The sequence below is a fragment of the Nitrosovibrio tenuis genome (assembly GCF_900109785.1).
In the GTDB taxonomy this organism is placed as follows: Bacteria; Pseudomonadota; Gammaproteobacteria; order Burkholderiales; family Nitrosomonadaceae; genus Nitrosospira; species Nitrosospira tenuis_A.
In genome coordinates, this window is the sequence record NZ_FOBH01000010.1 from 1 (window position 1) to 57,671 (window position 57,671).

The 57,671-nt window shown below is 52.4% G+C and carries 53 protein-coding genes and 2 tRNA genes (1 of these 55 running past the window's edge); 29 read left to right on the top strand and 26 right to left on the bottom strand.

Going from position 1 to position 57,671, the window contains the following annotated elements; all coding sequences use genetic code 11:
• Window positions 1-92: 92 nt before the first annotated feature.
• Both BMX00_RS11205 and BMX00_RS11210 read right to left on the bottom strand, forming a co-directional pair.
• The gene (locus BMX00_RS11205; RefSeq protein ID WP_090829117.1) at window positions 93-1,175 is read right to left on the bottom strand and encodes an SIR2 family protein; all 1,083 of its coding nucleotides are present in this window, start codon (window positions 1,173-1,175) and stop codon (window positions 93-95) included.
• Between the two features lie 67 nt (window positions 1,176-1,242).
• Entirely contained in the window at window positions 1,243-2,337 is a 1,095-nt protein-coding gene (locus tag BMX00_RS11210) for a Fic family protein (protein WP_245728021.1), read from the bottom strand.
• Window positions 2,338-2,485: 148 nt separating this feature from the next.
• Here BMX00_RS11210 and BMX00_RS11215 point away from each other — a divergent pair, with 148 nt between their 5' ends.
• Window positions 2,486-2,830 carry a hypothetical protein gene (locus tag BMX00_RS11215; protein WP_090829118.1) on the top strand — a complete coding sequence of 115 codons (345 nt, stop codon included), beginning with the start codon at window positions 2,486-2,488 and terminating at the stop codon, window positions 2,828-2,830.
• A gap of 728 nt (window positions 2,831-3,558) precedes the next feature.
• On the opposite strand, the gene BMX00_RS11220 is transcribed toward BMX00_RS11215, so the two are convergent.
• Window positions 3,559-3,651 (bottom strand) — tRNA-Ser (locus BMX00_RS11220).
• Window positions 3,652-3,740: 89 nt separating this feature from the next.
• A complete protein-coding gene (locus BMX00_RS11225) occupies window positions 3,741-4,967 on the bottom strand; it encodes an aspartate kinase (RefSeq protein ID WP_090829119.1) in 1,227 nt (408 codons plus the stop codon).
• 552 nt (window positions 4,968-5,519) lie between these two features.
• On the opposite strand from BMX00_RS11225, the gene BMX00_RS11230 reads away from it, so the two are divergent.
• Entirely contained in the window at window positions 5,520-5,807 is a 288-nt protein-coding gene (locus BMX00_RS11230) for a helix-turn-helix domain-containing protein (protein WP_090829120.1), read from the top strand.
• An 86-nt stretch (window positions 5,808-5,893) separates the two neighbouring features.
• On the opposite strand, the gene BMX00_RS11235 is transcribed toward BMX00_RS11230, so the two are convergent.
• On the bottom strand, window positions 5,894-6,697 hold the full coding sequence (locus BMX00_RS11235) for a radical SAM protein (protein WP_090829191.1): 804 nt from the start codon (window positions 6,695-6,697) through the stop codon (window positions 5,894-5,896).
• A 74-nt stretch (window positions 6,698-6,771) separates the two neighbouring features.
• Here BMX00_RS11235 and queD point away from each other — a divergent pair, with 74 nt between their 5' ends.
• The 3 genes from queD (at window position 6,772) to BMX00_RS11250 (ending at window position 9,418) form a co-directional block, all read left to right on the top strand.
• A complete protein-coding gene (queD, locus tag BMX00_RS11240) occupies window positions 6,772-7,230 on the top strand; it encodes a 6-carboxytetrahydropterin synthase QueD (RefSeq protein ID WP_090829121.1) in 459 nt (152 codons plus the stop codon).
• A gap of 276 nt (window positions 7,231-7,506) precedes the next feature.
• On the top strand, window positions 7,507-7,983 hold the full coding sequence (locus BMX00_RS11245; RefSeq protein ID WP_090829192.1) for a peroxiredoxin: 477 nt from the start codon (window positions 7,507-7,509) through the stop codon (window positions 7,981-7,983).
• Window positions 7,973-9,418 carry a PhoH family protein gene (locus BMX00_RS11250; RefSeq protein WP_090829122.1) on the top strand — a complete coding sequence of 482 codons (1,446 nt, stop codon included), beginning with the start codon at window positions 7,973-7,975 and terminating at the stop codon, window positions 9,416-9,418. Before BMX00_RS11245 ends, BMX00_RS11250 begins: the two co-directional genes overlap by 11 nt.
• A gap of 45 nt (window positions 9,419-9,463) precedes the next feature.
• Here BMX00_RS11250 and dnaB read toward each other — a convergent pair whose 3' ends face one another.
• From dnaB to rnr, 7 genes are all read right to left on the bottom strand, one after another.
• Window positions 9,464-10,849: a replicative DNA helicase gene (dnaB, locus tag BMX00_RS11255; RefSeq protein WP_090829123.1), complete on the bottom strand. Its 1,386-nt coding sequence runs from the start codon at window positions 10,847-10,849 to the stop codon at window positions 9,464-9,466.
• Between the two features lie 118 nt (window positions 10,850-10,967).
• Window positions 10,968-11,423 carry a 50S ribosomal protein L9 gene (gene rplI, locus BMX00_RS11260; RefSeq protein WP_090829124.1) on the bottom strand — a complete coding sequence of 152 codons (456 nt, stop codon included), beginning with the start codon at window positions 11,421-11,423 and terminating at the stop codon, window positions 10,968-10,970.
• Window positions 11,424-11,433: 10 nt separating this feature from the next.
• On the bottom strand, window positions 11,434-11,718 hold the full coding sequence (gene rpsR / locus BMX00_RS11265; protein WP_090829125.1) for a 30S ribosomal protein S18: 285 nt from the start codon (window positions 11,716-11,718) through the stop codon (window positions 11,434-11,436).
• A gap of 28 nt (window positions 11,719-11,746) precedes the next feature.
• Window positions 11,747-12,043 carry a primosomal replication protein N gene (gene priB / locus BMX00_RS11270; protein ID WP_090829126.1) on the bottom strand — a complete coding sequence of 99 codons (297 nt, stop codon included), beginning with the start codon at window positions 12,041-12,043 and terminating at the stop codon, window positions 11,747-11,749.
• Entirely contained in the window at window positions 12,044-12,433 is a 390-nt protein-coding gene (rpsF, locus tag BMX00_RS11275; protein ID WP_090829127.1) for a 30S ribosomal protein S6, read from the bottom strand.
• A gap of 432 nt (window positions 12,434-12,865) precedes the next feature.
• A complete protein-coding gene (rlmB, locus tag BMX00_RS11280) occupies window positions 12,866-13,630 on the bottom strand; it encodes a 23S rRNA (guanosine(2251)-2'-O)-methyltransferase RlmB (RefSeq protein ID WP_090829128.1) in 765 nt (254 codons plus the stop codon).
• A gap of 8 nt (window positions 13,631-13,638) precedes the next feature.
• Window positions 13,639-15,816 (bottom strand): ribonuclease R, encoded by a 2,178-nt coding sequence (gene rnr, locus BMX00_RS11285; protein WP_090829129.1) that lies wholly within the window; start codon window positions 15,814-15,816, stop codon window positions 13,639-13,641.
• A gap of 59 nt (window positions 15,817-15,875) precedes the next feature.
• Here rnr and BMX00_RS11290 point away from each other — a divergent pair.
• The 5 genes from BMX00_RS11290 (at window position 15,876) to BMX00_RS11315 (ending at window position 22,255) form a co-directional block, all read left to right on the top strand.
• Window positions 15,876-15,962 (top strand) — tRNA-Leu (locus BMX00_RS11290).
• A 775-nt stretch (window positions 15,963-16,737) separates the two neighbouring features.
• The gene (locus tag BMX00_RS11300) at window positions 16,738-17,532 is read left to right on the top strand and encodes a PEP-CTERM/exosortase system-associated acyltransferase (protein ID WP_090829131.1); all 795 of its coding nucleotides are present in this window, start codon (window positions 16,738-16,740) and stop codon (window positions 17,530-17,532) included.
• 129 nt (window positions 17,533-17,661) lie between these two features.
• Window positions 17,662-18,108: a type 2 periplasmic-binding domain-containing protein gene (locus BMX00_RS11305; protein ID WP_342707156.1), complete on the top strand. Its 447-nt coding sequence runs from the start codon at window positions 17,662-17,664 to the stop codon at window positions 18,106-18,108.
• Between the two features lie 43 nt (window positions 18,109-18,151).
• Window positions 18,152-19,333, top strand: coding sequence for an OprO/OprP family phosphate-selective porin (locus BMX00_RS11310; protein ID WP_245728022.1), 1,182 nt, complete (start codon window positions 18,152-18,154; stop codon window positions 19,331-19,333).
• A gap of 9 nt (window positions 19,334-19,342) precedes the next feature.
• Window positions 19,343-22,255, top strand: coding sequence for a bifunctional diguanylate cyclase/phosphodiesterase (locus tag BMX00_RS11315; RefSeq protein WP_090829133.1), 2,913 nt, complete (start codon window positions 19,343-19,345; stop codon window positions 22,253-22,255).
• Window positions 22,256-22,480: 225 nt separating this feature from the next.
• On the opposite strand, the gene aroC is transcribed toward BMX00_RS11315, so the two are convergent.
• Entirely contained in the window at window positions 22,481-23,584 is a 1,104-nt protein-coding gene (gene aroC / locus BMX00_RS11320; RefSeq protein WP_090829134.1) for a chorismate synthase, read from the bottom strand.
• Window positions 23,585-23,607: 23 nt separating this feature from the next.
• Between aroC and BMX00_RS11325 the strand changes: the two genes are divergently transcribed.
• The gene (locus tag BMX00_RS11325; protein ID WP_245728023.1) at window positions 23,608-24,720 is read left to right on the top strand and encodes a zinc-dependent alcohol dehydrogenase family protein; all 1,113 of its coding nucleotides are present in this window, start codon (window positions 23,608-23,610) and stop codon (window positions 24,718-24,720) included.
• Between the two features lie 48 nt (window positions 24,721-24,768).
• Here BMX00_RS11325 and BMX00_RS11330 read toward each other — a convergent pair whose 3' ends face one another.
• On the bottom strand, window positions 24,769-26,286 hold the full coding sequence (locus tag BMX00_RS11330) for a M17 family metallopeptidase (RefSeq protein WP_090829136.1): 1,518 nt from the start codon (window positions 26,284-26,286) through the stop codon (window positions 24,769-24,771).
• Window positions 26,287-26,377: 91 nt separating this feature from the next.
• Here BMX00_RS11330 and BMX00_RS11335 point away from each other — a divergent pair, with 91 nt between their 5' ends.
• The gene (locus BMX00_RS11335; protein WP_090829137.1) at window positions 26,378-27,172 is read left to right on the top strand and encodes a thymidylate synthase; all 795 of its coding nucleotides are present in this window, start codon (window positions 26,378-26,380) and stop codon (window positions 27,170-27,172) included.
• Window positions 27,169-27,690, top strand: a complete 522-nt coding sequence (locus BMX00_RS11340) for a dihydrofolate reductase (RefSeq protein ID WP_090829138.1) — start codon at window positions 27,169-27,171, stop codon at window positions 27,688-27,690. Before BMX00_RS11335 ends, BMX00_RS11340 begins: the two co-directional genes overlap by 4 nt.
• Window positions 27,691-27,762: 72 nt before the next feature.
• Here BMX00_RS11340 and BMX00_RS11345 read toward each other — a convergent pair whose 3' ends face one another.
• Complete coding sequence (locus BMX00_RS11345) at window positions 27,763-28,938, bottom strand: type III PLP-dependent enzyme (RefSeq protein ID WP_090829139.1); 1,176 nt, start codon at window positions 28,936-28,938, stop codon at window positions 27,763-27,765.
• Window positions 28,939-29,065: 127 nt separating this feature from the next.
• Between BMX00_RS11345 and BMX00_RS11350 the strand changes: the two genes are divergently transcribed.
• The 5 genes from BMX00_RS11350 to BMX00_RS14905 all read left to right on the top strand — a co-directional run bounded on the left by BMX00_RS11350 (window position 29,066) and on the right by BMX00_RS14905 (window position 33,244).
• Entirely contained in the window at window positions 29,066-29,281 is a 216-nt protein-coding gene (locus BMX00_RS11350; RefSeq protein WP_090829140.1) for a hypothetical protein, read from the top strand.
• Window positions 29,282-29,849: 568 nt separating this feature from the next.
• Complete coding sequence (locus BMX00_RS11355) at window positions 29,850-30,983, top strand: MlaE family ABC transporter permease (protein ID WP_090829141.1); 1,134 nt, start codon at window positions 29,850-29,852, stop codon at window positions 30,981-30,983.
• A complete protein-coding gene (locus BMX00_RS11360; protein ID WP_090829142.1) occupies window positions 30,980-31,762 on the top strand; it encodes an ABC transporter ATP-binding protein in 783 nt (260 codons plus the stop codon). The genes BMX00_RS11355 and BMX00_RS11360 overlap by 4 nt, the downstream gene beginning before the upstream one ends.
• The gene (locus BMX00_RS11365; RefSeq protein WP_090829143.1) at window positions 31,755-32,681 is read left to right on the top strand and encodes an MlaD family protein; all 927 of its coding nucleotides are present in this window, start codon (window positions 31,755-31,757) and stop codon (window positions 32,679-32,681) included. The genes BMX00_RS11360 and BMX00_RS11365 overlap by 8 nt, the downstream gene beginning before the upstream one ends.
• Window positions 32,678-33,244 carry an ABC-type transport auxiliary lipoprotein family protein gene (locus BMX00_RS14905; RefSeq protein WP_245728024.1) on the top strand — a complete coding sequence of 189 codons (567 nt, stop codon included), beginning with the start codon at window positions 32,678-32,680 and terminating at the stop codon, window positions 33,242-33,244. The genes BMX00_RS11365 and BMX00_RS14905 overlap by 4 nt, the downstream gene beginning before the upstream one ends.
• A gap of 191 nt (window positions 33,245-33,435) precedes the next feature.
• Here BMX00_RS14905 and BMX00_RS14910 read toward each other — a convergent pair whose 3' ends face one another.
• The 9 genes from BMX00_RS14910 to apbC form a co-directional block, all read right to left on the bottom strand.
• Window positions 33,436-33,690, bottom strand: a complete 255-nt coding sequence (locus BMX00_RS14910; RefSeq protein WP_281245906.1) for a TMEM175 family protein — start codon at window positions 33,688-33,690, stop codon at window positions 33,436-33,438.
• Window positions 33,681-33,776, bottom strand: a complete 96-nt coding sequence (locus tag BMX00_RS14995) for a TMEM175 family protein (protein ID WP_281245907.1) — start codon at window positions 33,774-33,776, stop codon at window positions 33,681-33,683. The genes BMX00_RS14910 and BMX00_RS14995 overlap by 10 nt, the downstream gene beginning before the upstream one ends.
• Before the next feature lie 75 nt (window positions 33,777-33,851).
• Window positions 33,852-34,487, bottom strand: a complete 636-nt coding sequence (locus tag BMX00_RS11375; protein WP_143053097.1) for a hypothetical protein — start codon at window positions 34,485-34,487, stop codon at window positions 33,852-33,854.
• A 28-nt stretch (window positions 34,488-34,515) separates the two neighbouring features.
• On the bottom strand, window positions 34,516-34,932 hold the full coding sequence (locus BMX00_RS11380; protein WP_090829145.1) for a cupin domain-containing protein: 417 nt from the start codon (window positions 34,930-34,932) through the stop codon (window positions 34,516-34,518).
• Window positions 34,933-35,109: 177 nt separating this feature from the next.
• The gene (locus BMX00_RS11385; RefSeq protein WP_090829146.1) at window positions 35,110-35,862 is read right to left on the bottom strand and encodes an SDR family oxidoreductase; all 753 of its coding nucleotides are present in this window, start codon (window positions 35,860-35,862) and stop codon (window positions 35,110-35,112) included.
• A 182-nt stretch (window positions 35,863-36,044) separates the two neighbouring features.
• Complete coding sequence (locus tag BMX00_RS11390; RefSeq protein ID WP_090829147.1) at window positions 36,045-36,497, bottom strand: carboxymuconolactone decarboxylase family protein; 453 nt, start codon at window positions 36,495-36,497, stop codon at window positions 36,045-36,047.
• A 497-nt stretch (window positions 36,498-36,994) separates the two neighbouring features.
• Complete coding sequence (locus BMX00_RS14760) at window positions 36,995-37,423, bottom strand: reverse transcriptase domain-containing protein (RefSeq protein WP_281245909.1); 429 nt, start codon at window positions 37,421-37,423, stop codon at window positions 36,995-36,997.
• 1,241 nt (window positions 37,424-38,664) lie between these two features.
• A complete protein-coding gene (gene dcd / locus BMX00_RS11410; protein ID WP_090829148.1) occupies window positions 38,665-39,231 on the bottom strand; it encodes a dCTP deaminase in 567 nt (188 codons plus the stop codon).
• A gap of 94 nt (window positions 39,232-39,325) precedes the next feature.
• Complete coding sequence (gene apbC / locus BMX00_RS11415) at window positions 39,326-40,414, bottom strand: iron-sulfur cluster carrier protein ApbC (protein ID WP_090829149.1); 1,089 nt, start codon at window positions 40,412-40,414, stop codon at window positions 39,326-39,328.
• A 245-nt stretch (window positions 40,415-40,659) separates the two neighbouring features.
• On the opposite strand from apbC, the gene metG reads away from it, so the two are divergent.
• Window positions 40,660-42,873: a methionine--tRNA ligase gene (gene metG / locus BMX00_RS11420; protein WP_090829150.1), complete on the top strand. Its 2,214-nt coding sequence runs from the start codon at window positions 40,660-40,662 to the stop codon at window positions 42,871-42,873.
• Between the two features lie 114 nt (window positions 42,874-42,987).
• Here the strand turns inward: metG and BMX00_RS11425 are convergent, their stop codons facing one another.
• Window positions 42,988-43,788 (bottom strand): FxDxF family PEP-CTERM protein, encoded by an 801-nt coding sequence (locus BMX00_RS11425; RefSeq protein ID WP_090829151.1) that lies wholly within the window; start codon window positions 43,786-43,788, stop codon window positions 42,988-42,990.
• Between the two features lie 982 nt (window positions 43,789-44,770).
• On the opposite strand from BMX00_RS11425, the gene BMX00_RS11430 reads away from it, so the two are divergent.
• The 8 genes from BMX00_RS11430 to BMX00_RS11465 all read left to right on the top strand — a co-directional run bounded on the left by BMX00_RS11430 (window position 44,771) and on the right by BMX00_RS11465 (window position 55,166).
• Window positions 44,771-46,717, top strand: coding sequence for a TonB-dependent receptor (locus BMX00_RS11430; protein ID WP_218141546.1), 1,947 nt, complete (start codon window positions 44,771-44,773; stop codon window positions 46,715-46,717).
• An 86-nt stretch (window positions 46,718-46,803) separates the two neighbouring features.
• Window positions 46,804-47,976: a molybdopterin-synthase adenylyltransferase MoeB gene (moeB, locus tag BMX00_RS11435; protein WP_090829153.1), complete on the top strand. Its 1,173-nt coding sequence runs from the start codon at window positions 46,804-46,806 to the stop codon at window positions 47,974-47,976.
• A gap of 94 nt (window positions 47,977-48,070) precedes the next feature.
• Window positions 48,071-48,514, top strand: coding sequence for a M67 family metallopeptidase (locus BMX00_RS11440; RefSeq protein WP_090829194.1), 444 nt, complete (start codon window positions 48,071-48,073; stop codon window positions 48,512-48,514).
• A gap of 96 nt (window positions 48,515-48,610) precedes the next feature.
• Entirely contained in the window at window positions 48,611-48,883 is a 273-nt protein-coding gene (locus BMX00_RS11445) for a MoaD family protein (RefSeq protein WP_090829154.1), read from the top strand.
• A 37-nt stretch (window positions 48,884-48,920) separates the two neighbouring features.
• Window positions 48,921-50,906, top strand: coding sequence for a CoA transferase (locus BMX00_RS11450; protein WP_245728025.1), 1,986 nt, complete (start codon window positions 48,921-48,923; stop codon window positions 50,904-50,906).
• Window positions 50,903-52,576, top strand: coding sequence for a class I adenylate-forming enzyme family protein (locus BMX00_RS11455; RefSeq protein WP_090829155.1), 1,674 nt, complete (start codon window positions 50,903-50,905; stop codon window positions 52,574-52,576). The genes BMX00_RS11450 and BMX00_RS11455 overlap by 4 nt, the downstream gene beginning before the upstream one ends.
• Window positions 52,566-53,777 carry an acyl-CoA dehydrogenase family protein gene (locus tag BMX00_RS11460; protein WP_090829156.1) on the top strand — a complete coding sequence of 404 codons (1,212 nt, stop codon included), beginning with the start codon at window positions 52,566-52,568 and terminating at the stop codon, window positions 53,775-53,777. Before BMX00_RS11455 ends, BMX00_RS11460 begins: the two co-directional genes overlap by 11 nt.
• A 120-nt stretch (window positions 53,778-53,897) precedes the next feature.
• Complete coding sequence (locus BMX00_RS11465) at window positions 53,898-55,166, top strand: MFS transporter (RefSeq protein ID WP_245728026.1); 1,269 nt, start codon at window positions 53,898-53,900, stop codon at window positions 55,164-55,166.
• Window positions 55,167-55,244: 78 nt separating this feature from the next.
• Here BMX00_RS11465 and BMX00_RS11470 read toward each other — a convergent pair whose 3' ends face one another.
• A complete protein-coding gene (locus tag BMX00_RS11470) occupies window positions 55,245-56,030 on the bottom strand; it encodes an alpha/beta fold hydrolase (RefSeq protein ID WP_090829158.1) in 786 nt (261 codons plus the stop codon).
• Between the two features lie 134 nt (window positions 56,031-56,164).
• On the opposite strand from BMX00_RS11470, the gene BMX00_RS11475 reads away from it, so the two are divergent.
• Both BMX00_RS11475 and BMX00_RS11480 read left to right on the top strand, forming a co-directional pair.
• Entirely contained in the window at window positions 56,165-57,643 is a 1,479-nt protein-coding gene (locus BMX00_RS11475; protein WP_245728027.1) for an alginate export family protein, read from the top strand.
• 13 nt (window positions 57,644-57,656) lie between these two features.
• Window positions 57,657-57,671, top strand: the start of a protein-coding gene (locus BMX00_RS11480) for a glucuronyl hydrolase (protein ID WP_090829160.1). 1,149 nt of this gene lie beyond the right edge of the window; the window shows 15 of its 1,164 coding nt (coding positions 1-15); its start codon is at window positions 57,657-57,659; the stop codon falls past the right edge of the window.

The window sequence follows — 57,671 nt, forward strand, 5'->3', positions numbered from 1 at the left end:
TGCAGTTCCTTGATGACTGGCTGGCTGCTCAGCGGAAGAAACAACTGTCAGCGTAAATCACACCTGTTGGAAGACGAAAAACCAAGGGAACCTCAAGTTGCTTCCCTTAATTCACCCCAATCTTTTGGCGATTTGAATGTTAGAGACAGACACTTTTGGGGTGTCGATAAAATCGGAAAAGCATTAAGCCGCAGGACAGGCCCTTGCTGTCCCGAAGGTGTAAGTTCAATGTTGACTTCGGAAAGGCGTGCCTTCCGGACTTTTGTATCTAATTGAGGCGGTTTTCCATCGATATTTCGCCATAGCCGCAACATAAAAGAATCAAAGGTTTCAATTTCCACATATTGCGCATCGATATCTTTATTGCGGGCTTTTTCTAAAAACACGGTGACGGCGGGATTAATTGATGTTCCTTTGATACCGGTCCAGTATAAGCCGTGCGGAAATGGGTTTTGCGTTTCAAGAACCTGATGAAAAAGCTCCATAACACTTTTATCACGCCCACTATAACCAACCACGATAAATCCAAATCTGTTTCCAGCATTGACTAGGCAGGCTGAGAGCGCGTCATTTTGTTTTTCTAAATCACTACTGAAGTTTTTTATAGAGTCATAGCGAAAATCGCCGTGGAGTTTGCAGTAAAAAGGGTATTCTTCATTGTCGAGGGCATTTTTTGCGTTGTGAGCGCCTTCTAGATGATATGCAGACAAAGACCTGCCGCTCATTTCTGCAATGGCCTTTTCAACCACAGTATCGAAATTTGTAGTAAAAACGGCACGGCATAGCTTTTCGCTCATTAATGCACCGAGGACGCGGTTGCCGACAGATAACGCGACCTTATCCTCAGAAAGGATCGCACTTATGTACTGACGCTGCCGTTCTGTATTTTCACCAAAAATTTTTTCAAAATAGGTGGTATATTCATTTTCAGACCACCGAGCAGGAAAGCCCCGTGAGTCCATAAAACTTTGAATACGCGTTTGCACAGCTTCGTTTTGAATATCCTGCGGAGAAATGTCTTGATTTTCTTCTTGGCGATAATAACGCCTTTTCAAATCCAGCAAAATGTCTGTAGCTGTAGGTAATCCAGAGTTTCTGGAAGCACCTGCACCCAAAAACCATGCATAGTTCTGAGGTCGTTGTACAAACCTTGCTGTTAAATCCGATTGCTTCACTTCTTCTCATATTTCAAAATTGGTTGAAAGCCTGTATTTAATCTAAATCCATAAAATAAAGGAGAGATCATTTATTTTTCTCTCTCGGCTCCAATACATACCAAGTAGCTCTGGCTTTACCATGACGTTGGATCCGTTCCATCGAAACCAATTCTCTCAGGCGCACTTTTAGCGTATTCTGGTTTGCACCGGTATGTTTGACCATTTCTGTGATAGTAAGTCGCTCGTGTTTTTTCAGCAGACCCAAGACCTGAATGGACAACGCCGGTAAGGCAGTATCATCCGAAGCTATCTCTTTTTCGATCTTGGCGGTAAGATTAACCTTCTGCTTCTTCAAGCAACGCAGGAAAAACCCTAGCCAAGGCTCCCAATCAGGGTTATCGGATTTAAGGGTGGTTTGGGTGCGGCGCAGCGCCTTGTAATACAAATCCTTATTGTCTTCGACAACGCTTTCCAGCGAAGCATAGGGTACATAAACATATCCGGCACGGAGCAGCATGAGCGTTGTCAGGATACGGGATAGCCTTCCATTGCCATCCTGAAACGGGTGAATGGCCAGAAACACGACAATAAAGACCGCCACGATTAAAAGGGGGTGAAGGCTATCTTCTGCAATGGTCTTGTTAACCCACCGCACCAATTCTTCCATTTCGCGGGGGGTATCGAATGGCGTGGCGGTTTCAAAGACAATACCAATTTCCTTGCCATGCTCATCTATGGCGACAACGTGATTATCAAGCTTCTTGTAATCCCCACGGTGGCGTTCGTCCTTGTTGCTATGCCGCAAGAGGGGCTGGTGTAGCTGGCGGATATGGTTCTCGGTGATAGCCATATCCTCGTAGGCTTGGAAAATAATATCCATCGACTCCGCATAGCCAGCCACTTCCTGCTCGTCCCGGGTTTTGAAAGAGATCGCAGTTATATTGGATAGCAGAGTTTCCACCTGCATATCGGTAAGCTTTGCGCCCTCGATCCGGGTCGATGATCCGATGCTTTCAATTGTTGCCACTTTACGAAGCTGACGCAGTCGCTCTGGCGACATATTTCTAAGGGCCTCCCACTTGCCCTTAAACTCGTCAATTTCGGCAATAAGCTTTAAAAGCTCTTGCGTAATGGCAATTTTAGGTTCTTGCATAGCCCGTCCGTTATAACCCGATTCCATACCCTATTATACCTGATTGCACCCGATTTTCCAAGCTACTGTTTTTACAGGAAACGGACTCCTTCTTAAGCTAATTTTCCTCGGCGGTTCGCTGGGTCGCTTTATACTTTATGATTAAACATCTTCTAAATGATCTGGAGCGACGTTAATGGCAGCATATTCGCCATTCTTAGGTACAACCAATAATCCGAATGAAGCGTTTCCAGATATTAAATCGCTCAAGGTGGTAATTAAACAAGACCCGTGCGGTGACTATCTGCAAAAGGAAAGCTACAGGGAAACAGCATATTCAAAAAACAACATTCCCCGATATGCAACGTGCTGCAATCCGAGATGCCAGCAGGGCGGAATTGATTTACAAAGTTTGGTGTTGTTTAGCGGAAGCGGCGAATACAGCCTAGGCTGCAACGGTCACGAAGGGAGCCCTAAAGGCCGCCGAAAGGGAGATCCATGTGATAATGTTTTCCAAGTTTCCGTGACTGTAGAGAAATAATTATTTAAGAAGAGTATTTCTTACACTGATGTAGAGGCTGCTGACGGTAGCAGTTTTCTAGGTCCTAGCCATAAAAGTGGCAGCGAATAGTTGGATCAGTGACTGGAAAATGATAATACTCGCCGCCATCGGCATCCAAGCGCGATGAGGTTGGGCGCATCCAATGCACAGCTTGGTCGATGGGTGTCCGGAGGGATAGAATTCTCCCTCGGTCATTGGGGGCGTCGGGGGAGCTTGAAGGCTCCCCCTGAATGGTGATGCAACGACCAGACGGTGCATGGCGCGAGAGTAACGAACGGAAGCGCCACGAGCCAGAGGGATGCAACGGGAGAGCGCAGCTCTCCCTTGCCAAGATGCGCTGGACGGAAAAATGGCACATTTTGTAGTACAGCGCACATCTTGCGCGTAGCGTGAAGCTAGCGACTCGATGATTAAGGCGTATGAAACCCGGCTCAAGAAACTCGAAATTGATAAAGCCGTTCTGGTCGAAAAATCCGGCCAATCTCTGCGCCCGACGCGCTCATTCGATGCGGCACTTAGAACCGCTCTGGATTTTATCTCAAACCCGCATAAACTCTGGAATTCCGGGCGGTTGTGTGACCGCCGTGCCGTACTTAAACTCGTTTTTCCGGGGGGATTTCAATATCATCGGAATACAGGACTTAGAACCGCTGAAACCCCATTACCTTTCAAGGTATTAGGGGGACTTACAAATAAGCGATTTCAATTGGCGGAGAGAGAGGGATTCGAACCCTCGATAAGCTTTTTGAGCCTATACTCCCTTAGCAGGGGAGCGCCTTCGACCACTCGGCCATCTCTCCACAATACCGCGCTAGAATAGCGGTTTACCACTTCTCGGTCAAACATGGACATTTGCGGCAGCTAATGTATTAACTGCGCGTATGAAGCATCAGGATACGTGATCCAGTTCAAATACCTTATGCAGCACGCGCACCGCAAGCTCCATGTATTTCTCATCGACCACCACCGAGATCTTTATTTCGGAAGTGGAAATCATCTGGATATTGATGCCCTCTTCCGCCAGCGCACGGAACATTGTACTGGCTATGCCAACGTGGGAGCGCATCCCTACGCCCACCACGGACACTTTGGCTATCCTGTCTCCGCCGATGACTCCGCGCGCACCAATATGAGGTTGGACCTGATTCTTCAGAATATCCATGGTCCTGGTGAATTCGCTACGATTGATGGTAAACGAAAAATCCGTCATCCCGTCATGGCCGACATTCTGGATAATCATGTCCACATCGATATTGGCATCGGCGACAGGGCCCAGAATCTGGTAAGCGATGCCAGGACGATCCGGCACACCCAGCACAGTAATCTTGGCCTCGTCACGATTGAATGCGATACCTGAAATGATGGCGCGCTCCATGTTCTCTTCCTCGAAAGTAATAAGGGTGCCCTCACCTTCTTCCTCGAAACTCGACAGCACCCTTAACTTAACTTTATATTTTCCGGCAAATTCGACCGAACGGATTTGTAATACTTTGGAACCCAGACTCGCCATTTCGAGCATTTCTTCAAAAGTAATCGTTGCGAGTTTGCGGGCTTCCGGCACGATACGCGGGTCGGTCGTGTACACACCATCCACGTCGGTATAAATCTGACATTCATCGGCACCCAGCGCAGCCGCCAACGCAACAGCAGTGGTATCGGATCCGCCGCGACCCAGCGTTGTGATGCTGCCGACCTCGTCCACGCCCTGGAATCCCGCCACCGCTACAACATAGCCGGCATCCAGATCGGCGCGTATTTTATCTTCATCAATTTTCAGGATGCGCGCTTTGGTATATGCACTGTCGGTCAATATTCGCACCTGCGGGCCGGTATAGCTTTTCGCTTTGATACCCAGATCCATCAGTGCCATTGACAGCAGAGCGATCGAAACCTGCTCACCTGTCGAGACCATGACATCGAGTTCGCGCGGATCGGGATGCGCCTGAACTTCCCTCGCCAGCGCGATAAGGCGATTCGTTTCACCGCTCATAGCGGAGACTACCACCACGATTTGCTGGCCACGAGATTGAAATTTTGCGATGCGGCGGGCGACATTTTTTATGCGCTCGGTGCTGCCCACGGAGGTGCCGCCATATTTCTGAACAATAAGTGTCACGATTACCGATACTTTCTTCTACACTGAGAATAAGGATCTCTGCGCAAGCAAAGAATTGTATGCCGGATCAATTTTCTCCCTGTCGGGGAACGGTTACCAGCGATACGCAACAGATACGGATATTGAAGAATGTTAACCTGTAATTCTACCTCATTAACCAGGGGAAAACTAAGGAACATCTGAACAAATCAAAGCGCGACGCCAGCGCGGGCCGGGGCATTACTGAGTTGGAACCTGAACTGTAGAGGGGATGATCAATCGCGGCAGGGGCGGGACCAGCCACGATGGTTAGTCATACCTGTATCCGGCGCCGGGCCTGACCCCCGATCGGGTTGTTTCTTCACGCATGAAGCACCGCGATGCCTGTTATGCAATATGATAAGCAGGACGCTTGGGAACACAAGTATGACAAAAGTCCTCCCAAAGTCCGTTAGCGCACATTTAAAATACTTGCATAGAATAATAAAACAAATTAAATTTATGTATGTGCAATAATCCTATAACATAACCCCAACCATAAACTCAACCATAAGCCATTTTGAGAGCTGACTCATGAAACTCTTTGAAGAAATATCGAATCCTCGTGAAATCCGGCGCAAACTGGGCCTTAACCAGCATGACTTCTGGAGCAAGGTCGGCGTTACCCAAAGCGGCGGCTCCCGTTACGAAAGCGGGCGGAACATGCCCAGACCGGTGAGAGAGCTTGTACGGCTGGTGCATATCGAGCACATCGACCTGACAAAAATAAGAAAGGATGACCTGTTGGTCGCCGCAATGCTTAAAAGTCAGGACCCTGATCGATACAAGAGTCTGAAGAAGGCTGCCAAGCAAAATAAATAATGCTGGCTGTTCAGGCTTGTCGGATTAACGTAATCGTATCCATGATTCGGGACTTGTTCAGAGGTTCCAGGGTTCCTTAGAACAACTCAGGGATTAAGTTTGACGGGCAGTCCCAGAGCCTGGATTTCCGCCTGAAACGCATCCATCCACTCCTGACTGATCTTTGTGAGCCTCGCCGCCTCCGGTTGCGTGGACGGGCGCGCGAGGCCGTACAGCAGTACCCCCTTGAGCGGTACCCCTTCTTGCAAAAATTCATCTAAAAGTTTGAGGTAGGCGTTCGATTCCTCCTGGGCGGGTGATATGCCATCGATGTGGAACACACACGTTTGCAACCAGGTCGGACATAGCGACGCAGCCAGCCGCAGGTTTTCACGCATCCGGATCAAGCTCATCTTTGTGTTATTAATGGATTGCCTCCCTTCGCGGGTTGCGCTGTCCAGCTTGAACCAGACTTCGCCGTTAAGCTCCGACATCCGATGTAGCCCTCGCTGCACGCCGGGCCGATCAATCAGGCTACCGTTGGTGATCAGCACGAGTTTAAGCTCGGCGGGCAAATCGTAATCGGCCTTTACCTTTCCGATCAGTTCAATTACCTGCTCGAATTCCCTGGCGCTGGTAGGTTCGCCGTTGCCGGATAGCGCAATGTCGTTGATGCGCCGCGCTTCCGGCATTACCTGAGCCTGCATGAAACTACCGTACAGAATGTCCTGCAGAAAAGCCCGCAACTCTGCTTCGAGCTTGGCCAGATCGATCGCGGGCGCCGTACCGCGCTTGAGTTCTGGAACCTGGCAATAAATGCAACGCCAGTTACAGGCATTATTGGGATTCAGATTGACCCCAATCGAGACACCCCCGGCGCGGCGCGACACCACAGGGTAGACGTAAGTCATCCCCACGCTGTCACGGCTGTGGTCAGCAATATTCAGTATTTTGGAAGCCTGCTGCAAATGTTACAATATTACCGATGTTAATCACACGCAGGCTGGAATTCGATGCCGGCCACCGCATTCCTTCCCATACCAGCAAATGCCGCCACTTGCACGGCCATCGTTACGCTATCGAAATTACCCTGTCAGGTGACATTATCACCGAGGCGGGCGCCCCCGAGCAAGGGATGGTGATGGATTACTCGGAAGTAAAGCGCATTGCCAGCATTACACTGGTGGATAAATGGGACCATGCATTTCTTGTGTATTCGCAAGATGTAAGTGTACTGCAATTCCTCCAATCTCTCCAAAACCACAAAACAGTTGTGCTGGACATGCCACCCACCGCGGAAAATCTCGCGCTTACCGCATTCCGAATACTGGATGCCGCCTATCAGGATACTTACGGCAACCACCTTAGGCTGGAACGGGTGCGCTTATTTGAAACCCCTAATTGCTGGGCTGATGCGGTACGAGAACAGATACCGGGTATTTGAGCCGTATAAGCACATTCTTAACCTTGATCATTCAATAGCAGCTACCCGGTGGTTGACAACAAGCTGTTGGGTGGCAAGCCGGTCTTTAAGCAGAGCTACTCCACACCTACATACCCCATCAGGGAATTGCCAATGGAAGTATTATCGACCGTTGCGTGGCAGCTTCTTTCGCTCGATTAAAGCCTCTGCCTTTACGCCCGATTTGCTTTATGCCATCCTACCATGCAAGAATGAAAATTCAGCACGCTAATCGTTAAAATGAATGAGCGCCCTCCCATGTTAAATCAACCTGTTCCTGATTTTGAACTTCCATCCACTCGTAACAAGACATTCAGGCTATCGGATACCTCCGGCAAAAACCTGGTCATTTATTTTTACCCAAAGGACGACACGCCAGGCTGCACGACTGAAGGGCAGGATTTCCGCGATGCATATAAGGAATTCACCCAATTTGATTCCGAGATTGTGGGCATCTCGCGCGACAGCGTCAAATCACATGAAAAATTCAAGATGAAAATGGATTTTCCGTTTGAATTATTGAGTGACGGGGACGAGTCCATCTGCGAATTGTTCGGTGTCATGAAAATGAAAAACATGTACGGCAAGCAGGTCCGGGGCATAGAACGCAGCACTTTTGTAGTTGATTCACGAGGAATATTGCGAAGAGAGTGGCGGGGCGTCAAGATACCCGGCCATGTTCAAGAGGTATTGGAGTACGTGAAAACACTGCCACGGGAGAAACATGGCATCTAGAAAATCGGCTTCTTCCCCTTCTTCTTCCGTTTCGACGGTCACGCGCTTACGGACCACTCCCAAGCTGTTTGTGCTGGACAGCAACGTATTGATGCATGACCCGACGAGCCTGTTCCGCTTCCAGGAGCACGATGTTTACATCCCCATGGTCACGCTCGAGGAGCTCGACAATAATAAGAAAGGAATGTCGGAAGTGGCTCGCAACGCGCGCCAGACAAGCCGGTTTCTGGATGAGATCGTCAGCAGCGCAATAAGCGATATCGACGAGGGAATTTCACTGCAACCGCACGGCAGCAAAAGCGCGACGGGGCGATTGTTCCTCCAGACACAGGCCATCAGCAGCGTCCTGCCTATGCGACTGGCCAGCGGCAGCGCCGACAATCAGATCATCGGTGTCGTGAAGTTCTTGCACGAAACCTACCCGAACCGCACCGTTGCGCTGGTTTCCAAAGACATCAATATGCGTATCAAGGCGCGGGCGCTGGGGCTGGCTGCGGAGGACTACTTCAACGATAAGGTGCTTGAGGACACCGACCTTCTTTTTTCCGGGTTGCAGGAATTGCCAGCGGATTTCTGGGACCAGCACGGCAAGGAAATGGAGTCATGGCAGCAGTCCGGATACACCTTTTACCGCGTGCATGGTCCGCTATGCACGAACTTTCTGGTCAATCAGTTCGTTTATCTGGAACATGACAAACCGTTCTATGCCCAGGTCAAAGAGCACAGCGGCAGAACAGCGGTCCTGCAAACACTCAAGGATTACACTCACCAAAAAAATAACGTTTGGGGTATCACTGCGCGTAACCGTGAGCAGAACTTCGCCCTCAATCTGCTGATGAACCCGGAGATCGATTTCGTCACCCTCCTGGGCCAGGCGGGCACAGGGAAGACGCTGCTCACGCTGGCGGCCGGCCTGATGCAAACACTCGAACATAAGGTCTATTCGGAAATCATCATGACGCGTGTCACCGTTCCTGTGGGTGAAGACATCGGTTTTTTACCTGGAACTGAAGAAGAAAAAATGACGCCATGGATGGGCGCGTTGGAAGATAACCTTGATGTTCTCAATAAAACCGATGCTGATGCAGGCGAATGGGGACGCGCCGCGACGCGAGATCTGATTCGCTCCCGTATCAGGATAAAGTCACTCAATTTTATGCGCGGGCGCACTTTTATCAACAAATTCCTCGTAATCGACGAAGCGCAAAACCTCACACCCAAGCAGATGAAAACCCTTATCACCCGCGCTGGCCCCACTACCAAGGTAGTGTGCCTGGGCAATATCGCGCAAATCGATACGCCGTATTTGTCGGAAGGAAGCTCGGGATTGACCTACGTGGTGGACCGCTTCAAGGGATGGAATCACAGCGGACATGTGACCTTACAACGTGGCGAGCGGTCCAGATTGGCGGATTACGCGGCTGACGTGCTATAGGGTTGACCCGGCATCGAGCAGCTCCACGGCTGATTGGCAGAGGTGCTAATAGTGTCCCGTTTTGGCGTAGCTCTCAAAGCGGGTGTATTCACCCAGAAAGGTTAAATCAACCTTACCGATGGGTCCGTTACGCTGCTTGCCTATGATGATCTCCGCAATCCCCTTGTCTTGTGTCTCAGGATTGTAGACTTCATCCCGATAGATAAAAAGAATCAGATCCGCATCCTGTTCGATGGCCCCCGACTCACGCAAATCGGACATGACCGGCCGCTTGTTCGGGCGCTGCTCCAGACTGCGGTTCAATTGGGATAACGCGACTACGGGCACATGCAATTCTTTTGCCAAACTTTTCAGCGAACGTGAAATTTCCGAGATCTCGGTCGCCCGGTTCTCTCCCTGCCCGGATGCGGACATAAGCTGTAAATAATCCACCACGATCAATCCCAACTCTCCGTGCTGGCGATGAAGCCGTCGTGCCCGCGCCCGGAGTTCCAGGGCGTTCAATGCCGCGCTTTCGTCTATGAAGAGTGGCGCATCACTGAGTTTGCCGAGCGCATGGGTGAGCTTGGACCAATCCTCATCCTGCAAACGGCCGGTACGAACTTTATGCTGATCCAGGCGCCCCACCGAGCCCAGCATGCGCATGGCCAATTGCGCGCCACCCATTTCCATGCTGAACACTGCCACCGGTTTCTGCAATATCAGCGCCACATGTTCAGCTATATTTAGTGAAAATGCGGTTTTGCCCATGGACGGCCTGCCCGCGATAATGACCAGATCCCCCGGCTGAAAACCGGAAGTTTTCTGGTCGAGATCGGGAAATCCGGTGGCAATTCCTGTTACGTCGCTGGGGTTATCCTGATTGTAGAGTGTTTCGATGCGCTCGACGACTTGCTTCAGGAGCGGCTGAATATCGACAAAACCCTGCTTTCCGCGCGCCCCTGCCTCGGCAATTTCAAAGACTTTGGCTTCGGCCTCATCCAGCAGGTCCGCAGCGGAGCGCCCGGTGGGCGCATATGCGGAATCGGAGATCTCCGAACCAACCTGAGCAAGCCTGCGCATGACCGACCGTTCTCGCACAATTTCGGCATATCGCCGAATATTGGCCGCGGACGGCGTGTTTTGCGCCATTACTCCAATATAAGCCAGTCCTCCAACATTTTGCAGCTCGGCTGATATTTCGAGTGATTCGGCAACGGTCACCACGTCCGCTGGCTTGCTATGCTCAACCAGCTTGCAGATGTGGCGATAAATGAGGCGATGGTCCTGCCGGTAAAAATCATCCTCGGTGACGATATCAGCCACCTTATCCCACGCCTGATTGTCCAGCATCAATCCGCCCAGCACAGACTGCTCCGCTTCGACGGAATGCGGCGGCATTTTATAGGATTCAAGCAACGGATCGCTGCTGGTCGTAAGGAATTGAGCCATAGGCTCTATATGACCTTGTAAGAATCGGAGAGATTCTACCATCCCGATGATGGCCGAAAAAATAAAAAGGGCTGTTAACAGCCAACAGCCCCCTTGTTTGATTGGATCGGTGAACCGTTCAGGAAACGGCTTCCCCCAGAACTGACACCACAATATTCGCCAAAACGTCACTGTGCAACGAAACTGTGACAGGGTAGTCACCCACCTGCTTCAAGGACCCCTGCGGCATACGTATCATTGCTCGCTCAACGTCAAAACCGTGGGCCTTCAGCGCATCCTCAATATCGGCGTTAGTAACCGAACCGAACAGCTTGCCATCCACCCCCGCTTTCTGGGTAATCTGTACCATCAAACCGTCCAGTTTGGCTGCCTTCGCCTGGGCGGCTGCCAGTACATCCGCCTGAGTTTTTTCCAGCTCCGCGCGCTTCGCCTCGAACTCGGCTATGGCAGCCTGTGTGGCGCGCTTCGCCTTTCCCTGGGGAATGAGGAAGTTTCGTGCATAGCCATTTTTTACCTTGACCACATCACCCAGTTGGCCGAGATTAACCACTTTTTCCATTAGTATGATTTGCATTTATTGCTCCTCAGTGCAGGTCAGTATAGGGAAGCAATGCAAGAAAACGCGCACGCTCAACGGCAATGCCCAGCTGGCGCTGATAGCGCGATTTTGTGCCGGTAATGCGGGCGGGAATGATTTTGCCATTTTCATTAATGAAGTCCTTCAACAAATCGACATCCTTATAATCCACCGTCTTGATGCCTTCCGCAGTGAATCGGCAGAATTTTCTGCGTTTGAACAAAGGCCGGCCGAGCTTCTTGTCCTTATCTTTGTCCTTGACATCTTTCCGTTTTGAAATAAAACGAGCCATAACCTTTTACCTTTTTAATATGAATATGTTAAACGGGATCGATATTGTTCACGTGCAATACCAATTGCAAACTCATGCGGCTTTTTTTTGCCAGAAAACCGACCAGCTTCACCGCGGTCCCTGCCGTTACCCTAGAAATGATTTCAGCCATTTGTCCCAACGCCACTGCGGAAACTTCACACTCGACCTGACGTGATCTGCCCGCCTCGATCTGCCTCGATACATGGCTGATTTTGAATTCCGTCACCGCAACGCCCGCCGGGGTGTAACGCAGGCTAGCAATTTCGACAATTTTGCCGCAAATTGCAGTCTGGTTGCAGTTCAATTACTTTGTCTGGCCGATGGCAAGCGTTGTTTCCCTCAGGTCCTCTGATGGCGGACCAGCTGGTTTGGTCTTTTCGTCGCGCATCATTGGTGAAGGCGTGGTCACCGGCCCGTCCATCTTGATGGTGAGATGACGCAATATCGCGTCATTGAACTTGAAGGCATGATCCAGTTCATCCAATGTTTCCTGATCGCACTCGATGTTCATCAGTACGTAATGGGCTTTATGAACCTTCTGAATCAGATAAGTTAGCTGGCGGCGTCCCCAGTCTTCAAAACGATGAACCCGGCCATTCCTTGCGGTTACAATGCCCCGGTATCGTTCTACCATGGCGGGAACCTGCTCGCTCTGGTCGGGGTGAACAATGAAAACGATTTCGTAATGTCGCATGCAATTTCCTTATGGGTAAAGCCTCCCGCGATGCGGACGTGGTGAGGCAAGGGTTTGAACCTGAATTCGGCAGTAGATCACCACACACCGGCTTCAGGTTGAAAAGCTCGGTACTATACTGAACCAGGATGGAAATATCAATCGGCCGCGATGTATAGGAATTTTCGTTTCTTGAGGGAACTCTATAAGCCGGTGCGGACAAGCCCCATACGGGCGCGGCGGCGTTGCGGGCTGGGATGCGTGAAAGGCGGGGACGTGAATGGCCTATCTCCCTTCGCTACGAGCCTGGGAAGGTAAACCACCCGCAAAGCAGGCGGCGCTTCGCACCACCTATTGCGTTCCCTGGCAGCGTTGACTTGGCTAAGACCTGCGTCGTGCGCCCGTTGCGCACCTTCTGATTACTCCCAATTTTTTACCAGGCGCTCCGCGAAACTATTCAGAGGGTCCCTGAGGCTTGCCGACCACCGAGCGCTGTCGGCGTGTTTCAAACAGGCATATACCGGCGCTGACCGAAACGTTGAGGCTCTCCACACTGCCCAGCATGGGAATGGCTACAAGGTGGTCGCATGTTTCCCGCGTCAGCCGCCGCATGCCTTTTTCTTCCCCACCGAGCACCCATGCGATAGAGCCGCCGAGTTTGGCGGAATGAAGGTCGCTGTCGGCATCAGCCGTCGTCCCAATTACCGAAATGCCGCGCAGTTTCAATTCCCGCAAGGTGCGAGCGAGATTGGTGACGGAAATATACGGTACGGCATCGGCAGCCCCACTCGCGACTTTGTGCACAGTGGCGGTAAGCCCAACGGCGCGGTCTTTCGGCGCGATCACAGCGTGCACGCCAAAAGCATCCGCAACCCGCAGGCATGCGCCCAGATTATGCGGGTCGTGTATGCCGTCCAGTACCAAAAGCAGCGCAGGCTCAGTAAGCGTATCGAGTACATCCTCAATATCGATATGACTGCGGGATGGATCGATGTTTGCCGCCACACCTTGATGGCGGGCTTCGCCAGCCATGCCCGCAAGCCTCGCGCTATCGCAGGGGATCAACCGCACGCCCTGTGCTTGGGCGAGTTTGGATAAATCGCGGGCACGCTGGTCATGACGGGCAGCATCGAGGAATATCTCCTTGATGCTTGCCGGATTCTGCCGCAAGCGGCTCACAACAGCGTGGAATCCAAATATAAGGCGGCTGCTGGACATCCTCAGCGTTATCTGTGGTTATCTGCGGCCAGGACGAAATCAATCTTGCTGGCTTCCAGATCGACGCGAACCAGTTTGACCCTGATTCGGTCTCCAAGACGGTAGCGCCTGCCGCTGCGCTCACCCAGCAGCATGTGCTTTGCAGCATCGAAATGGAAATAATCGCTGGGCAACTCCGAAATATGGACCAGCCCTTCCACATAAATCCCGTCCAGTGCCACAAAAAGCCCGAAACCGGTCACACCGCTAATAACACCATCGAAATCTTCACCGATTCTGTCCTGCATGTAATAGCATTTGAGCCAGGACTCTACGTCCCGGCTGGCATCATCCGCACGGCGCTCTGTTTGTGAGCAGTGTTCGCCCAGCTCATGCCAGTCGCCGGGAGAATATACTGAACTGTTCAGTACCGCTTTGATCGCGCGGTGGACAAGCAGATCAGGGTAACGTCTGATAGGTGAAGTAAAATGCGTGTAAGACTCGTATGCAAGACCAAAGTGACCAATATTGTCGGGGCTATAAACCGCCTGGCTCAAGGATCGCAACATCACTGTTTGCAACAGTTGCGCATCGGGCCTATCCTTGATTTTAGCCAGCGTTCTCGCGTAATCCTTGGCGGTGGGCTGATTCCCTCCGCCTAGCTGCACACCGAATTCCTTGAGAAAATCGCGCAAGGCAACCAGCTTTTCCGGTGTAGGTCCTTCATGGATGCGATAGAGGGTTGGTTGCTTGTGCTTCTGCAGGAAATCCGATGCGCATACGTTCGCCGCAAGCATGCATTCTTCGATCAAACGGTGGGCATCGTTGCGCTTTACCGGAAGAATACGCTCGATTTTCCCCTGATCGTTGAAAATCATCTGGGTTTCAATGGTCTCGAAATCGATCGCTCCTCGCTTCTTTCTGGCTTTCAGCAACACCTTGAATAATTTGTAAAGGAGCTGGATACCAGGAAGAAGGCTTTCGTAATGCCTGGCCTCCTCACCCTTCGGATCCTCCAGCATCGCGGCCACCTTGGTATAAGTAAGCCGGGCATGGGAATGCATTACCGCTTGAAAAAAACGGTACTCGCGGAAATTGCCGGCATCATCCAGGCTCATCTCGCAAACCATGCATAAACGATCCACCTGCGGATTAAGCGAACACAGCCCATTGGAAAGCACTTCCGGCAGCATCGGAATGACGCGCCGCGGAAAGTAAACCGAGTTACCCCGGTTGAACGCCTCCCGATCGAGCACATCAAGAGGGCGTACATAATGACTGACGTCAGCGATTGCAACATATAATTTGTATCCCTTTCCGTCGCGCTCGCAATACACTGCATCATCAAAGTCTCGTGCCGTCTCACCATCTATAGTGACGAGCGGCAAATGCCGAAGATCCTCCCTGTTCGTTAGCTCTCTCTTTTGCACAGCGCCGGGGAATTTGGCGGATAGTTTTTCGATCTCCGGAGAAAACTGGTGCGGCAGATCGTGCTTGCGCAGCGCAATTTCAATCTCCATGCCTGGTGCGGTGTAATTCCCGACCACCTCGATGATGCGGCCGATAGGTTGCGCATGCTTGCTCGGCTGTTGAATGATCTCTACCATCACTATCTGGCCCGCATTGGCGCCCATGGATTCTTCCCGGGGTATCAGGATATCCTGGCTGATGCGCTTGTTTTCCGCCTCCACATAAAGAACACCGTGGTCGGCATGAAGCCTTCCGACCAACTGTGTCACACCCCGTTCAAGCACTTCGACAATAGTGCCTTCCCTGCGGCCGCGGCGATCCACGCCTGTTTCGCGCACCATGACATGGTCACCGTGCAATACTTTATGCATTTCCTTGGCGCTCAGAAACAGATCCGGGCTGCCATCATCAGGTATCAGAAAGCCGAAGCCGTCCGCATGCCCCTGAACCCTGCCTTTGATAAGATCGAGCTTTTCGACCACGCAGATATCGCCCTTGCGGTTACGCATGATCTGTCCTTCGCGTAACATTGCAGAAAGGCGGCGGTCGAAAATTTCGTTTTCTTCTTCGGAGATCTGAAGCAGATCATGCAGCGCTTTCTCATTGACGGGAATTCCCTGCTCTTTCAGAATTTGCAGTATGAATTCCCGGCTCGGCAGCGCGTGTGTGTAACGCTCTTTCTCGCGCTGAAGATAAGGATCAAGGTCGCGGAGTTTGTGTTTCTTCTTAATTGACAAAGCGACGGTTTCCTATAAAATTGCGCCTCTGTCCCCAACCCGGGACCACTCTCTCCATTGCCCAGATGGCGGAATTGGTAGACGCACTAGGTTCAGGTCCTAGCGGTGGCAACACTGTGGAGGTTCGAGTCCTCTTCTGGGCACCATACTTAAACACGTCCGCATTTTTCCCGTAAAGACGCAGCGCTCCAGCTTCTGGAGCCGGGGATTTCTGAAATTCAGCGCCGCAAAGACCCCAACTCGTCCAATTATAGCAGTCAAGTAATGGAACTTCTGATAAATCCCTTGCGCCATGGGCGAAAACAGATCAGTCTGAAAATGTTGTTTGCGTAAATACACTATCGAAAACGTCATCTTGATTTCTTTGACACCAGCCACAGCTATTGGTCGGCGACGGTTCCGATAATTCCTAGCTGTAAAATCTTACAGCTACTCATGAATCTCAATCCGTGGTCATATAGCGGTGTCCATTGGCTCGGGTCAGCAGAGAATCGCTGAGTATTCCTCAGACCATTGCCATAAAACCTACCGGCCAGAAACGGAAAACAAAAAGATGAATCCGTATAATGCGTGCCGCAATAAAGTGAAGCAGATTCTCGCCGTTAATATCCAGTCTTCCATCCGATTTCTACCGCCACATACGGAAAATCAATTTTTCCAAAATTCTCTCATAAGTGCAGCAGTGCGCGCGTTAGACCCTATTTCCCCAAACGCATGGATAATTGCCCTTTATTCCCGCAATGGAGAGTTTATGCATCAGTTATCCTGTGAGCCGTCGTTGGAAACCTCTGCCAGAAGCTCCTCCATACCCGTTGCAGTGGGAGCGGAATAAATGTGCTCAAACGCAGGCTGCATCCAACTGATGGTGATTACACACGGTAGTAAATTCGCATTTTAACTAAAGTGACTTGAGTCCTATTAATGAACGACGTGGTTGCCGCCTTTAACGAATACTTTGAAATTATCGATGCCAATTCCCCGGAATTGTTATGTAAGGTTTTTCAACTGCGCTATCAGGTTCTTTGTATCGAGCAACGGGCCCCCGGTTTTGAGGCCGCAAGCTATCCCGAGAACATGGAAAGCGACGACTATGACCGCCATTCATCGCACATTTTACTGCGGCATCGCCCATCCGGTGAATTTGTTGGAACTGCGCGGTTGATACAATCGGATCCTCTTGATTCAAATAAATTGTTTCCTACGGAACTGCATACCCGATTTGATCCCGCGCTGATGGATACCAGCAAATTGCCGCGGCAAAACACTGGAGAGATATCGCGTTTGGTCGTTGTACGCCGGTTCAGCCGGCGAAGAGATGAACTACTCCACGCTTTGGAGAATGGAACGCGCGTCGAAAAATGGTCCCCCACGGTTCAACGTCGCTTCCCCCACCCCATGTTGGCGCTTGCCGTCGGCATTATCCGCATGTCGGTCGAACACAATATCAACCACTGGTTGTCGGTTATGGAACCTGCCTTGAATAGATTACTGGGACTTTATGGGTTACAGCTCGACCCTGTTGGACCGATAATCGATCACCATGGCTTTCGCCGTCCCTATTACACCGATTTAGCCCAAATGTTGGAAAGGATGTATACAAACCACTACCAGTTTTGGCAGTTGGTTACCGATTACGGCAGAGTACGGCCGGCGTCTGCGAAGCGGTCGCGAGAAGCTTCATCGGTACAATATACAAAAACCCAAACCCTGGAATAGAACACCTCAGGGGCAAGCTCCACCTATCCGTGCATTTCAAGATTGGCAGTCCAATTCATTTTCTACCGGGCAGCCCGCGCTCAGCCGATTTCAATGTATCAAAAGAATGCCAGATAAATAATACCAATTGTGACAATTAACAGAAATTCTGGCCGTTATCTCTTCCTGGTATGCCTGTTGCTCAGCATATTTGCTCCACGCATTGCGTCGGCAACTGAGCCCTACGAGGTCATAGCCAACCCCAGCGTTGCCGAGAAAACGCTTTCCAAGACTTCCTTGCGTGCCATCTTCGGCATGCGCCTTCACACCTGGTCGGACGGCACGGCCATCAGGGTGTTTGTGATGGCCGATGATGCCCCTTTGCATGCTGCTTTTTCCAAGGAAAAGCTCAACGTTTTTCCATACCAACTGCGTTCGGCCTGGGATCGGCTGGTATTTTCAGGTACAGGCCAGGCGCCCGATACTGTAGCTTCCCCCGAAGAAATGCTCGCACGGGTTGCCGGTACGCCCGGGGCAATCGGTTATTTAACCAAATCCAAAACAGATGGCCGAGTCAATGTACTCCAGATCAAATAGCCGCCGGCGCGCACGCTTTTCGTGGCTTACAGGGCTGATTGCCATGTCGACTCTTTTTTGGGGCGGTGGCGCTAACGCTCAAAAACTGCCAATGCCACAAAATCTGCCGCAGAATCTGCAAATTCATGGTTTCGCCAGCCAATCCTGGTTGAAAAGTTCGGATAATAATGTGTTTGGGAAAAGCAGCTCGGATAGCGGAAGCTTTGATTTCCGGGAACTCGGGCTGAATGCTTCGATGCGGCCCTTGACCAATTTGCAATTCTCGGTGCAAGGGCTGTCCCGCTGGGCGGGCAAGGGCAGCACCGGCAATATCCGGCTCGATTATGGGTTCGTGGACTATACCTATTACACCGGAGAAAACGGTCAACTGGGAATACGCCTGGGCAGAATGAAAAATCCCTTGGGTTTTTATAATGACACACGCGATGTTCCTTTCACGCGGCCGAGCATTCTGCTGCCTCAATCCATTTATTTTGACCGTACACGCAAGCTCGCCATCGCTGCGGACGGCATGCATTTATATGGCGAATACCGCTCGGATCTGGGTGACATTTCCTTCCAGGGCGGGGTTGTACGCCCACTGGTCCGTGGAACAGAAGCTGAGGCAGCGGTGTTCGGCAGACTATTTTCCGGCCACCTGACGCCGGAGATATCCTATGTCAGCCGGGTGAACTACGAACTCGATGGCGGGCGTATTCGCTTTGCAGTAAGTGCTACTCAGCTTAATATGGGCTTCTCTCCAGGGACGGGAGACGTCCTCAAAGACGGTTCGGTTCGCTTTACCCCACTGGTTTTCTCCGCGCAGTATAACGCGGAGCGCTGGAGCCTCACTGCAGAATATGCTTTAAGACACCTTGAATACAAGAACTTCGGTCCAGCTCTGCCCAACATGGATTTTACCGGAGAAAGCTATTATTTCCAGGGAGCTTATCGCATTACCCCGGAGTGGGAAGGGATCGTCCGCTACGATGTTCTGTATACCGATGGCAGCGATCCCCATGGGACGAAGTGGGCGGCGGCAAGGGCAGGACGCCAGGCCTACAACCGTTTCGCCAAGGATATCACTGTCGGTCTGCGCTGGAGCATTACGCCGGAGTTCATGCTCCGTGCGGAATATCATCGTGTGAATGGGACCGGCTGGCTCTCCACGCTCGATAATCCCGTTTCCAGTGACCTGGCTCAACACTGGAATCTATTCTCCATCCTCGGTTCTTACCGCTTCTAGCCCAACCTGATGGGAAAGAATCCACAAAAAGGCATGGTTCAGCTTGGCGGCATCGCAAACCCTGACCGAAAGTTTCTTGGCCTCAAGTGGAAAGTTTTATTGTTAAGCAGCCTGATATTGATCGCTATCGTCGTTTCGTTCACCGCGATTACATACCGAAGCTTAATGCATGACTTTGAGAATCAAAGAGACGTGCAGCATCAGCGTTATGCCCGCGAAGTTGAGGGGTTAATTGATCAGATCTCACAGAATTTGCATCAGCTCGCCCAATTGATCCCTTTTTTGGAAGGGATGAATACCGCTTTGCTCGCAAATAACGGGGCGAACATCGCTCAAACATTCGATCCCTACTGGGCGCCCTTGCAGCTTAACAAGGATATCGAAATGATCCGTTTTTATGACAGCGCCAATCGGCTCCTGGCGAATTGGGGACATTCGGAATCTTATGCTGAAGAAAATGTAATGCTGGGCTGGGTCGGAAAAGCCAATGCGAGAGAGCAGCCTATCAGCCCCCTCAGTTGTGAGAAAAGCTGTACGCAATTCGCCGTGACGCCATTGCTGGTGGAGGGGAATAATGTGGGCGTTGTCGTGATAGGAATTCCCCTGGTCGATGTCGTTCTGGGATTCAAGGATATTTCAGGATCGCATATCGGCTTGCTGCTGAAAGAACAGGGTAACAGGGCCAGTAGTAGCGATATGAGGATCGCAAATTGGAATTTTCAGGTCGCGGCGCACAGCAGGGAGATGAACGTTGCAATTCTCAATAAAGCCGCTGAGCTATACAGGGATTTCGATAGCCTGGAACCGGGTGTTCAGGTTTTCTGGAACAACCAGTACTTTCAGGTAAAACCGCTACGCCTGGAAAAAATTGGTGCCTTGGATAAAGCGAAGCTGATAGTCGTCTCCGATATCACCTCCACAATACGCACCATTCAAGGCTCGACACAGCAGAGCGTCATGATAGGACTGGTGGGGCTCATACTGTCCGAAATCCTGTTGTTTGTCATCCTTACAAAGCCGTTATCCCGGCTCAAGCACATCGTTTTTACCCTACCGCTGCTCGCTCGCAGTAGTTTTCAGGATTTTCGTACCGCACTTTATTCCGACAATCAGAAACAATTGCTTAAAGATGAAATTGATATGCTGGACGAAACAGCGGTCGCCCTGTCTTATCAGCTCGAAAAACTCGAAGAGCAGGTCGCCGACAGGACGCGGATATTGGCGAGAAAAATGGATGAATTGAGCAAAGAGAGGGACTTCATTACACATCTGCTGGATATAGCGCAGGTGATTGTGATTACGCAAAATGCAAATGGTGAAATCCTCACATTAAATGCGCACGGCGAAACACTCATTCAATACGCAGAAAAGGAGCTGAAAGGAAAGCCGTTCATCAGTCTTTTCGCTCTTGACGGGAATCTGCACGATCTAAGCACTCATCTTGAGGAAATACGCGGCGAGCGAAGAGATCAACTGCGCCACGAAGCCAATATTTTGGGTAAGGACACATCGGTAAGAAATATCCTTTGGCTGCATTCCCGCTTGACGCGGCATACAGCCGATGACCCGGCGATATTATCGGTCGGCCTTGATATGACGGAACACAAACGGGCAGAAGGCCGGCTTGCCTGGCTGGCCGATCATGACCCGCTGACCGATTTGTTTAACCGCCGCCGGTTTCAGGAAGAGCTGGAACAGATGCTGAATCTCGCCGCCCGCTACAAACATTCGGGCGCACTGCTCTTTTTCGACTTGGACCAGTTCAAGTATATCAACGATACAAGCGGACACCAGGCGGGCGATGCGTTACTGAAGATGGTTGCGCGCATGTTGCTCAGCAGTATCCGCAACGTGGATATACTCGGGCGTCTGGGGGGAGATGAATTCGCGGTAATTTTGCCCCAAACCACTGCGGAAGGTGCAATAGAAGTGGCAAAAAACGCCCTTGCGTGCCTGAGCCAGGGAAAGATATCCGTAAACGGCCGAACCCACAAGGCACTTGCCAGCATAGGCATCGCACTCTTTCCCGAGCATGGAAACAATGTACATGATCTGCTGGCAGCGGCGGACCTGGCGATGTATCAGGCCAAGGAAGCGGGACGGGGGGGATGGCACCTGTTTTCCAATGAGGAGAAGACCCGGGAGCGCATGCATACCCTCGTATATTGGAAGGAAAAAATCGAGTATGCCCTTTTGCATGATCAGTTTTTGTTCCACTTCCAGCCCATCATGCATATTAGAGACAAGACCATCGATCACTATGAGGTGCTGCTGCGCATGATCGATGATGACGGGACAGTGCTGGCTCCTCATCTTTTTATACCGGCGGCGGAACAAACTGGACTTATTCATGCCATCGATCACATGGTATTGAGAAAATCCATTGCGCACTCAGCACAAATCCAGCATCGCGGGCAGCGCGTCCGATTCTCGATAAACTTGTCGGCCCATGCGTTTCATGATCCAGAGTTGTTATCAATCCTGAACGAGGCCTTTAGCCACTATGACGCAGATCCGTCAAACTTTATGTTCGAAATAACCGAAACGGCAGCGTTGGAGGATTTGCCCGCGGCGAAGGAACTCATGCAAACGATTAAAAAACTCGGTTGCAGTTTTACGCTGGATGATTTCGGCGTCGGATTTTCCTCCTTCTATTACATCAGGCAGCTTCCGATTGACGTTGTGAAGATCGACGGCTCGTTCATCCGCAATCTGGCCGATAGTCCGGATGATCAGATCCTGGTCAAAGCCCTGTGCGATGTGGCGAGAGGGTTCGGGAAGAAGACAACGGCCGAGTTCGTGGAAACTGCGGCTACGCTTTCTGTGCTGGAAAATATGCAGATCGACTATGCCCAGGGATTCCTTATAGGCATCCCTGCCTCGGCCGATGAATCACCTTTCAGGGATTATTTAAAGGTATAGCCCCAGGCACTGATACAACGATCAATCCGAGTAAGCGCCTGGGACGGATAAGGAGGAAGGAGGATAAGGAGGAAGGAAGCATACGCGACTGAAGCCCGAAGTTCCTCCCCTGGCTTTCCCCTCAATCAAGCGGGAACATTACTTGAATATCGAGCCCTTCAGAAGTTTGGAGGTTTCGAGTCTTCCGGATAATAGTAAAAATCGGCTGATATTAAATCGAGGCGGCTAACCAGCCGTCTTGCCAGGGATTTTCGGTGTCGTACACATGACTTCCGCATTTTGCGCACGATGGCGCAAGGCATGGTCCATCAGTACCAGCGCCAACATTGCTTCAGCGATGGGAGTCGCGCGAATACCAACGCAGGGGTCGTGTCTGCCGTGAGTTTCAACTATCACCGGATTGCCAGCCTTATCTATCGAGCGTCGCGCAAGGCGAATACTGGAAGTGGGTTTGACGGCGATATTCACAACGATATCCTGGCCGCTGGAGATGCCCCCGAGTATGCCCCCAGCGTTATTGCTCAGAAATCCCTCTGGCGTGATCTCATCGGAGTGTTCAGTCCCTTTCTGAGCCACCGCCGCAAACCCGGCACCGATTTCCACCCCCTTGACGGCATTGATGCTCATCATCGCATACGCAATTTCCGCATCCAGGCGATCGTACACTGGCTCACCCCAGCCGACCGGCACACCTTCCGCTACTACGGCGATTTTAGCGCCCACCGAATCACCCGATTTCCTCAGCTTATCCATGAATTCTTCCAGACGGGGAACCACGTCCGCATTAGCGGCAAAAAATGCGTTCTGAGTAACCGCTTTCCATTGTTTGAATGGAATTTCGATTGGTCCCAATTGCGACATATAGCCGCGTATGACCACACCATATTTCATGAATAGCCATTTTTTCGCAATAGCGGCTGCCGCAACCCTTACGGCGGTTTCGCGGGCTGAAGAGCGTCCCCCGCCGCGGTAATCACGTATCCCATACTTCTGCCAGTAGACGTAGTCCGCATGGCCGGGACGGAACGCGTCCATGATTTTATTATAATCCTTGCTGCGTTGATCTTCGTTGCGGATCAGCAGCGCGATAGGTGTTCCCGTGGTTTTGCCCTCGAACACGCCAGATAGAATCTCCACTGTGTCAGTTTCACGCCGCTGGGTTACATGGCGTGAAGTACCGGGCTTCCGGCGATCCAGATCTCGCTGGATATCCTCTACGGACAATTCCATCCCCGGCGGGCACCCGTCCACTACGCAACCGATGGCTGGACCGTGGGACTCGCCAAATGAGGTCACGCAAAACAGCTTACCAAGCGTATTGCCGGACATTTTATTTCTCTCGTAAAATCAAGGTGTCAAGTTTAACATATCCCCGTTTGGCGCTATCGCGTTCCCTGCACCGGCATTTCGGCCACCGCCCCAACGGGAAACTCATAATACATACCGCGATAAAGGAAAAAATCATGAGAGCCGTGCTGATGAACACTCCGGGTGATCCGGATGTATTAAAAATTGCCGACGTATCGAAACCCGGAATCACCGATGCATCCGATGTACTGGTAAAGCTCCATGCCGCCGGCGTGAACCCCATCGATACCAAAGTGCGTAGACTCAATATGTACTACCCCGGCAATTTGCCTTCGATCCTCGGTTGCGATGGCGCCGGGGTAGTGGAAGCGATCGGCAGTTCGGTCACACGCGTGCGGCCAGGCGATGAGGTATTTTTCTTCAACAATGGTTTGGGCGGCGCACCAGGCACTTATGCCGAATACACAGTCGTGCGGGAAGATTATCTTGCGCTGAAACCCAAAAACATTTCCATGCTGGAAGCCGCCGGCATACCGCTGGCATTGATTACGGCATGGGAAGGCCTGCTGGACCGCGGCGATTTGCAGAAGGGCCAGTCAACGCTGATCCACGCGGGGGCGGGCGGCGTTGGTCATATTGCAATTCAGCTTGCCCGTTACTTCGATTCGCGCGTGGCAACCACGGTTTCAGGTCCCCAAAAGGCGGTGTTTGTGCGGTCCCTGGGCGCGGACCTGGCGATCAACTATAGCCAGCAGGATTTTGTTGAAGCCGTGATGGATTGGACCAGCGGCTCGGGTGTACAGCTCACGCTGGATACGGTGGGCGGAGAAACGTTCTGCAAATCATTCGCTGCAACCCAGCTATACGGCCGGATCGTGACACTCCTATCGGCCGGCTGCGACAGCAAATATACCAATACGGCACGACTGCGCAACCTGATCATCGGGTATGTGCAAATGACGGCTCCGCTCTACTTCGGCTTGCATTCCAGGCGCGTCGAACAAACCCGGATACTTGAGCGCGGCGCAAAACTATTCGAGCAGGGTATCCTCAAAATTCATATAAATCATGCGCTGCCGCTGCAAGATGCTGCCGAAGCTCATCGGCTGATCGAAACCGGCCACACGACCGGCAAGATCATATTGCAAATTGACTGACCGGACATAAACTTGGCCATGAATTTCAAGAAGTTCATCCTTAAACAATTATCCCTTGGAAGAGGCAATCGAATTATCTGCCGGAGAGCCGCCGCACAGGTACGCCAGCATATCAATTCCCCACGCCACCCCGAAGCCGGTAACGTCGCTTCCGACGGCCCCCAACCCGCCCTTGTTATTGCTCGCGGAGAGGTCCATATGCAACCAGGGCAAATCGTCCACGAACCGGTTGAGAAATCGGGCAGCGAGAATGTGATCGGCTTCGCCCTCCAGTGTGCACTGCTTGATGTCCGCGATTTTACTTTCGAGCTCCACGTCATAGTCGGCATCGGACGGAAACGCCCAGATTCGCTCGCCGCTTGATTTCCCTGCAGCTAAGGCCTTTTGCACCAGATCATCCCGGTTGCTGAAAATCCCGCTGTAGCGGGATCCGAGCGCTGTATGCATGCTCCCGGTCAATGTCGCGAAATCAATCATTACGTCGGGTTTCTCGCGCGCCGCCAGAGTCAGCGTATCCGCCAGTACCATCCGGCCTTCGGCATCGGTATGGATAATTTCGATCGTAGTTCCATTTAATGCGGGGATGACATCGTTTTGCTTATAAGCATGAGGACTGATGAGATTTTGGGCAATGGCGAGCCAACAATCGATATTTACCGGGATATTGGCGCGCGTTGCAGCCGTGAGCAATCCCAGCGCTACTGCCGAACCATTCATATCCTCGTTCATTCCATGCATGTGCCGGGCGGGTTTCAAATTGTGGCCCCCGGTATCGAAGCAGATGCCTTTGCCAACCAGCGCTACGGTTTTCGCCGCATTCTTGACCCGGCGCTGCAAATGCACAATGGCAGCGTCTTCCGTATCGCTGCCCTGTGCCACGGCGATAAATGCACCCGCACCTATCTTGCGCAGTGCGTTAACATCGAGTTCAGTATGCTTCCAGCCTTCACTGCTTGCGAGCTTGGAGAGACGTTTGCGATAAAGTGATGGGGTAAGTTCATTGGGAGGCAGCACCGTCAGTTCGCGGGTGAGCAGATTGCCTTCCGCTTTGGCCTTCAATAGCGCAAAACTGTCCGGCTCGTCATATCCATGCAGTACAATATGAGCAAGCGGCCGTGCCTCTGCACCTCTTCTGTCGGTTTTCCGCGATGGTAACAGGGCGCCGTTAACCCACGCCGTATATATCGCCAGTTGTACGAGAGCGTGCTTCTCACCGCTATTACCGTAAACCACAAGATGAATTTCCGCAGGGCTTTCCTCCAACAACAATTGCACCGCTTTCCGCATGGCTGTCTGCTGGTCGAATACGGATTTGCTTGAATCGACCATGGCCCAGACGCATAATGCGCCGTTTTCAAGGTTGCCGGCAATCGGTGTATTGCTGATTTCCCCTGGCTGCATCTCGCGACGCATCAATATGGCTTCCAGTACACCTGTACCAAAAACCTCGGGTTTATCGGAAAGCTTATCCGGTAATTTATCCAGCTTGGGAAGCACAGCCAGAATGTGCTTAGCCATGGTAGACATGGTGAGCGGCGATGCATGCTGTATAAGCGTTGCGAGCATTGACGGCTATCCCTTAGCAAGAAAATTTGCGATAAGTATAGGCCATTTTTCCCTCTGGCTGCACGGCAGCCTCTTCAGGTTTTGACTATCTATGCGCCAATATCTTGAACTCATGCAACGTGTGCTCGAGCATGGATATAAAAAATCCGACCGCACGGGCACGGGGACACTCTCCATATTTGGTCACCAGATGCGGTTCGACCTCGCCGAAGGCTTTCCGCTCGTTACGACTAAAAAATGCCACTTGAAGTCCATCATTTATGAGCTGCTATGGTTTCTGCAAGGTGATACCAACATAAAGTTTCTTAATGAACATGGGGTTTCTATCTGGAACGAGTGGGCCGACGAAAACGGCGAGCTGGGTCCGATTTACGGGCACCAATGGCGTTCGTGGGACAGCGTTGGCGGCGGGCATATCGATCAGATTGCGCAAGTCATCGAGCAGATCAGGAATACCCCCGACTCACGGCGCATCGTAGTGTCATCCTGGAATGTCGGCGAATTGCATGAGATGAGATTGCCACCGTGTCATGCTCTTTTCCAGTTTTATGTTGCCGATGGAAAACTCTCCTGCCAGCTTTATCAGCGCAGCGCCGATATTTTCCTGGGTGTGCCGTTCAATATCGCTTCCTATGCGCTGCTCACCCTCATGGTGGCTCAAAGCTGCAACTTGAAACCGGGGGATTTCGTGCACACCTTCGGCGACGCGCACCTTTATCTCAACCATCTTGCCCAGGCACGCGAACAATTAGGGCGGGAACCAAGAAAACTGCCGATAATGAAGTTAAATCCCGCAATCCATGACATTTTTGATTTCAGGTACGAAGATTTCACTTTGGAAGGTTATGACCCGCATCCGGCAATCAAGGCGCCGGTGGCGGTATGAGGCCGCGCCTTTCCGCTCTTGTGGCGATGGCATGGAACCGCGTCATCGGCAAGAATAACGCATTGCCCTGGCGGCTGCCTGCTGATCTGAAGCACTTCAAAACCCTTACGATGGGCCATCCCATCATCATGGGGCGTAAAACCTATGAATCGATCGGCAGGCCGCTGCCAGGACGGATCTGTATTATTGTCACACGTCAATCAGGGTACGCGGTCAATGACGCGCTCGTGGTAAATTCGATCGCTGAAGCGCTGGAAGCCTGTAACAATGTCATCGGCGGTCGGGTCGCGGATAGAGAAAGCTTTGTCATAGGCGGCGCGGAAATATTTCGCCAAACCTTGCCGATGTGTGACAGGTTATATATTACCGAGATTCAGAGGGATTTCGAGGGGGACGTGCTGTTTCCCGAATTCAACTATGCAGAATGGATTGAAGTCTCACGCGAGAAACATTTGGATGACAGCGGGCTGGAATATCACTTTGTCGTGTTTGACCGTACAACCGATCCGAAAAAATGATGGCGGGACAAGCTTCTGCCCCGCCATCTATTTTTATTTGATCAGGTTCTGCTTTTACGCTAACTCCTCTCTTTACAACACCATTACGTCTGGTAGCGGAAAGCCGTTGAAGTTGCTGGCGTAGGCCGTAGTGTATGCACCGGCATTGGGGACATAGATGAAATCGCCTTCCTGCATATCTTCCGGCAGCATCTCGTCGCGCATGAGGATATCGACCGAATCGCAGGTCGGTCCGGCAATGGCCCATTGGATGTTGAGCCCCTTGCGGTCCGACAGAATCTCATAACGGAGGCCTTCCGTAACCTCGATTAAACCACCAAACACGCCTGCGTCCCAGTACATCCAGCGCTTGCCGTTTCGCGTCGCAGTACCCTCTACGCGGCAGACGAAATAAGCAGCATCGGATACGAGATAACGCCCCGGTTCGGCCATAATGCGGATATCTTCCGGAAAATCCGCGATGGCCTCGTTCACCACCTCTCCGATTATTTCTATCGACGGGATGGGCTTGACGTGACGCACGGGATAGCCACCGCCGATATTCAGCAAACGCGGCGTCAGACCCACATGACGCATGTCCGCAAATACCTTTTTAGCCCGTTCGATGCCTACTCTCCAGTTCTGGGGATTGCGACACTGCGACCCTACGTGAAATGTAACCCCTGCAAGATCAGCCTTAAGTTTTGCCGCTTCATTGATGATGTCTTTGATCTCGGCCGCATGCGTGCCAAATTTCCCCGCGAGCGGCCAGTCGCTGCCGATGTTTGGCGTGTCAATGCGCACATACATCTTTGCGTTCGGCTTGACGCTCACTATTTTGCGCAACTCTTCCACGCTATCCAGCACATACCACTCCACACCTTTGGACGCGGCATATTCGAGATAAGCCCGGGATTTTATTGGATTGCTGTAATAAATCTCGGCAGCTGGCACCCCGATGCCAAGCAATAGGTCGAGTTCGGAGATAGAGGCAATTTCAAATCCGACGTTTTCCTCGATCAGCGTCTTGAGTACGCGCGGATCAGGATTCGCCTTGACTGCATAGTGGGGATGCACCCGTGGCATCGCAACTTTGAAACGGCGGGCTTTGTCACGGACGATGTTGCTGTCTACGAGCAGGAACGGCTTGGTGTAGCCATTTTTCAGGGCTGCCTGGACATGCTTAAAATCCAGACGGACTTCGGGGTGGGTGTCGAATACTTCTTCGGCCTCTACTTCTTGACGTAGAGCGGTGGTGCGCATTTGCATGAGAGTCGTCCTTGAAAAGTTGCTACGTAACGGGAATATGGATATTTACCAGATCAGCCGCACCGAAGTAGTTTGCTTTGCTTTTCATGATGACCTCCTGTTTCTGAGTTAACACGCCGGAAAAATTATGCGGATTATAGACTGCATGCCGTGGGAATCAAGCGTTTTTTTCACTCTGGAAAAAAATGATTTCATCCGCCCGGGATTCCGCCACAAACCCATCCGGCATCACCCCGCCGTTGTTATTGCCGTGCTTGAAATGCCGTGCTTGAAATTGAAGAAATATGTGGAGGCTATTGACGAAATAACAACCACAAGTTGTGCTGAGGCTGAGACGGTCTGATATTAATAGGCGGTGTACGTGCTTGTGTTTGCAAAACACATTCGCAAGGAGAACATGTGTCTATTAAGTCTTTCACGTGTTATCCGCCAATGCATTGCTTGATCCGAAAATACCCTATCGTGCTATTACAACCGAAGCACAGGCGGAAGAAAACACTGTTGAACATCCCCCACAATTGCCCAGAATAACGGTAGCGGGTTTGATAAGGCACAAGCGGACTCGAATTCGACTTGATGAAAGGTGAAGGCTGGCTGCTCGGGAAGCGCGCACTTTCAGTTTACTTTACCCGGTTGTTAAAATTGATAACATATTTTATCAACAATGCAGGATCGTTAACTTATTGCTCCATTTTCATCGCGCCCTGTAATCTTGTGATTTTCTGTTTCTGCTCTACAAATAGAAAAAGGACTGGAATTCAGATCGTGAAATTCTGTATGAAGTAACGGTGGGATCATCCATCCTAAGATAATCAGTCGAAACTTCGACCTCGTTCGAAGAAGAGGTCTGGGACATTTCGCGGCATCCAAGCTAACCAACTTTGCCGTAACTAAGGGGGACAGCATTCTTAATGGTTGATGAGGCGATAATCAACGCTGAAAAGCCTGTCCTGATACTCCCAAAGGAATCCGGTGGCAAGCTGGTAGTGCTAGTTGGGCCATGGAGTCTGCGCACACTAGTGGCAGACCCGGCACTTCGCCAGTCCATTAAAAAACTCGCCGTTGACATGGATAAACAATGGGATATCAGCCAAATCGAACGGCTGGACAGTGCGGCCGCTTTTCTGCTCTGGCAGGCCTGGGGTGAAAAACTGCCGGCGGATCTGATCATGCGCCCTGAACACCGGCGATTATTCGAATATTGCCACTACCGTAAAATTCCGACCCAGCCCACGCTATCCAATCTTGCCGAGGTGTTGCGCTATGGGCAGGTGCCGCTCCGGGGATTTTATCAACACATGCGCGCCTGGCTGACTTTGTTCGGCAGGTTGATTGTTGATTCTGTTTATTTGTTTCGGCATCCCCGCGCCACGCCCTATAAGGAAATCTCGTCAACGATTTATAAGGCTGGTGTCAGCGCCCTGGGCATCACTGCGTTGGTCGGCTTCCTGGTCGGCATCTCGATAAGTTATCTTTCTTCACTGCAACTGCAACGGTTCGGCGCGGAAATTTACATTATCGACCTGCTCGGGCTCAGCATCATACGGGAACTGGGGCCGATGCTTACGGCTATTTTGGTCGCTGGCCGTTCCGGTTCGGCCATGACCGCCGAAATCGGCATCATGCGCGTTACCCAAGAACTCGACGCTCTGGCGGCGCTCGGTATTTCTCATTCATTGCGGCTGGTTTTGCCGAAAGTGATCGCGTTGTCCATAGCCTTGCCATTGCTGATCGTCTGGACCGATGCGATGGCCTTGATCGGCGGCATGGTCTCCGCGCAACTGACGCTGGATATCGGTTATCAGCAATTTCTCGATCAACTGCCCAAGGCGGTGCCAATCGTTAATTTTTATATCGGTCTAGCCAAGGGGGTTACGTTTGGCATGATGATCGCCATGATCGCCTGCCATTACGGCTTTTCGATCAAGCCCAACACCGAGAGTCTGGGAAATGAAACCACACATTCCGTAGTAGTGACAATCACCGTGGTGATTTTGATGGATGCCCTGTTTTCCATTCTGTTCAAAAATGTGGGGTTTCCGTGAAAAAATCTTGCGCCGTGGAGCTTGAGCACATCTGGACTTATTTCGGCGAACAATTGATTCATCAGGATATCAGTTTTTGTCTTGAAAACGGCGAAATACTTGGACTGGTGGGTGCGTCCGGCAGCGGTAAGACCACTTTGCTGCGCGAGATAATTGGTCTGGAAACACCCAGCCGGGGCAGCCTGAAAGTCTTGGGTGAGCCAGTCCAGGAAGCCTCCGCTATCGAATGCAGGCAGCGGCGCAATGATACCGGCGTATTATTTCAGAACGGGGCGTTGTTCAGCGCCTTGAACATTTTTGACAACATCGCATTTCCACTGCGGGAACTGCATATCGGCGACGAGGAACTGGTCTCGCAAATGGTGTTCATGAAGCTGGCGATGGTGGGACTGAAAACGCGTGACGCCATGCTCAAACCGTCCGAATTGTCCGGCGGCATGGTCAAACGTGCCGCCTTGGCCCGGGCCCTGATTCTGGAACCTCAATTGTTATTATTGGACGAGCCGACTTCAGGACTCGATCCCATCTCTGGCGAGGCTTTCGTCACCCTGCTGCGGCAACTGCATCAAGAACTTGATTTCACGGTGATCATGGTCACGCACGATTTGCATATTTTGCGGGATTTATGCATGAAAATAGGGGTACTGGCAGAACATCGACTGGTCGCGTTGGACACGCTGGACAAGGTGCTCGCCTGCGACCATCCTTTTGTTCAGGAATTTTTTCATGGCAATCGTGCGCAGCTGATATTCAGTTCAATGGAGGCAGGTCATGGGTAAAGACAGCTTTGCTGTAATGACCGGATTGTTCATGGCAACACTAATCATTGGTATTGTCATCATTGTTAATTGGCTCGGCGGTGGCCAGCATCAAACGCATACCTATGTGGCCGCGACCCACGACTCGGTGACCGGACTCAAGGCCGGTTCCACCGTTTACTACCGCGGTATCGACGTCGGGAAGGTCAGCGCCGTACGTTTCGACACAAATGATCCCGGCGTGATCGTCGTGCCGATGGAAGTGGATAGCGTAGTGCGATTTACCCGCGGCGTTTATGCGACATTGGAGCTTCAGGGCGTGACCGGGTTGACGCGAATAGCCCTCAAGGATAGCGGCGACAATCCTGAAACGCTGCCGAGCGGCGAACATCCCGACACCCGCATTCCGATCAAGCCCTCGCTTATCGATCGGTTATCGGATGCTGGTGAGGATACGGTCAAAGAAACCCATGAACTCGTACTCAGGCTGAATCAGCTCCTGGATAAAAACAATATCCATCAAATGAAACAGATTCTGATCAATATCGAATCCGCCACGGGCCGGTTCAACACATTGCAGAACAGCGCCGACAGAGCCCTGACCCAAGTGCCGGCGCTAACGGCGGATGCGCGTCGCGCGCTGTCCGAGGTAAATGAACTGACCGATGAATTCAAGCAATTGAGCCGGCAAATGCGGCAAGAACTGACAGCGCTTTCCCAACAATCAGGCGAACTAATGCAAGCCGGCACTTCCGTAGGTCAACAACTACTGCAAACAACCATGCCGAGAGCCAACGCTCTCATGCTGCAGATGCAGGTCGCCATACATCGTTTCGATCGCGTGGTGACAATGCTTGAAACCGATCCGCAAGCCTTTTTACTGGGGGCCGAACCCCTGTCACACGGACCCGGCGAACCGGGATTCAAGGCAACGCAATGACACGATCACCTGGCTTGATAGCGATAACATTGATGGCAACGGTTTCCGCTTGCAGCATCGGTGCCAACCACGGCTTGCCGGTAAGGCACGATCTAGGCCCGATGGCAATATCCATGGCGCAAGGCACCGCGGTTACACTCGATGCGCCGGTCTGGCTATGGGATGAGCGGATACGCTACCGCTTGCTTTACGAAGATGCAACCGTCATCCGCTATTACAATTCGGATCGCTGGGAAGCGCCGCTCCCAGCTTTATTGGAACGTCGCTTGACGATAAACGGTAAACGGCCGTTCACGGTACAGATAAAACTGACGCAGTTCGAACAACAATTTGAAACTTCGAATCAGGCACGCGTTGTCATGAGTCTGATGGTTAGCGCTCTCGCTGCGAGAGATTATCGGCTGATTGCCAACCGCTCGTTTAATCTGTCACAAAACACTGTTTCGCCGGATGCCGCCGGGGCAATCGCGGGCTTTGTCACATTGACCGAACAGGCTAAAGCTGACATTCAAGCCTGGCTGGAGACTTTGTCCGATACAGAAAGAGCCGTACGGCAGCCTTGACCCGACTTGTATGTAATAGCGGGCTCTGTTGCAAAAAAAGACCAAACCAGAACTATTGCCCTTGGTCTGATTGATAGACACTAAAGATGTCTTTCCTTTAAAGTCTTGACCAACCGCCTTAGCCAGCTGCGAATCCTTTGCCTGAAACCTGATGAGTGCAAGCTCCAGGATGGAATAGGCGATGGCACCCATTAACAGAACCGTGCCATAAACCGCCCGGCAATGTGGAAAAGTGATTTTCGCCCATCCAGCCGGTGACAAATGGGGGAAGAGAAAGCCAGAAAAGCAGGTGCAGATTGGCCCACAGAATGGGTCCATTTATCTTCTTGTACGGCATGAAACAGGTGGTGGTGATTGTTCCAGTAAATGCCGACATAGACCAAGCTGAGCACGTAGCTAATAAATACCGGAATTAGGTGGTGCAGTGCCAGCAAGATCATCTCCATGCGGCACCCCTCATTTCCAGCACCATGATGGTGATGATGGCAGCAATGACACCGTCGCTGAACGCTTCCAGTCGATTTTTTACCATCAACCATTCGCGTCGGGACGCTTGCCTGAGCGCGAAACATTCCCTGCAATTTGAGTCATTAAAGCTCTGGAAACCTCAATCCGGTCGCTGCAGAATATAGGTATGCATCAGCTTAGCCGCGAAGAATTTAAAGAATTGCCATAAAGCTCCCGCTGACTCTCGCTTGGTAGCCGCGTTGGTGGCGTGGGCAGTGGTTAGCATCTTCACGAATTCGATCATACCAAGGCGCAAAATTCCTGCACCTACCACCGGCCCCGTGGAATCGACACCTTCGTGCAGCGTGCTATACAATGTGGTCGTCTCGCCCCACAGCTTCCAAAATCCACCCAGCCGTACCCGTTTTTTACCAGCCAGGTAGTAAGACTTGCCGCCATGTCGAAACCCCAGTTCATATACCATGAATGTCAACGCCAGTTCGCCACTTGGCATAAAAAGGCTGAATACGCCGGACTCGGCTGGAATCGCTAGACCAAACGGAGGGAAATCAATGTGTCCAGTGAGACCGGCCTTGTGCTGGGGGTCGGCAGTGAAGGTCTTAATGTCTTCAATGTGGATGGTTGCGTGCATCGTCAATAGTGTAGTTGCCTGCGCCCCAGCACGTGGCTCAGTTACACCTAAAGTGAAGCCCCCCGCCATGGTTTCTCGGAAAGAAACGCCTGAACCAGATTCGCGCATTTGTTTTGCGGGAAGATCGAATGGCGTTGAATTCATCGCGATCTAATGTGCGATTTTTATCTCACTATTTGTCGTTCTTGACCAGGTTTTTTTCATTGGTATCGACGACAAAGACGGCCAGCAGGCGTGCGGGTTGAGTCTTACTGTTATTTGCACTGACACGATGATGATCGCCAGGGAGTTCGGCGAAGTTCTCGCCAGCGCGATAAACCTTTTCCGGACCGTCATTTACTTTGCTACGAATTTCCCCCTCCAGGACCGTTGCGTAGATGAAAGCCGACTTTGGATGGGTATGTGCTGGCGATGAGTCACCTGGCTGGTATTCGACAAGCACGCCTCTCATGCTCTTGCCGGGCACATTCGGGAGAGCGTGATCAAACACGACCGTTACCTTGGACTTATCAGTGGGCAAGTTATCGGCTGAAGATGCGCTTACGGAGAGCGCTGCGAAGGCAACTCCGCAGAGAAATCTAGTAAACATTGTGTTCTCCTTCATTGATAAAAATTAGTGGATACAAATCCACCGCGGGATGCCCTCATCCCCATCTATCTAATCGCGGATCAGAAGGCATATTCTTCGGAAAAGCATGGACAGGTGAACGCGCAGCTCATCGCCCGTCTGGGGCATTGCTTTATCCGGGTGTTCACCCAGCTTGGCTTACTTTTGAAGGCTGGACTGGAGCCATGCCTCAAAACTCGTCGGGCCGATGCGCGCGTTATCACCAGGAATGAGGGATTGATCGTTCAACTCCGCACCGGAGTAACGTGAGTGGACGTCTGTGATTACCTTGCGTGCGTCTTGCTTTGCGATCAAGAATTGCTGGACAAGTTCGGCAAGACTTAGCCGCTCGGGACCGGCCACCTCGACGGTGCCGTTGACCGGCGCCTCCAACGTGGCGTCGACCATCGCGGCAGCCACGTCATCCGAGGCGATGGGCTGCACAAGAGCGGGAGACAATCGCACCGTTTGTCCGTCCGTTGCCGATTGAGCGATGCTGCCCAAGAACTCAAAGAACTGCGTCGAGCGGACGATCGTGTGGGGAATCTTTGACGCCTTGATCAGCTTTTCCTGGGCCATCTTCCCGCGGAAATAACCACTCTCGAGAAGGCGGTCGGTGCCGACAACCGACAGCGCAACGTGATGTCTCACGCCAGCGGTCGCTTCTGCGGCCAGAAGGTTATGACCTGACGTCTCGAAGAATTCCAAAACAGCCTTGTCCTCGAACGAAGGCGAGTTCGCAACGTCGACGACAACCTGGGCGCCTGCAAGAGCTTCAGCCAATCCCTCACCAGTGATGGTGTTGACGCCCGAGGCGGGCGACGCCGCTACTACCTCATGGCCATGCTGACGAAGCTTGTTCACCAGCTTTGTTCCAATGAGCCCGGTTCCGCCAATTACTACGATCTTCATGTTTAACTCCTTATTTCGTCGTCCGCAAGTCAGGGCTAGTATGTGCCGTTAAGGCTGCAGTGAGTGCTTTGGACAAAATTCGTTGTTAATCCCGTAGACTCTGCCAAGGCCTTGGCATGCCCAACGCTTGAATTAAGCCGAGCCGAGAAGCGGCTTCGGCTGGAATGAATTGTTAGCCATGCTCACGCCTTCACAGGATAACGGCTGGAAATGGCAATGCGATTCCAAGCATTGATGACTACCGAAAGCCACTCGACAGCCGATATTTCATCCTTTGACAGGTTGGCTGCTGCTTGCTCATAGATGGCATCTGGTACTTGCCCGTCAGAGATCAGTGTAATTGCTTCTACCAGTGCCAATGATGAGCGTTCCTTTTCGGTGAAATATCCAGTTTCCCGCCAGGCTGGCAAAACACTTATGCGATCGCTTGACTCGCCACTGGATAGGGCATCTCGAGTATGCATCCTGACACAGAACGCGCACTGGTTGAGTTGGGATGCACGAAGGCGCAACAGATGTGAAAAGCCATCCGGGATGCTTGCGGAAGCAACGGCCTCAGCCGCCAGCTTCTCAAGGCCAATGACTGCTTGGTAAAGCACTGGAGCCGATTTACCAAGATTGATTCTTTCTGACATAAAATCTCCTTACCTGTATGTCAGGCTAACGAATAAGCTTACCCGCCCGGCCGCGCAACATCTGCACCTAGACCCTTATCCCCGCGGTTATAGACGTCCTCTCCAATGAGCATATCCGCGCCCATTAGCCGGGGTTCTGGGCCCTCCTGCTCGTTGTAGTTTTTTTGTACACGCCATAAATATCGCGATCTTTGTAGCTCATGATTATCTCGAGTAAAAATTTGGCAATGGATCGTCTACCTCACAATGCCATTCCGCATAATTCATTTCATTTATAGACGAGGATAAAGAAAAAACAAGTTAGAGAGGGCTAAAGTTTTTATTCCCACATCTAGGCCAGATGATATGGAAGATCATGTGATCCATGCGTGAGAAAACCCACTGGGATACAAACGCCGATGGTAGTTTGCCCATCCCCCGGATAATCAGGTTGAGCCTCCCGATCAGTGCGCCGGCTGGTGCACGCTAAAACTGCTTGACCACCGCTTGAACCTTGGTTAGAAGTGAGCGAACGCTTTTCTGGACGGCTTTATTAACAACTTGCCGTTGGGATAGCGCCGCACGTTCTGGCCGAGGAAGTCAAAACCCTCGCTGACATGTGTGATCAAGGTTTTTTCCGGAGAGAGAACCAGACCACGTTCCGCCAGAAACGCTTCAACCAGCGGCTTCACTCGGTCTACGAGAATCTCCAGTGAGTTCGCCGTGATGACAAAATCGTCGGCGTAGCGAATCAGGTGCACCTGCGCTGTCTTGCCTCGCCACACCCCGGCCCTAAGACGGGAAACGCCTCGGAAGCCGCTTTTCGAGGCCATCGAGCGCAAGTTTGCCAGCACAGGCGAAATGATTCCTCCTTGCGGAGTGCCCGAAATGGTATCGTAAAACATTTGGTTCTCAAGGTAGCCAGACTTGAGCCATTTCTGGAGTATCGATCATCCATAGGGACATGGTCGAGAAGGCAGCTAGGGCTGATGTTATTGAAGCAACCCTTGATATCGCCCTCAAGAACCCACGAAGGTGAGCGGCGGTACAGAGTGGTGAAACACCGCTCTATTGCGTCCGCACAACTCCGCCCTCGCCGAAACCATAGGAGCCGGCATCTGCCAGGGTCTCTGCAACCGGATCGAGTGCCAGCAGATACAGCGCTTGCATGGGTCGATCTCGAATTGTCGGGATGCCTAGTGGACGCAGCTTTCCGTTGGCCTTGGGGATATAGATGCGCCGTAGGGGACGAGGCCAGTAACGACAGGCCCACCTATAGAAGACCGATCTTGATATCGGGGATACCCGGTGGTGTGTTCCATCAACGCCGTGAGCTCGACTAAATTCAGAGGGTCGCCCCATCTCGGGCGGTTAGAACCCGCGCTTCGTACAGATTCAGCATTTCCTGCGTCACCTCACGGGCAATGGGATCGTCGTCGACGACGAGTATCATGATTTCTGAAAGCGTGGATTGCGGTGTTCCACTCACCACCCTACTTGAAATAAGAAGGCTTTTTATTTGTTAGTAGCACAAGATCGGCTTGCCCGAGGTCGCATTATTGCCTTTCATCTTAATGGCCACTGTTCGCTCTACCACATACGTTTTTTTCTGAAAGTATCTCTTTTCATGAAAGAGCGTCGCCGCCGTATGACACCGCAAACACCGAGGATACCGCTGCCAGACCCGAAATCAGAAAACGATCGCCGGCCGATGCCCCTTACTTGCGACAGACTCACCGGCCCGAATAACGGCCATCAAAAGACGTGCCACTTACATCGGACATGAGCAGCAGTTCACATTTTCCCAGCGTATAGCCACTGAATGGGTAACGCGCATTGGCCCCCCGCCTTATCCGTTGCAAGCGGCACGCTTGCGGGCAGTAACTTGCCATTAACGCTCACTCCCTCATCCGCCGAAATAACAGTGTCCCCTCCCATGCCAGCACGCGCTTCATCATGAAGCCGTAATCTCCCGGGCAGACACCCGCCCCGATCCACCCCCGCTCTTTCGCCTCAGCGAACAGCGGCAACTCCGGCGGGCAAAAGATAACGTATGCGCCCTTCCCACCGGTTCATCGACAATCCGGTACAAGCCAACCGGAATGATTTGGGTAATATTGACCCGCAGGTCGTGCCGAACGGGAAATTGTTGCAGGGAAGCAGTCCCGCCGGGTGCGACATAACCAAATCAGATCTTGGGAAGAGTCACTCCCTGCTGTCCCTGGTATTTTCCGCCCCGGTCTTTATACGAGGTCTCGCATACTTCGTCGGACTCGAAGAAAATTACCTGGGCCACGCCCTCGTTGGCATATATCTTCGCAGGAAGCGGGGTAGTGTTGGAAAATTCCAGTGTGACATATCCTTCCCATTCCGGTTCGAATGGGGTGACGTTGACAATAATGCCGCAACGAGCATAGGTGGATTTTCCAAGGCAGATGGTCAGCACGTTGCGCGGGATACGGAAATACTCGACAGTGCGCGCGAGCGCGAAAGAGTTGGGGGGAATAAGGCAAACGTTGCTCTTCACATCGACGAAAGAATTGGAGTCGAAATTCTTGGGATCAACGATGGCGGAATTGATATTCGTGAACAGCTTGAATTCATCCGAACAGCGAATATCGTACCCATAACTTGAAGTCCCGTAGGAAACGATCTTGTGCCCATTGGCATGCTTGATCTGGTTGGGCTCAAAGGGCTCGATCATATGGTACTCGGTCGCCATGCGGCGTATCCACCTGTCCGACTTGATAGTCATTCTGAAGGATAGCGAATCTTGAATGAAGTCATGCGTGAGAAAAAAACGGCAGCGGTTTTGCTATGCCCATAATATTTTGCTATGCCCATAATAATCAGGTGTCCTCAATCACAATCTTCGCGAATAACGCCGAATGGTCCAACGATAACTCATCCACCTTCACAGCGAGGCGCCGGGCGATCCCACGATAAATCTCCGCTATTCGGCCGTTCGGATCGGCCACTACCGTGGGGACGCCTGCGTCGGTATGCTCGCGGATTCTGGCGTCGAGCGGCAGACTGCCCAGCAACTCCACATCATAATCCTTGCACATTTTCTGACCCCCGCCCTCGCCAAAGATATGTTCCTCATGGCCACAGTTGGAGCAAATATGAATACTCATGTTTTCTATGATTCCCAAAATGGGAATACCCACTTTCTGGAACATTTTGAGACCCTTACGGGCATCAAGCAGCGCGATATCCTGTGGGGTGGTAACGATTACAGCACCCGTGACCGGCACTTTCTGCGCGAGCGTCAACTGGATGTCTCCGGTTCCCGGCGGCATATCCACTATAAGGTAATCCACGTCGTTCCAGCGGGTATCATTCAACAATTGCTGCAACGCCTGAGTAACCATCGGTCCGCGCCACACCATGGGTGTTTCCACATCGATCAGGAAACCGATCGACATGGCCTGGATGCCATGCGCCATCATCGGCTCAATGCTCTTGCCATCAGGCGATTCGGGTCGGCCACTAATGCCCAGCATCTGCGGCTGCGAGGGACCATAAATATCCGCATCCAGAATACCAACCGAAGCACCCTCCGCCGCCAGCGCCAGGGCCAGGTTGACCGCGGTGGCGGATTTGCCGACACCGCCCTTGCCGGATGCCACCGCAATGATGTTCTTTACTCCGGGAATGAGCTTGACCCCGCGTTGAACGCTGTGAGACACGATCTTGCTCGTGACGTTAACGCTCACGCTGCCGATTCCGGGAATGCTTTCGACCTTGTCGACAATCTGTTTGCGAATGCTTTCTATTACGCTTTTTGCCGGATAACCCAGTACGATATCAAGCGAGACGTTGTTGCCATCTATCAGGATGTTGCGTGCTTCATTGCTGGTCACATAATCCCTGCCAGTGCTGGCGTCCACGATCTCCTTGAGAGCCGATTGTATTTGCTGTTCCGTGATAGCCACCCCGAGACTCCTCCCTTTATGTACTCCTTGTACTCCTTGACCTGCGATGCTCAAATGAATCAATGACAACCCTCAATATTAACAAATATCGCGGCTCAGAACCTTGCGAGTTGAAGGATATCGGATAAATCGTCGTACGCAAATTCAAACCGCTCAGGAGAATCGCAACCCGAATCGCAGCCGGTATTTCCAGTTCAAGCTCACTGTTTGCTACAATTGCATATGACAATTTTTATAGACTATTGATGAACAAACGAAAAATTCTCGTTACCTCAGCACTTCCCTACGCGAATGGCAGCATCCATCTAGGACACCTGGTGGAATACATCCAGACCGATATCTGGGTGCGCTTTCAGAAAATGCAAGAGCACGAGGTGCACTACGTCTGTGCAGACGACACCCATGGCACACCCGTCATGCTGCGCGCCGAACAGGAAGGCATTACGCCCAAGCAATTGATAGACCGTGTGTGGAAGGAACATAAGGCCGATTTTGACGGCTTTTATGTCGATTTCGACAGCTATTACAGCACGGACTCGCCAGAGAATCAGGAATTTTGCAATGATATCTACCGGCAGCTCGAAGCAGAAGGTCTGATTGATAAACGTTCGGTCGAGCAGTTTTTTGACCCGGTGAAGCAGATGTTTTTGCCTGATCGGTATATCAAAGGCGAATGCCCAAATTGCCATGCCAAAGATCAATATGGGGACTCCTGCGAAGCGTGCGGCGCCACCTACTCGCCAACGGATCTGATCGACGCTTACTCTGCTGTCTCGGGAGCAAAACCGCAACGCCAGGCTTCAGACCATTACTTCTTCAAGCTTTCGGACCCACGTTGCAAGGCTTTTCTCCAGGATTGGGTGTTCGAGTCGTTTTCGGATCCAGCGGGTATAGCCCTGGAAAAAAAGCAACGGCTGCAACCAGAAGCGGCGAACAAAATGAATGAATGGCTCTCAGCCGGCCTGGCGGACTGGGACATTTCGCGGGACCCCCCGTATTTCGGTTTCCCAATCCCCGGCACATCCGGCCAGAAATTTTTCTACGTCTGGCTGGATGCACCTGTGGGCTACTTTGGCAGCTTCAAGCATTACTTCAAACAGGAGCGTAGATCTGAAGTAGAGATCGACGAGTTCCTGCGATCCAGCCGCAGCACTGAGATGATTCATTTTATCGGCAAGGACATTCTTTATTTTCATGCGTTGTTTTGGCCCGCCATGCTGGAATTCTCGGGCTACCGCACGCCCACGCAGATTTACGCTCATGGATTCCTTACCGTCAACGGCCAAAAGATGTCCAAGTCGCGCGGGACCTTCATTACCGCGGAGAGCTATCTGAATCAGGGCCTGAACCCGGAATGGCTACGCTATTACTATGCTGCCAAACTCAACGATACCATGGAAGATATCGATCTCAATTTCGACGATTTCATCGCGCGAGTCAATAGCGATCTGGTAGGGAAATACATCAATATCGCCAGCAGATGCGCGGGGTTTATCACCAAAAAGTTTGGCGGCAAGCTTACCGGCACCCTTTCCGAGGCGAACAGGAAATGGTTCAATCAATTCATATTCTGCCCGCTGGGCGAAGAAGATACCTTTCTCGGCCGTCATATTTCCATTGCGAACTATTATGATAGCCGGGAGTACGGCAAAGCCATAAAGGAAATCATGCTGGCGGCGGACGTCGCCAATCAGTATGTGGACCGGATGAAGCCGTGGCTTCTGGCAAAAGATAGCAAAAATGATGCGGAGTTGCATGAAATATGCAGTGTAGCCTTGAATATGTTCCGGATTCTGACTGTGTACCTCAAACCGGTTCTGCCAAAGCTTGCCGCAAAAGCGGAGCAGTTCCTGGCTGTGGATGCGTTCACATGGAAGGATGCCAATTCGCAAAACAGGCTGTTACCCCACGGTCACCAAATTAATCATTATGAGCACCTGATGAGCCGCCTCGATGCAAAACAGATTGACGCACTCATCAACGCGAATAAGGAAACCCTGCAGCCCGGTGGGCAGTCCAGTGGGCTGCCGCCGCAAGCCAGACAAACGGAAGCCATGGATAAAACGCCCTCAACCCCTTCCAATCCACCGAGAAATGTGGAGATCGCGGTAGCACCCCCTGTACCAACCATACCAACCATCACAATCGATGATTTTGGCAAGGTCGATCTCAGGGTTGCGAAAATCGTCAATGCCGAGCATGTGGAGGGCGCAGATAAGTTGCTGAAGCTCACGCTGGATATAGGAACGGAGCAGCGCACCGTCTTCGCAGGAATAAAGGCGGGCTACGACCCGGAACAGCTCAAGGGCCGCCTGACCATCATGGTGGCTAATCTTGCGCCGCGCAAGATGAAGTTCGGCGTATCGGAAGGCATGGTGGTTGCTGCAAGCGATGAAAACGGCGGGCCCTACCTACTTGCCCCTGATGAAGGAGCGCAACCGGGAATGAAAGTAAAGTAGCCGCGCAGCGCGTCGATGATTAAACGCTCGAACACCGAGCCAGAGCCATATCTCAGGAATATTTCCCAGATATCAGCAGCGAGGCCACTCCGTTAAAAATAATCAAGCATGGAATTACCCGATTGACTTGCGCCGCCGCACCATAGCGCCCATCAACCCTAGGCCGGCAAGCAGCATGGCATAGGTCTCGGGCTCTGGCACCACAGCCACGGTGCCAGAAATGCCGTATTGGAGCTGCGGCAATACGCTCTGGTTCGCGTAATCGCTACCGCCGACAAATATTGAGTAATCTCCCGCTGCAAGGTGAAAGGTTTTAGACACCATGTGGTCCGGCACGCCGTCGCCCCCTGCAATCACCCCAGTCCCATAATCTACGCTGCCGTCATAGGCAGAGCCGATGTACGTGAAGATGCTTGGTGGATCGTTGTTATCGTTGGTAATGCTCCAGTCGTTCAGCGCCCTGAATGAACCCTCGGTGTTGCCGGCCCCAGCAATCGCATCGCGAATAGCAGTAGAACCAGGTCCAAAGTCATGATCTGCCAAAAACGGAGCAACGTGCGCAAGTCCGCTATAAAGCGAGAACCCCGGCGTTAGCCCGCCCTCAACCGGAACCGGATTGGGAACAGCGGCCGTCGGATCAGGCGTGAAAACCTGGCTCTGGAACGATACCTTTACGTCGGCGTCATTGTTCAGGTGAAACCGGTAAGCCCGGGTTTTATGGCTATCTCCCCAGTCCGCATCGGTTCCGTCGACCCAGCCAAAGTTGCCGGGAACCGAATTATTCCAGCGGGTCTGACTCTCCCCGGCAATCCCGTTGAAAGTGCCGAAATCACGACCACTGTATGTAATATGGGCCATTGCTGGCAGTGAAGTCATCCCGGCGAGAAACAGCGCATATTTTAATGATGTTTTCATATTGATTCTCCAAGTATTTATTGGTGAAAAATCATCGAGTTAGCATTATAGCATTGGCTCGATGGAACATTATTAGCGGGGGACATTGACAAGTCAATGCGGCATATTGCCGCAGCCCGAGCCATGAATCATCCGGAATCCAGCAACGAACGCGGACAGGATGGCTTTGCAGGTCAGCTATAAACAACCATCGTGACCAGGGGATAAATACGGATCTCCCTGGGAAAGTTATAGAGCGAGTGCGCTATGACGGGAGTTAATGTCCTATTTGACGTGTATTGATATGCCGATTCATTAATATGCCGATTGATTAGATTGCGAATTCAGTTTTTATATTTATCTATCGCAGAGAAAAAGTGTAGTCACAGCCGGTATTTTTTGCTCCCAAGCCTATCAGGGCGTAACCCCCAACGGGCGGGGGTTCCTCGACCATCATTAATTACGTTACTTCACCGCACGCCCAGCCCAGCCCGTTCCATGCCTTCTTATCCCTGCAGTAATAGCGGTAAGGCGATTAAAACGATTAACGATAACATGCACGCCGAGCGGAAGAACGGGATGTATCGCGCCGTTTTGTCCGGTTATGTACGCTTCGACCATCACAATCTCGTGGCACCGGCTTGGCAAATTGTCCTGATTCCTTGGCTGATGTATATGTTTATGTCATACATTATCCATATTTAAGCAGGAGTGCGGCAATTTGTCGCATGCGGCAATATGCCGCATTCCCAATTTGATGGGTTTACCTTACATTTCTCCCTGCGCGCATATGAATGTTTTAGATAAGCCTCTGAGAAATGGTTATATGTTCCTCGGAGCCATAGCGCCGCGCTGTCATGCCCAGGCTTTTTTCAGAATTTGCATGCCCCGGAAATTATACGAACCGAGAGCCGTATGATTCCGAAAGAGCCTCCGGAAAAACGTTTGGCATTTCAGCTTCCCGTTTCACTCGGTTGGCATAATTCAGACGAAAAGAAGAAAAATGAGAACAAGAAAAATCACAGTAACCGCAACATCGATAGCCGTAATTGCAGCCTCCTCGGGATTAACCATGGCGCAAAGCACACCACAATCTTCGGGTACCACCACCCTGTCTCCGGTCGTCGTGACGTCCAACCCGATCATTGATCGCGTGCGCATTGACCCGTTTTCTAGCACATCCGCGGTGGTAACCGAAAGCCAGCTTCGCGATCAGAATGCGTTCGATCTTGCCACGGCGCTGCGCCGTACCCCTGGGGTGCAAATATCACGCTACAACCCGGTAGGCGCCTTTGGCGGCGATCAGGGTGGGGCCGTCTTCATTCGCGGCATGGGCGTCAGCCGTCCGGGCAGCGAAATCAAGACGTACATCGATGGCATTCCCTTTTACATGGGTGTCTGGAATCATCCATTGCTTGATTTATTGCCGGTCAACGGCATGCAAGCCATCACCGTATACAAGAGCCCGCAACCACAAATCAACGGCAACAACTTTGCCTCCATCAACCTGGAAACCAAGCGCGCAACCGAGGATGGCATACAGGCCGGCGCAAGGATTTCCGGAGGCTACTTCAACACTTTTATCGAGCAGGCGGATCTGGTTGGCCGCAAGGGAGATGTGGATTTCATGCTGGCGCAAGGCCATGCCCAGTCGGATGGCCAACGACTCAACGCGAGTGGGGAACTGAATAATGTCATGGGCCGCATCGGCATGAGGTTGAATAGCAACTGGTCGGTTGGCACAAGCTTTCTTTATGTGGTCAATACGGCGCGCGATCCCGGTGACATCCGCCTGCCGAGGCCTGCCGTGGCACCGCAATATAATACCGAGGCAGGATTGGTCTCCGCTTTTATCTCGCATCGCCACGATGACTGGCGCGGCGATTTGCGTTTTTATTACAGCAAGGGAGAAGGCAACTGGCTGTATCAACCCGCCCCGGATGGGGACACGCTCACCAATTTTGAAACGATTGGCTTCCGCTGGAAAGAGCAGTTTTCGCTATGGAAGGGAGGAGCCATTGTGGCGGGCCTGGACAGCGACTGGATTTCAGGCGATGTGCGATTCAATAGGGTGGCCCCGGCTCCGCAGGATAGTTTTAAAGCGCCCACTTTCCGCGTCACGTCCCCTTACGTGGCGTTGAGCCAAACGATCGAGCTGGGCAAAGGCTGGTCGCTTGTGCCGGCCGCCGGTGTGCGCGTCTATGACCATAGCCAGTTCCAGACAAAAACCTCGCCCCATGCGGGACTCTCCCTGATATCCGACTGGATCACGATCTTTGGCAATGTTTCGCGCGGCATCAATTATCCCGGATTGGAAACGCCCGTTCTCTCCGCCGCGATACCCGCGCTGGGACAAAGCTGGAAACAGCTTGCGGCGGAAGAACTCAATCATGCGGAAATCGGCGTGAAGCTGACCCCCATCGACGCGACGCAAATCGATATCAGCCTGTTCATCGATCAGGTGAAGAACCGCTATATCTTTGGCTTTCCGCCCAATGTTCCGCCGCCTCCCCAGTTTCTGAATCTGGGTACCTATCTGATGCGTGGCGCAGAAATCGCAATCAGACAGAATATCACGCGTAACTGGACCGTGTTTGGCGGTCTGACCTTGCTTGACCCCAGCATCGACAACTTACCCTACACACCAAAAAGAGCTGTCACGGCGGGCATCAACGGGCAGATGGGACCCATCCGCTTAACGGTCGATACCCAGTATCAGTCCAGTGTATTGGCGCTTAACCGGCCACGTGCAGCGGGCGCAATCAATACCGAGAGCGTTCATTCATTTGCGATCATGAATGCCCGCGTATCTTACCAACTGCCGATGCTGGGCAAACGCGGCGAAATCTTCGTGGCCATGGAGAATTTGCTTGATGTCCAATACGCCTATCGGCCGGGGTATCCCATGCCCGGACGCTGGGGTCAGGTCGGGTTTTCCGCGAGTTTCTGACAATCTGGACAGAAGACGCGGGTATTTTAATTTTCAGCCTGTAGCGTCAGGGAATGGGCTTTTAAGATCAGAACGTGGAGTTTTAAATGCAACTATTACCGCTCGTAGAGCCTTCGGAAGAGTTAAGCAAGGATGAAATTTCACGGTACAGCCGCCATCTGCTGATTCCCGACGTGGGTCTGGAAGGACAAAAACGCCTCAAGAACAGCAAGGTTCTGGCGATAGGCGCGGGCGGCCTGGGGTCGCCCGTACTCCTGTATCTCGCCGCAGCCGGGGTCGGAACTTTAGGAATCATCGACTTCGACGTGGTCGACGAGTCCAATCTGCAGAGGCAGATCATTCATGGCCAATCCGACATCGGCAGGTTTAAATCCCTTAGTGCAAAAGATTCAATTAGCGAATTAAACCCTTATGTTCGCGTCCAGCTCCATAACGAACGTCTGGAAACGTCAAATGCCTTGGAAATCATTTCGGGCTACGACCTGATTGTGGACGGAACCGATAATTTTTCCACGCGCTACCTGGTCAACGACGCCTGCGTGCTTGCGGGGAAACCCTATGTCTGGGGCTCCATCTTCCGGTTCGAGGGGCAGGCTTCGGTCTTTTGGGAAGACGCGCCGGGCGGTCGCGGCCTGAACTATCGTGATCTGTATCCGGAACCGCCGCCAGCGGAAATGGCGCCTTCATGTGCGGAAGGAGGAGTCCTGGGTATTCTTTGTGCGTCGATCGGCTCAATCATGGCGACCGAGGCCATCAAGTTAATTACCGGCATGGGCGAATCCTTACTCGGGCGGCTTGCAGTCTATGACGCCCTCGACATGACATTCAAATTCATTCCCCTGCGGCGCGCCCCGGTAAGAACCCCGATAACCGGCTTGATCGATTACCAGGAATTCTGCGGGCTGAAACGGCCGGCGGCAGGGGACAAAACAGGCGTGCCGGTAATCACCCCATTGGAGCTTCAAAAAATACGGGAAACCGGCACGGCCATGCAGCTCATCGATGTTCGCGGAATCGAGGAATGGAACATCGTACGCATAGAAGGCGCCAACCATATTCCCAAAAACAAGATAATGTCCGAGGAGGTTTTATCTCGGTTGAATAAAGAGGATTTCATCGTGCTGCACTGCAAGATGGGCGTTCGTTCCCGAGATGTTCTGGTTGAAATGCAAAAGCAGGGTTTTACCAATGTAAAAAGCCTGGATGGCGGGATTCTCGCCTGGATCAGAGACGTGGATCAGTCCTTACCCAGTTATTGAGTGCCCGGTTATCGAGCGAGCGTCATTAGCAAATGTCTTACCGCAGTGCCGGATTGTAAGTCACCTGAATATCAACATTATGGAGTTAAAAATCATGCTGACCATTCATACCAAACTCGTCGAAGCGATGCTTGCTCAAGCACACAGGGATCATCCCATCGAAACATGCGGCGTTATAGCCGGCCCGGAAGGATCCAATCTTCCACTGCGCTTGATCCCGATGCGCAATGCGGCTCAGTCGGAAACATTTTTCAAATTCGACGCGCAAGAGCAATTGCGCGTCTGGAGAGAGATGGAGGCCCGGGGAGAAGAACCTATCGTCATCTATCACTCCCACACCCGTACACAAGCCTACCCAAGCCGAACCGATATCCAGTACGCAACCGAGCCTCGGTCCCATTATGTCATCATCCCAACGGATTATTCGTACGGAGAAGAGATCCGCAGTTTCCGCATCTGTGATGGAATGGTGACCGAAGAGCGCGTCAGAATGCTGAATTCATATGAGTCAAATTTAGAACTGGCAATGGTCGCTTGACGTAGCTGGCAATGGTCGCCTGAATGGTATTGATCAGCTCTGCCAACCCGTATCAGCCAACCAGCCTTTCGTATTCTTCAATAAAAAAGGAGCAACATGTCAATTACCGTACATATCCCCACCATACTCAGGCCGCTCACCGACAATCAAAAACGCGTCGAAATTGCGGGTTTGAATGTTATCGACGTTATTGAAGCGATGGAGCAGCAGTATCCGGGTGTCAAGGAGAAACTGGTCGCCGGAGGGAAGGCACACCGCTTCATGAATATATATGTCAATGACGATGACATCCGGTTTAATGACGGCCTTTCAACGAGGCTGAACGATGGCGATTCGTTGACCATTTTGCCTGCGGTAGCAGGGGGATAAGCACAGCCCATCCTATAACGCAGGAAAAAACAAGCGCATGAATATTCCACTCGACGGGCCTCTGAATCGTCCCCTATATCGTCCTCTGGACTGCCTCCCGGGTCGTCCAATGGATCGAGCCTTATCCGGTTGCGCGATAGCGGGCCAACTGAAGAGTACAAGCCCGGATTTTGCTTCGATTGCGTCCTCGCTGCACTACCAGTCGACCGCGCTGGGTATGGAAATTGAAACAACAGAAAATGGCTCGGGCAGCACAGCCTTCTCTTTTGGATTCAAGACACCTCATACCATGCCGGTACGGTGCAATGTAACAAGATGGAGGAATCCTTCCAGGCATAGTCCCGTGACAGAGAATACCATGCAGGCGGCTTGCGGCCTGATGTCAGTGCATGGACGAGCCAGCGGTAAACTCCAGCCTCTGGGGTTGAACTATGTTTCGACACTCACTGCGGCGTTGGCGCTTCAGGGTGGTATTGCTGCCTCGATTGGTCAGCTACGCGGCCTCTCGACCTTGAACAGCAACATTTCGATGGGATCTGCAGGTTTATTGAGTGTGGCGCAGTATATCGCCGGTGCGACCGCTTCAGAGTCTCCCGAAACGCTTTTGCCCCAGCATACCGCCCACGCGACTGGCTTTCCCTTCGTTTCATTGGATGGCGTCGTCTTTGAACTCGAAACACTGGATGCGGGACCTTGGCGTAAATTCTGGTCCGCGATCGGAGTAAGTTCAGCGGCAGCAGGCAAAGGATGGTCCGCCTTTTTGCTTCGGTATGCGAAGGCCATATCCCCTGTACCTGAAGAATTATCCAGCGCAATATCGAAGTTTAGTTATCACCGTCTTTCGCAAATATGTACCAGCACCGGCATGGCTATTTGCCCCGTGCGCTCCATCGATGTCAGAGCCCAGGACGAGGATAGCAAGCGTATCTGGCTGCAGGGTCCCTGGGAGTTCCTTTTCGAGACGAATTTTAAAGAGAACCTCAGGGACGGACGGTCTAGCCGCGCCATCGGCGATTTGCCCACCGGTAACTTGCCCTTGAGCGGGCTCACCGTTATCGAATCATGCCGGCGGATCCAGGGCCCCCTCGCCGGCCACCTCCTGGCGCTCCTGGGGGCGGACGTCATCAGGATAGAACCGCCGGGCGGAGATCCCCTGCGGGGCATGCCACCGATGGCCGAGGGCTGTTCCGCACGGTTCGACGCACTCAACCGTCTCAAGACCATCAGGGAGATCGATATCAAATCTCCGGCGGGGCAGGCAGAAATCACGGACCTGGTGCGGCATGCCGACATTTTTCTGCATAACTGGGCCCCGGGCAAAGCGGTCCTGTTTAATCTCGATCATGAGGATATGGTCCGTATCAATCCCTCGCTGATTTATGCCTATGCCGCTGGTTGGTCAACAGACAGCGCGGGCCATGCCTCCTCAAGTTCAATGCCTGGCACCGACTTTATGACCCAGGCTTATTCCGGCGTTGCCAGAAAAATTGCCGAAAACTCGGGTACCCGGGGCGGATCCTTGTTTACGGTGCTTGATGTGCTCGGGGGCGTCGTTGCGGCACAAGGAGCCACCATCGCACTGCTCAATCGCTGCATGAATAACACGGGCGCCAGAGTCACTTCGTCACTCATGAGCGCCGCAACACTGCTGTGTGCGGATGATTTTCAGAATCTCTATAACCTGCCGGGCAGGGGTGCTCCAGCTTCAAAAAGCATTATTGTCAATATCTACATCACGAAGCGCGGAAAAATTGCGGTGGAGTGCCGGGACTTGAAAACCTTGGCGCGATTAGCGGAAATCCTTGATGCTGTTATGTATACGGAAAGTGATTTTCCGCAGTGCCTGGACAGTTTGTTCCTGTCGAGGACAGCGAACGAGTGGGCCGAGATTTTTGAACAAGCCGGCATTCCGTCAGCAGTCGTCATTGAAGATCTTGCAGAGCTGCAAACCGTGGCGTATCTGCAACCCGATTTGAGCCCCGGCCCCTATACAAAAGTCAATTCTCCCTGGAGTTTCACATGAACGATTCCGGAATCATAGACCTGGTTCCTGCCGAGGTTCGCAGCCAGTGGGCCCGGAATGGAACCTATCCCAACAAATCACTTTACGAATTATTCTGCGAGCATGTAAGGCGGCACCCCGATGCCCCAGCCGTTATATCCCTCGATCACACCATTACTTATTTACGGCTACTGGATAAGGTTCATCGCCTCGCTTCGAGCTTGAAGGCGCTTGGAATTGTTTCCGGCGATGTTATTGCATACCAGCTCCCCAATAGTTGGCATAGCTGCGCGATCGATCTCGCGGCGGCTGCGCTTGGCGCGATTGTCGCGCCTTTCCCGCCAGGCCGCGGCCGGCTTGATATTCATTCCTTGCTCCAAAGGTGTGATGCGCGTGTAATTATTGTCGAACGGGAACACGCCAAAATCGATCTTTGTGAAGTTATTGAGTCGTTGCGCTCGACCCTGTTGTCGCTACGTATTCTCATCGTCGACGATATCAGCGGGAAGGTCCCGAAAGGCTGGCATACGCTGGACGATTTGTTTCAGGCTGAACCTATCGGTTCGGCTCATTTACCGGCGGTTTCCCCCCACTCACCCGTTCGCTTCCTGATCTCATCGGGGACGGAATCCGAGCCAAAATGGGTTGCCTATTCGCACAACGCGCTGGCTGGCGGACGAGGCCGTTTTCTACAACGCATCCATCCCGATGGAAGCGCTTTTAAAGGGCTGTACCTGGTGCCGCTTGGCACGGCATTTGGTTCAACCGCGACATTTGGTGTTTTGTCCTGGCTTGGCGGATCGGTCGTTCTCCTGCGTCAATTCGATGTTGCGGCTGCCATTCAAACTATTGCGGAGCTGAAGCCGGCCTACATCTTTGGCGTTCCCACCATGTTTCAACGTATCGCCGCGGACCCGGCATTATCGAAAATCGATACCTCCAGCCTGATCGCCATCATTAGTGGCGGAGCGAAAATCGACGAGGCATCGATCCGCAGGTGTACCGAGGCGTTCGGGTGCGGTTTTATCAGCTTGTACGGTTCGGCGGATGGCGTGAATTGCCATACCACACTTGACGATGACCTGGAAACGATTCTCCGTAAGACGGGGCGGCCAAATCCCGACGTGTGTTCCCTCCGCATAGTCGATGATCAGAAGTGTGAAGTGCCGCGCGGCTGTATCGGCGAGATTGCGGCCAGAGGTCCGATAAGCCCCATGCAATATGTCAATGCTCCTGACCTGGATGCCTTGTACCGGGACAAGGAAGGCTGGGTTTATACCGGAGACCTGGGCTTTATTGATGAGGACGGGTATCTGGTGCTGTCCGGACGGAAAAAGGACATCATTATTCGCGGCGGCGTCAATATCAGTCCCGCCCAAATCGAAAACCTTGCTGTTTCCCATCCGGCAGTCGTCAGCGCTGCCTGTGTACCGGTCGCTGATCCGGACCTGGGGCACCGGGTTTGCCTCTGCCTGGTATTGAGAGACGGTGTCGAACGCCCCTCCCTTTCCCAGTTTACCCGCTACCTGCACGAGCAGGGCTTGGAAACCAGCAAGCTACCGGAATATCTGCGCTATTGCCGGCAGTTGCCGCTCAACCCGGCGGGGAAAGTCGATAAGAAGCAGCTAACGGCGGAAGTGGAGTTTACCCAGCAGACCTCTATCCCACGCCTCGCCCAATATGCTCATTAACCCGGAAAACCCCGGCAACCGGACGCATACCGGGCTGGCCCGATCGCTGTCGGGCGAGGTGAGAAAGTTTGTGGATGAAATGATTATCCCGAACGAGTCCCGGTTGGCTCAGAGCGGCGATGATGGATCCCGGCTGCAGTCGGAGCTGGCTGAAGAGGCACGATGTGCCGGACTATGGGGTTTATTCTACCCGCTCTCCCATGGGGGGAAAATCGCCTCTCTTGAAGACTATCTGGTTATCGCTGAACAGGAAGGACGAACTGAATATTCCCCGGCAATTCTCGGGAGTCACTCCGCGCTGGACGCGCATATGCTTCTCAAATTCGGTACCGATGAAATCCGCAAAAACTTCCTGGAGCCGATGGCATCCGGGGAAGCAATCCCCAGCTATGGCATGACGGAGCCGGGGCATGGCGGATCGTTTCCCGCCCTGATAACGACCTCTGCATACCTGTCAAACGGGCACTGGATTATCAATGGCAGAAAATGGTTTGTCGGCAACACGGACCGGGCGACATTCGTAACCGTCCTGGCGCGTACTGCCGCAAAGGATACTGCTCTCCCGAAGGCGCTGTCCATGATTGTCGTCCCGACTGATTCTCCCGGATTCAAGGTTGAGCGCCAGATCACCATGATGGGTCGCTCTCTTGGCCAGGGCGAGATATCTTTTACCGAAGTGGAGGTCCCCGAACATAACTTGTTGGGCGGCAGCGGCAGCGGTATGGATTTGATGGGTCAGCGGCTGGGTATTGGCAGACTGCTCCGCTCGATGAACTGGGTGGGATTGGCCCAGCGATGTTTCGACCTGATGGGCGCTCGAATCAATTCCGAGCGCGGCAGAACCGCTCGATTGCCGGAGAAACAGTTGGTGCGTCAGCATGTGGTCAACGTGTACCAGGCTATTGCGAGCGCACGCGAATTAATTCGGGTTGCCGCCCGAAGCGTCGATGCCCAGCGTCCAAACAATGTAGAGATCAACATTGCGAAAATCGCCGCGTCACAGGCCCTGTGCCTTGCTTCGGACTCGGCAGTGCAGCTTTATGGCGCCGAAGGTATCAGCGATCTCACTCCCCTTTCCGGTATTTATAGAGTCGCGCGTACGTCGCGCATACTCGATGGCACAGACGAGTCGCTTATCAGCTCCACTGGCCGCCGGCTCATCAGCTTCTATGAAGAACACGACACGTATCATTTTGCGTGAATATATCTGAACCCGCCGGTTGATCGGCCGGTTCAGATAAGGCAGACATGGCAGACATGCGGGTACTGCAAGAATCATGATCTTCATCTTTTATTCATTCACTGGCGCACGCTCCCGACAATGCTGAAGACCCGAACGATGCAACATCCCGCCATTACGGACATCTGGTTTCGCGTGGTGCTCATATTTGCAATGTCTCTGCCTATGCTGGTGTTGTATGCCACAAGCACCCTTGGACCGCTCCTCGGGTCCGACTTGCGCTTTGGGCCCGCATCGCTGGGTTATCTGGTGATGAGCTCATTTGGCGTGGCGGCGGTTTTATCGCTTTGGGCGGGCGCGTTTGTGGATCGCATCGGTTCACGTAATGCGCTGATCGTGCTTTTCTCCACCATCGCTTCCGCTTTTACATGGATTGCATCGGTTGAAAGCTATTATGGTTTAATCGGGGCCACCGCCCTATGCGGCATTGCTCAGGCTCTCGCGAATCCGGTTACCAATTTACTGATCGCCCAGCAGGTTCCTCCGGCGAAGAAGGCAAAGATTGTAGGACTCAAGCAATCCGGCGTTCAGCTCGCCGCGCTCTTCGCTGGTCTGGTGCTGCCCGGTATCGCATTTGAGTATGGCTGGCGTACCGCATTCGCCATGGTCGTACCGGTGGCAATATTATTCGCGCTCACGGCCCCTTTCGTCACCCCAAAAACACATCCGGGAACAGGCAGAGGCTTCACTTTTTTCCCACCGAATTCATTTTTGCTGCGGTTGATGGGGATTCAGTTCTGCGTAGGCGTGTCGCTTTCTGCTTTCGTCACCTTTCTGCCGACCTTTGCCATCCAGCATGGAATGCCCCTATCGCTGGCCGGCACGCTGATTGCGGTCCTTGGCGTAATGGGGATGTGCTCGCGGATAGTGCTAACGCCCATGGGTGCAAAATTTAAAGACGAATCGCTACTGCTGCTTTTACTGATCGCCATAGCCGCCTGCTCGATGGGTGTAATGATGCTTACGGATGCTGAAAACCATTGGCGCTTGTGGGTGGGCGCGGTGGGTGTTGGGCTCACCGCAGTGGGCACTAACGCGATAGCAATGAGCATGCTGATCAGGGATGCGGCTTTTGGTCCGGTAACTGTTGCATCGGGTTTTGTTTCGGTTGCCTTCTTCGGCGGCTTCGCACTGGGGCCGCCTTTTTTTGGCGCGATATCAAATTATTCCGGGGCAAATTATTCCGGGGACCCGCTGTTTGGCTGGACCGCGCTGATAGGTGTGCTTTTATCGGCATGTATGATGTCCTCGGCATTAGCATCGGCACGCCGCAGGGCTCGGGCGTCACTGATGGCGGCCGATGCCATGCAGCCCACGAACGTAGTGGCATTCAAGCGGACCCCTGAATGAGTGATGTAAAGCTCAGTTGGCAATCGGGCTGGTGGGCGGTCGGCTGAATTGCCAACCATGCGTTTTCCAACGATATGGTTAGAGATTACTCAAGAATTCCGTCACTTCACGGACGAACAAGTCAGGAGCGGTTCTCATCGCGCTGTGCTGTTGACCCTGGAGCAATTTGATCTGGCTGAAAGGCAGGGCCTGGTGAAGCTTCTCGGCGATCCGATGACGTCGTGGGGGGCTATCGCCGCCAAGCAGGAGCATGGTGAAAATTTGCAGAGCATGAAATCGCGCAGGTTCAAAAATATAGCGGTCAATGCCCTGCAACTCTCGGGGAATGGTGTGAACTGCGGCGATCCGCCCGTGCCAACTCGGTCCGCCTTGCATGGCAGCGATCTCCTGGGAAGGGGTTTTGACGATGTCGCGGAAAAAAAGCAGCAGGACCTCCTCCCGGTTCCCGGCTTTCAGCAGGTATTGCATGGTTGCGTTGAGTTCCGCAGACCAGGCGCTGCCAGCCAGGGAAATAGATGGCTCATACAGTATGAGACCGCCAATGTTTGGCGTCAGGAGCGCGGCTTCCAGCGCGCAGAGTCCCCCAAAAGAATGCCCAAGGAGATGTACGCTACCGCCGATGCCATCGACAACCCTGGCGATATCTTCGCACTCGCGTTCGAATGCATAGCTGTTGGCATCTCCGCTGCGGCCGCGCCCCCGCCGATCGATCGTCCAAACGCTGAAATGGCGTTCAAGCGCTGGCAATACCGGCGCCCAGGCAAGATGGTCTCCGGAAGTGCCGTGCACGAGTAACAGGGGTTCGCCCGCACCGCTATGCCAGCATGCAATGGATGTTCCATCGCTGGAGGAAATCAATTCCATGAGTTTTGCAAGTTCGAATGCATAAGGCCTGCCATTTTATTAGAGATAGCGTGAGGGTAATCAATATTTGTCGTGCTTCAGGATGCCACCGCGACGGATCGCGCAGGCCATTGAAGCGGTTAATTCTAGGGACAGTGATCGGTTCCGTATTGCAAATGAGTGGCACGCTGAATGCGGAAGAAATTAACAAACCAGAAATTAACAAACCTTTAGGCCAGATTAACGAATACCTGCGCGTTACGGGTGAGCTTTACGGCAGTTATGAGGCATGGAATTATTTCCGGCCAAGTCCAGCGGTAAATAATAACAATGATTACGATTTGTGGGCGCTGCGCGCCAGGCTGAGCGCACTGCTTACCACGCCCTATTTGGATGGCTATGCGCAAGCTCAGTATGTCGGATTATACGGCCTTCCCGACAATGCCGTTGCGTCCCCTGGAGGGCCCTTGGGGCTGGGGGCCGCGTATTTCCAGGCAAATCAATCGACCAATGCCAGTAATATTTTTCTGAAACAGGCTTATCTTAACTTCAAGCTCAATTCATTGGGGTTGCCGGGCGCTTTCCTGAAAATCGGTCGGTTTGAATTCATGGACGGCATGGAATACAGGACGGGCAACGACAAGTTCGATGGCCTGAAAAGGACGCGTATTGCGCAGCGCCTCATAGCGTCGAATGTAGTCCATGTCGGGCGGAGCTTCGACGGCTTTGCTGCCGTATACGATCGTCCCGCTTTCGATATCACGGTGACGGGTATCCGTCCAACCCGGGGCGGCTTCACCGTCCAGGGACAGAATGAAATCAGTGATATCAATCTTTTCTATACCGCTCTGACCGGCAAGAAAGACGTGTTGTTGCCCGGAACCGAAGGGCGGATCTTCTACGTCAATTACGATGACAAGCGCGATACCCAAGTGGTGGATAACCGCGCCATCGCCAGCAGACCCTCGTTGAACGATCAGAAACTGAGTATTCACACAATAGGCGCCCACCTGCTGAGCCTTCATCAACTGGAATCGGGCAGCATCGACGCCTTGCTATGGGGAGCTTATCAGTTTGGCAACTGGACCAACCAGGATCATCAAGCGTGGGCCATCGCTGCCGAGGCGGGCTACCAATGGACCGAGCTTCCCCTCAAGCCATGGTTACGAGCGATCTATTTTCGAAGCTCGGGGGATGACAATGCAAGAGATGGCAGCCATAAGACTTTTTTTACAATGCTTCCCAGCGGGCGCGCCTACGCCAAGCTGCCTTTTTACAATCTGATGAATTTACAGGACGCGTTCATCCAGTTGACCGTACTACCCACTCCAAAAACCACACTGACCATTGACATGCATCATCTGTCGCTTACCGACTCGCATGACCTGTTCTACGGCGGATTGGGGCCAACGTCAGGCTCAGGAGCATTCGGTTATTCCGGGCGGCCTTCGCCTTCAAATGGCAACAGCGATGTGGGGCAACTGGTGGACATAAGCTTCACACACGTACTCAACAAGAACCTGTCATGGCGGTTTTATTACGGACATGCCTTCGGCGGCAGCGTTGTAAAAAACATTTATCAAGGAAAAAAGGACGCCGATACCGTTTACCTGGATTTCAACCTGGTCTTTTGAAGGTATATTGAATATGCATATATTGAAA

What these genes read in the sequence shown, in the direction of transcription:
- BMX00_RS11465 (WP_245728026.1), top strand. Translation starts at nt 53,898, where the DNA reads ATGCTGAAGACCCGAACGATGCAACATCCCGCCATTACGGACATCTGG.
- BMX00_RS14910 (WP_281245906.1), bottom strand. Translation starts at nt 33,690, where the DNA reads ATGGAGATGATCTTGCTGGCACTGCACCACCTAATTCCGGTATTTATT.
- BMX00_RS11430 (WP_218141546.1), top strand. Translation starts at nt 44,771, where the DNA reads ATGAGAACAAGAAAAATCACAGTAACCGCAACATCGATAGCCGTAATT.
- metG (WP_090829150.1), top strand. Translation starts at nt 40,660, where the DNA reads ATGAACAAACGAAAAATTCTCGTTACCTCAGCACTTCCCTACGCGAAT.
- dcd (WP_090829148.1), bottom strand. Translation starts at nt 39,231, where the DNA reads ATGACTATCAAGTCGGACAGGTGGATACGCCGCATGGCGACCGAGTAC.
- BMX00_RS11215 (WP_090829118.1), top strand. Translation starts at nt 2,486, where the DNA reads ATGGCAGCATATTCGCCATTCTTAGGTACAACCAATAATCCGAATGAA.
- rpsF (WP_090829127.1), bottom strand. Translation starts at nt 12,433, where the DNA reads ATGCGACATTACGAAATCGTTTTCATTGTTCACCCCGACCAGAGCGAG.
- queD (WP_090829121.1), top strand. Translation starts at nt 6,772, where the DNA reads ATGTTAATCACACGCAGGCTGGAATTCGATGCCGGCCACCGCATTCCT.
- BMX00_RS11375 (WP_143053097.1), bottom strand. Translation starts at nt 34,487, where the DNA reads ATGAATTCAACGCCATTCGATCTTCCCGCAAAACAAATGCGCGAATCT.
- dnaB (WP_090829123.1), bottom strand. Translation starts at nt 10,849, where the DNA reads ATGGCTCAATTCCTTACGACCAGCAGCGATCCGTTGCTTGAATCCTAT.
- BMX00_RS11450 (WP_245728025.1), top strand. Translation starts at nt 48,921, where the DNA reads ATGAATATTCCACTCGACGGGCCTCTGAATCGTCCCCTATATCGTCCT.
- BMX00_RS11315 (WP_090829133.1), top strand. Translation starts at nt 19,343, where the DNA reads ATGGGAAAGAATCCACAAAAAGGCATGGTTCAGCTTGGCGGCATCGCA.
- BMX00_RS11245 (WP_090829192.1), top strand. Translation starts at nt 7,507, where the DNA reads ATGTTAAATCAACCTGTTCCTGATTTTGAACTTCCATCCACTCGTAAC.
- BMX00_RS11440 (WP_090829194.1), top strand. Translation starts at nt 48,071, where the DNA reads ATGCTGACCATTCATACCAAACTCGTCGAAGCGATGCTTGCTCAAGCA.
- BMX00_RS11385 (WP_090829146.1), bottom strand. Translation starts at nt 35,862, where the DNA reads ATGAAGATCGTAGTAATTGGCGGAACCGGGCTCATTGGAACAAAGCTG.
- BMX00_RS11350 (WP_090829140.1), top strand. Translation starts at nt 29,066, where the DNA reads ATGCGGATTATAGACTGCATGCCGTGGGAATCAAGCGTTTTTTTCACT.
- BMX00_RS11300 (WP_090829131.1), top strand. Translation starts at nt 16,738, where the DNA reads ATGAACGACGTGGTTGCCGCCTTTAACGAATACTTTGAAATTATCGAT.
- aroC (WP_090829134.1), bottom strand. Translation starts at nt 23,584, where the DNA reads ATGTCCGGCAATACGCTTGGTAAGCTGTTTTGCGTGACCTCATTTGGC.
- BMX00_RS11310 (WP_245728022.1), top strand. Translation starts at nt 18,152, where the DNA reads ATGTCGACTCTTTTTTGGGGCGGTGGCGCTAACGCTCAAAAACTGCCA.
- BMX00_RS11345 (WP_090829139.1), bottom strand. Translation starts at nt 28,938, where the DNA reads ATGCAAATGCGCACCACCGCTCTACGTCAAGAAGTAGAGGCCGAAGAA.
- BMX00_RS14995 (WP_281245907.1), bottom strand. Translation starts at nt 33,776, where the DNA reads ATGGTAAAAAATCGACTGGAAGCGTTCAGCGACGGTGTCATTGCTGCC.
- BMX00_RS11425 (WP_090829151.1), bottom strand. Translation starts at nt 43,788, where the DNA reads ATGAAAACATCATTAAAATATGCGCTGTTTCTCGCCGGGATGACTTCA.
- BMX00_RS11235 (WP_090829191.1), bottom strand. Translation starts at nt 6,697, where the DNA reads ATGACTTACGTCTACCCTGTGGTGTCGCGCCGCGCCGGGGGTGTCTCG.
- BMX00_RS11210 (WP_245728021.1), bottom strand. Translation starts at nt 2,337, where the DNA reads ATGGAATCGGGTTATAACGGACGGGCTATGCAAGAACCTAAAATTGCC.
- rpsR (WP_090829125.1), bottom strand. Translation starts at nt 11,718, where the DNA reads ATGGCTCGTTTTATTTCAAAACGGAAAGATGTCAAGGACAAAGATAAG.
- BMX00_RS11335 (WP_090829137.1), top strand. Translation starts at nt 26,378, where the DNA reads ATGCGCCAATATCTTGAACTCATGCAACGTGTGCTCGAGCATGGATAT.
- BMX00_RS11445 (WP_090829154.1), top strand. Translation starts at nt 48,611, where the DNA reads ATGTCAATTACCGTACATATCCCCACCATACTCAGGCCGCTCACCGAC.
- BMX00_RS11250 (WP_090829122.1), top strand. Translation starts at nt 7,973, where the DNA reads ATGGCATCTAGAAAATCGGCTTCTTCCCCTTCTTCTTCCGTTTCGACG.
- BMX00_RS11390 (WP_090829147.1), bottom strand. Translation starts at nt 36,497, where the DNA reads ATGTCAGAAAGAATCAATCTTGGTAAATCGGCTCCAGTGCTTTACCAA.
- BMX00_RS11380 (WP_090829145.1), bottom strand. Translation starts at nt 34,932, where the DNA reads ATGTTTACTAGATTTCTCTGCGGAGTTGCCTTCGCAGCGCTCTCCGTA.
- rlmB (WP_090829128.1), bottom strand. Translation starts at nt 13,630, where the DNA reads ATGTCCAGCAGCCGCCTTATATTTGGATTCCACGCTGTTGTGAGCCGC.
- BMX00_RS11455 (WP_090829155.1), top strand. Translation starts at nt 50,903, where the DNA reads ATGAACGATTCCGGAATCATAGACCTGGTTCCTGCCGAGGTTCGCAGC.
- BMX00_RS11355 (WP_090829141.1), top strand. Translation starts at nt 29,850, where the DNA reads ATGGTTGATGAGGCGATAATCAACGCTGAAAAGCCTGTCCTGATACTC.
- BMX00_RS14905 (WP_245728024.1), top strand. Translation starts at nt 32,678, where the DNA reads ATGACACGATCACCTGGCTTGATAGCGATAACATTGATGGCAACGGTT.
- BMX00_RS11470 (WP_090829158.1), bottom strand. Translation starts at nt 56,030, where the DNA reads ATGGAATTGATTTCCTCCAGCGATGGAACATCCATTGCATGCTGGCAT.
- BMX00_RS11365 (WP_090829143.1), top strand. Translation starts at nt 31,755, where the DNA reads ATGGGTAAAGACAGCTTTGCTGTAATGACCGGATTGTTCATGGCAACA.
- BMX00_RS11460 (WP_090829156.1), top strand. Translation starts at nt 52,566, where the DNA reads ATGCTCATTAACCCGGAAAACCCCGGCAACCGGACGCATACCGGGCTG.
- BMX00_RS11230 (WP_090829120.1), top strand. Translation starts at nt 5,520, where the DNA reads ATGAAACTCTTTGAAGAAATATCGAATCCTCGTGAAATCCGGCGCAAA.
- rplI (WP_090829124.1), bottom strand. Translation starts at nt 11,423, where the DNA reads ATGCAAATCATACTAATGGAAAAAGTGGTTAATCTCGGCCAACTGGGT.
- moeB (WP_090829153.1), top strand. Translation starts at nt 46,804, where the DNA reads ATGCAACTATTACCGCTCGTAGAGCCTTCGGAAGAGTTAAGCAAGGAT.
- BMX00_RS11330 (WP_090829136.1), bottom strand. Translation starts at nt 26,286, where the DNA reads ATGCTCGCAACGCTTATACAGCATGCATCGCCGCTCACCATGTCTACC.
- BMX00_RS11340 (WP_090829138.1), top strand. Translation starts at nt 27,169, where the DNA reads ATGAGGCCGCGCCTTTCCGCTCTTGTGGCGATGGCATGGAACCGCGTC.